Origin of the sequence: Paenacidovorax caeni (assembly GCF_001298675.1) — a bacterium.
Classification (GTDB): Bacteria; Pseudomonadota; Gammaproteobacteria; order Burkholderiales; family Burkholderiaceae_C; genus Paenacidovorax; species Paenacidovorax caeni.
The window spans coordinates 1-55,947 of record NZ_CYIG01000003.1 but is presented as its reverse complement, the minus strand read 5'-3'; the positions used below and the strand labels follow the sequence as shown (position 1 = coordinate 55,947).

General features: G+C 67.3%; 49 protein-coding genes, 1 tRNA gene and 2 pseudogenes (1 of these 52 only partly in view). 27 read left to right on the top strand and 25 right to left on the bottom strand.

Annotation, left to right across the window (positions count from 1 at the left end):
• The 8 genes from BN2503_RS01900 to BN2503_RS01865 all read right to left on the bottom strand — a co-directional run.
• Positions 1–158 carry the beginning of a TPM domain-containing protein gene (locus tag BN2503_RS01900; protein WP_054254954.1) on the bottom strand. 364 nt of this gene lie to the left of the window's left edge, so 158 of the gene's 522 nt are visible here — the first part of the coding sequence; its start codon is at positions 156–158; its stop codon lies beyond the left edge, outside the window.
• Positions 159–181: 23 nt separating this feature from the next.
• The gene (locus tag BN2503_RS01895) at positions 182–1,072 is read right to left on the bottom strand and encodes a TPM domain-containing protein (protein ID WP_054254953.1); all 891 of its coding nucleotides are present in this window, start codon (positions 1,070–1,072) and stop codon (positions 182–184) included.
• 3 nt (positions 1,073–1,075) lie between these two features.
• Entirely contained in the window at positions 1,076–1,672 is a 597-nt protein-coding gene (locus BN2503_RS01890) for a LemA family protein (RefSeq protein WP_054254952.1), read from the bottom strand.
• A gap of 92 nt (positions 1,673–1,764) precedes the next feature.
• On the bottom strand, positions 1,765–2,649 hold the full coding sequence (gene galU, locus BN2503_RS01885; protein ID WP_054254951.1) for a UTP--glucose-1-phosphate uridylyltransferase GalU: 885 nt from the start codon (positions 2,647–2,649) through the stop codon (positions 1,765–1,767).
• A 121-nt stretch (positions 2,650–2,770) separates the two neighbouring features.
• On the bottom strand, positions 2,771–5,650 hold the full coding sequence (locus tag BN2503_RS01880; RefSeq protein ID WP_054254995.1) for a valine--tRNA ligase: 2,880 nt from the start codon (positions 5,648–5,650) through the stop codon (positions 2,771–2,773).
• Positions 5,651–5,818: 168 nt separating this feature from the next.
• Positions 5,819–6,421, bottom strand: a complete 603-nt coding sequence (locus tag BN2503_RS01875) for a VOC family protein (protein WP_054254950.1) — start codon at positions 6,419–6,421, stop codon at positions 5,819–5,821.
• Positions 6,422–6,693: 272 nt separating this feature from the next.
• A complete protein-coding gene (locus BN2503_RS01870) occupies positions 6,694–8,757 on the bottom strand; it encodes a clostripain-related cysteine peptidase (RefSeq protein ID WP_082366468.1) in 2,064 nt (687 codons plus the stop codon).
• A 56-nt stretch (positions 8,758–8,813) separates the two neighbouring features.
• The gene (locus BN2503_RS01865; protein WP_054254948.1) at positions 8,814–10,649 is read right to left on the bottom strand and encodes an alpha/beta fold hydrolase; all 1,836 of its coding nucleotides are present in this window, start codon (positions 10,647–10,649) and stop codon (positions 8,814–8,816) included.
• 287 nt (positions 10,650–10,936) lie between these two features.
• Between BN2503_RS01865 and BN2503_RS01860 the strand changes: the two genes are divergently transcribed.
• Both BN2503_RS01860 and BN2503_RS01855 read left to right on the top strand, forming a co-directional pair.
• Positions 10,937–11,620: a LuxR C-terminal-related transcriptional regulator gene (locus BN2503_RS01860; protein WP_054254947.1), complete on the top strand. Its 684-nt coding sequence runs from the start codon at positions 10,937–10,939 to the stop codon at positions 11,618–11,620.
• On the top strand, positions 11,620–13,515 hold the full coding sequence (locus BN2503_RS01855) for a sensor histidine kinase (protein WP_054254946.1): 1,896 nt from the start codon (positions 11,620–11,622) through the stop codon (positions 13,513–13,515). The genes BN2503_RS01860 and BN2503_RS01855 overlap by 1 nt, the downstream gene beginning before the upstream one ends.
• Before the next feature lie 124 nt (positions 13,516–13,639).
• Here the strand turns inward: BN2503_RS01855 and BN2503_RS01850 are convergent, their stop codons facing one another.
• The 3 genes from BN2503_RS01850 to ybiB form a co-directional block, all read right to left on the bottom strand.
• Entirely contained in the window at positions 13,640–14,824 is a 1,185-nt protein-coding gene (locus tag BN2503_RS01850; protein WP_054254945.1) for an ABC transporter substrate-binding protein, read from the bottom strand.
• A 230-nt stretch (positions 14,825–15,054) separates the two neighbouring features.
• Positions 15,055–15,822: a uroporphyrinogen-III C-methyltransferase gene (gene cobA / locus BN2503_RS01845; protein WP_054254944.1), complete on the bottom strand. Its 768-nt coding sequence runs from the start codon at positions 15,820–15,822 to the stop codon at positions 15,055–15,057.
• A complete protein-coding gene (gene ybiB / locus BN2503_RS01840) occupies positions 15,819–16,739 on the bottom strand; it encodes a DNA-binding protein YbiB (RefSeq protein WP_054254943.1) in 921 nt (306 codons plus the stop codon). The genes cobA and ybiB overlap by 4 nt, the downstream gene beginning before the upstream one ends.
• A 410-nt stretch (positions 16,740–17,149) precedes the next feature.
• Between ybiB and BN2503_RS01835 the strand changes: the two genes are divergently transcribed.
• From BN2503_RS01835 to tsaD, 3 genes are read left to right on the top strand one after another with little or no spacing between them, the layout of a single operon-like run.
• Positions 17,150–18,844: a methyl-accepting chemotaxis protein gene (locus BN2503_RS01835; protein ID WP_054254942.1), complete on the top strand. Its 1,695-nt coding sequence runs from the start codon at positions 17,150–17,152 to the stop codon at positions 18,842–18,844.
• A 29-nt stretch (positions 18,845–18,873) separates the two neighbouring features.
• A complete protein-coding gene (locus BN2503_RS01830) occupies positions 18,874–19,314 on the top strand; it encodes a CBS domain-containing protein (RefSeq protein ID WP_054254941.1) in 441 nt (146 codons plus the stop codon).
• Positions 19,315–19,360: 46 nt separating this feature from the next.
• Positions 19,361–20,404 carry a tRNA (adenosine(37)-N6)-threonylcarbamoyltransferase complex transferase subunit TsaD gene (tsaD, locus tag BN2503_RS01825; RefSeq protein ID WP_054254940.1) on the top strand — a complete coding sequence of 348 codons (1,044 nt, stop codon included), beginning with the start codon at positions 19,361–19,363 and terminating at the stop codon, positions 20,402–20,404.
• A gap of 52 nt (positions 20,405–20,456) precedes the next feature.
• Here the strand turns inward: tsaD and BN2503_RS01820 are convergent, their stop codons facing one another.
• Entirely contained in the window at positions 20,457–20,831 is a 375-nt protein-coding gene (locus BN2503_RS01820; protein ID WP_054254939.1) for an Hsp20/alpha crystallin family protein, read from the bottom strand.
• A 94-nt stretch (positions 20,832–20,925) separates the two neighbouring features.
• Between BN2503_RS01820 and BN2503_RS01815 the strand changes: the two genes are divergently transcribed.
• Entirely contained in the window at positions 20,926–22,194 is a 1,269-nt protein-coding gene (locus tag BN2503_RS01815; protein WP_054254938.1) for a branched-chain amino acid ABC transporter substrate-binding protein, read from the top strand.
• Between the two features lie 2 nt (positions 22,195–22,196).
• On the opposite strand, the gene BN2503_RS01810 is transcribed toward BN2503_RS01815, so the two are convergent.
• Positions 22,197–23,276: a YeiH family protein gene (locus tag BN2503_RS01810; protein ID WP_082366466.1), complete on the bottom strand. Its 1,080-nt coding sequence runs from the start codon at positions 23,274–23,276 to the stop codon at positions 22,197–22,199.
• A 115-nt stretch (positions 23,277–23,391) separates the two neighbouring features.
• Here BN2503_RS01810 and BN2503_RS01805 point away from each other — a divergent pair, with 115 nt between their 5' ends.
• The 6 genes from BN2503_RS01805 (at position 23,392) to BN2503_RS01780 (ending at position 29,102) form a co-directional block, all read left to right on the top strand.
• Positions 23,392–24,291, top strand: coding sequence for a LysR family transcriptional regulator (locus BN2503_RS01805; RefSeq protein WP_054254937.1), 900 nt, complete (start codon positions 23,392–23,394; stop codon positions 24,289–24,291).
• A gap of 130 nt (positions 24,292–24,421) precedes the next feature.
• A complete protein-coding gene (locus BN2503_RS01800; protein ID WP_054254936.1) occupies positions 24,422–24,985 on the top strand; it encodes a hypothetical protein in 564 nt (187 codons plus the stop codon).
• A complete protein-coding gene (locus tag BN2503_RS01795; protein ID WP_054254935.1) occupies positions 24,982–25,686 on the top strand; it encodes an ABC transporter ATP-binding protein in 705 nt (234 codons plus the stop codon). The genes BN2503_RS01800 and BN2503_RS01795 overlap by 4 nt, the downstream gene beginning before the upstream one ends.
• On the top strand, positions 25,683–26,906 hold the full coding sequence (locus tag BN2503_RS01790) for an ABC transporter permease (protein WP_054254934.1): 1,224 nt from the start codon (positions 25,683–25,685) through the stop codon (positions 26,904–26,906). The genes BN2503_RS01795 and BN2503_RS01790 overlap by 4 nt, the downstream gene beginning before the upstream one ends.
• A 187-nt stretch (positions 26,907–27,093) precedes the next feature.
• Entirely contained in the window at positions 27,094–27,852 is a 759-nt protein-coding gene (locus BN2503_RS01785) for an outer membrane lipoprotein-sorting protein (RefSeq protein ID WP_054254933.1), read from the top strand.
• Positions 27,853–27,869: 17 nt separating this feature from the next.
• Positions 27,870–29,102, top strand: a complete 1,233-nt coding sequence (locus tag BN2503_RS01780; RefSeq protein ID WP_139235359.1) for a hypothetical protein — start codon at positions 27,870–27,872, stop codon at positions 29,100–29,102.
• A gap of 96 nt (positions 29,103–29,198) precedes the next feature.
• Here BN2503_RS01780 and mltB read toward each other — a convergent pair whose 3' ends face one another.
• The 4 genes from mltB to BN2503_RS01760 all read right to left on the bottom strand — a co-directional run bounded on the left by mltB (position 29,199) and on the right by BN2503_RS01760 (position 34,482).
• The gene (gene mltB / locus BN2503_RS01775) at positions 29,199–30,305 is read right to left on the bottom strand and encodes a lytic murein transglycosylase B (RefSeq protein WP_054254931.1); all 1,107 of its coding nucleotides are present in this window, start codon (positions 30,303–30,305) and stop codon (positions 29,199–29,201) included.
• Positions 30,302–32,353 (bottom strand): transglutaminase TgpA family protein, encoded by a 2,052-nt coding sequence (locus tag BN2503_RS01770; protein WP_054254930.1) that lies wholly within the window; start codon positions 32,351–32,353, stop codon positions 30,302–30,304. Before BN2503_RS01770 ends, mltB begins: the two co-directional genes overlap by 4 nt.
• 71 nt (positions 32,354–32,424) lie before the next feature.
• Positions 32,425–33,411: a DUF58 domain-containing protein gene (locus tag BN2503_RS01765; RefSeq protein ID WP_054254929.1), complete on the bottom strand. Its 987-nt coding sequence runs from the start codon at positions 33,409–33,411 to the stop codon at positions 32,425–32,427.
• A gap of 150 nt (positions 33,412–33,561) precedes the next feature.
• Entirely contained in the window at positions 33,562–34,482 is a 921-nt protein-coding gene (locus BN2503_RS01760) for an AAA family ATPase (protein ID WP_054254928.1), read from the bottom strand.
• Positions 34,483–34,519: 37 nt separating this feature from the next.
• On the opposite strand from BN2503_RS01760, the gene BN2503_RS01755 reads away from it, so the two are divergent.
• From BN2503_RS01755 to BN2503_RS01725, 7 genes are all read left to right on the top strand, one after another.
• Positions 34,520–35,479: a histone deacetylase family protein gene (locus BN2503_RS01755; RefSeq protein ID WP_054254927.1), complete on the top strand. Its 960-nt coding sequence runs from the start codon at positions 34,520–34,522 to the stop codon at positions 35,477–35,479.
• Positions 35,480–35,601: 122 nt separating this feature from the next.
• Complete coding sequence (locus BN2503_RS01750; protein WP_054254926.1) at positions 35,602–36,387, top strand: enoyl-CoA hydratase; 786 nt, start codon at positions 35,602–35,604, stop codon at positions 36,385–36,387.
• A gap of 28 nt (positions 36,388–36,415) precedes the next feature.
• A complete protein-coding gene (locus tag BN2503_RS01745) occupies positions 36,416–37,681 on the top strand; it encodes a mechanosensitive ion channel family protein (RefSeq protein WP_082366465.1) in 1,266 nt (421 codons plus the stop codon).
• 364 nt (positions 37,682–38,045) lie between these two features.
• The gene (locus BN2503_RS01740) at positions 38,046–38,795 is read left to right on the top strand and encodes an electron transfer flavoprotein subunit beta/FixA family protein (protein ID WP_054254924.1); all 750 of its coding nucleotides are present in this window, start codon (positions 38,046–38,048) and stop codon (positions 38,793–38,795) included.
• A gap of 20 nt (positions 38,796–38,815) precedes the next feature.
• Positions 38,816–39,748, top strand: a complete 933-nt coding sequence (locus BN2503_RS01735) for an electron transfer flavoprotein subunit alpha/FixB family protein (RefSeq protein WP_054254923.1) — start codon at positions 38,816–38,818, stop codon at positions 39,746–39,748.
• 91 nt (positions 39,749–39,839) lie between these two features.
• On the top strand, positions 39,840–41,630 hold the full coding sequence (locus tag BN2503_RS01730) for an acyl-CoA dehydrogenase (protein ID WP_054254922.1): 1,791 nt from the start codon (positions 39,840–39,842) through the stop codon (positions 41,628–41,630).
• A 94-nt stretch (positions 41,631–41,724) separates the two neighbouring features.
• The gene (locus BN2503_RS01725) at positions 41,725–42,681 is read left to right on the top strand and encodes an NAD(P)H-dependent flavin oxidoreductase (protein WP_054254921.1); all 957 of its coding nucleotides are present in this window, start codon (positions 41,725–41,727) and stop codon (positions 42,679–42,681) included.
• Positions 42,682–42,853: 172 nt separating this feature from the next.
• Here the strand turns inward: BN2503_RS01725 and BN2503_RS01720 are convergent, their stop codons facing one another.
• The 6 genes from BN2503_RS01720 to BN2503_RS01695 all read right to left on the bottom strand — a co-directional run bounded on the left by BN2503_RS01720 (position 42,854) and on the right by BN2503_RS01695 (position 48,043).
• Entirely contained in the window at positions 42,854–43,708 is an 855-nt protein-coding gene (locus BN2503_RS01720) for a M90 family metallopeptidase (protein ID WP_054254920.1), read from the bottom strand.
• A gap of 5 nt (positions 43,709–43,713) precedes the next feature.
• Positions 43,714–44,493 carry a UDP-2,3-diacylglucosamine diphosphatase gene (locus BN2503_RS01715; protein ID WP_054254919.1) on the bottom strand — a complete coding sequence of 260 codons (780 nt, stop codon included), beginning with the start codon at positions 44,491–44,493 and terminating at the stop codon, positions 43,714–43,716.
• A 15-nt stretch (positions 44,494–44,508) separates the two neighbouring features.
• A complete protein-coding gene (locus tag BN2503_RS01710) occupies positions 44,509–45,036 on the bottom strand; it encodes a peptidylprolyl isomerase (protein ID WP_054254918.1) in 528 nt (175 codons plus the stop codon).
• 18 nt (positions 45,037–45,054) lie between these two features.
• Positions 45,055–45,636: a peptidylprolyl isomerase gene (locus BN2503_RS01705; RefSeq protein ID WP_054254917.1), complete on the bottom strand. Its 582-nt coding sequence runs from the start codon at positions 45,634–45,636 to the stop codon at positions 45,055–45,057.
• Complete coding sequence (locus BN2503_RS01700; protein WP_054254993.1) at positions 45,633–46,868, bottom strand: L,D-transpeptidase family protein; 1,236 nt, start codon at positions 46,866–46,868, stop codon at positions 45,633–45,635. Before BN2503_RS01700 ends, BN2503_RS01705 begins: the two co-directional genes overlap by 4 nt.
• A 74-nt stretch (positions 46,869–46,942) precedes the next feature.
• Entirely contained in the window at positions 46,943–48,043 is a 1,101-nt protein-coding gene (locus BN2503_RS01695; RefSeq protein ID WP_054254916.1) for a nuclear transport factor 2 family protein, read from the bottom strand.
• Positions 48,044–48,208: 165 nt separating this feature from the next.
• On the opposite strand from BN2503_RS01695, the gene cysS reads away from it, so the two are divergent.
• The 6 genes from cysS (at position 48,209) to BN2503_RS01665 (ending at position 53,906) form a co-directional block, all read left to right on the top strand.
• On the top strand, positions 48,209–49,588 hold the full coding sequence (gene cysS, locus BN2503_RS01690) for a cysteine--tRNA ligase (protein WP_054254915.1): 1,380 nt from the start codon (positions 48,209–48,211) through the stop codon (positions 49,586–49,588).
• Positions 49,589–49,735: 147 nt separating this feature from the next.
• Positions 49,736–50,296: a DNA-3-methyladenine glycosylase family protein gene (locus BN2503_RS01685; protein WP_139235365.1), complete on the top strand. Its 561-nt coding sequence runs from the start codon at positions 49,736–49,738 to the stop codon at positions 50,294–50,296.
• A gap of 73 nt (positions 50,297–50,369) precedes the next feature.
• Entirely contained in the window at positions 50,370–51,347 is a 978-nt protein-coding gene (locus BN2503_RS01680) for an acetyl-CoA carboxylase carboxyltransferase subunit alpha (protein WP_054254913.1), read from the top strand.
• 105 nt (positions 51,348–51,452) lie between these two features.
• The gene (gene tilS / locus BN2503_RS01675; protein WP_054254912.1) at positions 51,453–52,421 is read left to right on the top strand and encodes a tRNA lysidine(34) synthetase TilS; all 969 of its coding nucleotides are present in this window, start codon (positions 51,453–51,455) and stop codon (positions 52,419–52,421) included.
• A gap of 88 nt (positions 52,422–52,509) precedes the next feature.
• Positions 52,510–53,778, top strand: coding sequence for an aspartate kinase (locus BN2503_RS01670; protein WP_054254911.1), 1,269 nt, complete (start codon positions 52,510–52,512; stop codon positions 53,776–53,778).
• A 35-nt stretch (positions 53,779–53,813) separates the two neighbouring features.
• A tRNA-Ser gene (locus BN2503_RS01665) sits at positions 53,814–53,906 on the top strand.
• A 141-nt stretch (positions 53,907–54,047) separates the two neighbouring features.
• Here BN2503_RS01665 and BN2503_RS01660 read toward each other — a convergent pair.
• Together BN2503_RS01660 and BN2503_RS01655 are read right to left on the bottom strand one after the other, a co-directional pair.
• Entirely contained in the window at positions 54,048–54,932 is an 885-nt protein-coding gene (locus BN2503_RS01660; protein ID WP_054254910.1) for an AbiTii domain-containing protein, read from the bottom strand.
• Positions 54,933–54,938: 6 nt separating this feature from the next.
• The gene (locus BN2503_RS01655) at positions 54,939–55,193 is read right to left on the bottom strand and encodes a hypothetical protein (protein ID WP_139235358.1); all 255 of its coding nucleotides are present in this window, start codon (positions 55,191–55,193) and stop codon (positions 54,939–54,941) included.
• A 53-nt stretch (positions 55,194–55,246) separates the two neighbouring features.
• Between BN2503_RS01655 and BN2503_RS01650 the strand changes: the two are divergent.
• Together BN2503_RS01650 and BN2503_RS20790 are read left to right on the top strand one after the other, a co-directional pair.
• Positions 55,247–55,564: pseudogene (locus BN2503_RS01650) on the top strand (transposase); the annotation flags it as partial.
• A gap of 40 nt (positions 55,565–55,604) precedes the next feature.
• Positions 55,605–55,947 (top strand): annotated as a pseudogene (locus tag BN2503_RS20790) (DDE-type integrase/transposase/recombinase); the annotation flags it as partial.

Genomic DNA, 55,947 nt, shown 5'->3' with positions numbered 1-55,947 from the left:
CAGATGCGGATTTGCCCGGTGTGGCGGCGCTCGCTGGCGGCCACGCGCTGGCCCAGGCGCTGCAGTACCTCGGGCGTCAGCACCCGGCGCAGGCGGCCATCGGCCCAGCGGTGGCGCAGCAGCCGGGTCAGGCGCTGCAGCGGTCCAGGGTGTGCCATGGGGGTTGTTCTCCTACGTTGAATCACCAGTCGCCCGAGGCGCCGCCGCCACCAAAATCCCCGCCGCCGCCGGAACTCCAGCCGCCGCCGCCACCACCTCCACTGCTGCCCCCGCCGCCGCCCCAGCCACCGCCGCCACTGCCAAAAACCACCGGGCTGCCACGCCCGGCAAAGGCCCAGGTGTAGAGCAGTGCCGCCAGGCCTGCACCCACCGACAGCAGCACGCTGGCCGTGGCGAGAAACGCCAGCACCCCCACGCCGCCGCCCATCAATAGGCCGCCCAGGCCCTGGCCGAACACGGCGCGGGCCACCGGCCCTGCCACCATCACGCCAAAGAACAGGAAGACCGCCAGGTCTGACCAGTCGGTGTCGTCTTCGGCTTTTTGGGGCGTGGGAGCGGGCAGCGCTTCACCGGCAATGCGCGCGCCCAGTTGTTCGATGGCGGCTTGCAGCCCCCCGGCAAAGTCGCCGCTGCGAAAGCGCGGCTTCATGGCCTCGTCGATGATGCGTGCGGCCGCAATGTCGGGAATCGCGCCTTCGAGCGCCTTGGCCACCTCGATGCGCATGCGCCGCTCGTCTTTGGCCACGATGAGCAGCACGCCATCGCCCACATCGCGCCGGCCAATCTTCCAGGTGTTGCCCACGCGGTTGGCAAAGGCGGCAATGTCTTCGGGCGCGGTGGCGGGCACCATCAGCACCACCACCTGGGCGCCGTGCTGCTGCTCGATGGCGGCGAGCTGCGCCTCCAGGGCCTGGCGCTGGCTGCTGCTGAGCGTGCCGGTTTGGTCGATGACGTGGGCCGTCAGGGCGGGCACGGCGCGCAGCGCCGCCTGCGCCTGGGCACTGGCCGGAAAGGCGCTGGCTGCTATGAAGAAGAGAGCTGCCAGCGCTTGCCACCAAAGGGCAAAAGCCATTTTTTACTTAGAAAAATCCACGGCGGGCGGGGTGCTGATCTGCGCCTCGTTGTGTACCGTGAAGCTGGGCTTGGGCGCGTAGCTGAAGGCCATGGCCGTGAGGTTGGTGGGGAAGCTGCGCGCCAGCACGTTGTACTGCTGCACCGCCTCGATGTAGCGGTTGCGCGCCACGGTGATGCGGTTTTCGGTGCCTTCCAGGGTCACGCGCAGGTCACGAAAACCCTGGTTGGCCTGCAGCGTGGGGTAGCGCTCGGCCACCACCATCAGGCGGCTGAGCGCGCCCGACAGTTCGCCCTGCGCTTGCTGGAATTTCTGGAAAGCCTCGGGGTTGTTGAGCGTTTCTGGCGTCACCTGCATCGAGGTGGCTTTGGCGCGCGCCTCCACCACTTTGGTGAGCGTGTCTTGCTCAAACGCCGCCTCGCCCTTGACGGTGGCGACGATGTTGGGCACCAGGTCGGCACGGCGCTGGTACTGGTTCAGCACCTCGCTCCAGGCGGCCTTGGTTTGCTCGTCCAGACGCTGGAAGTCGTTGTAGCCGCAGCCCGTCAGGCCCCAGGCCAGGGTGAGCGTGGCAGCAAGGATGGCAAAAAAGCGTGGCATGGCAGCACCCCCGGCGCCGGGAAGCGGGCGACAGTGCCTGCGGCGGCCAGGGTGGGGCGATTGTGCCGCAGCCGCGCGCTGCGGCACATGCGCTACAGCGCCAGCCCTTTCAGGTAGGCGCGAAACTGCGCTCCCACCTGCGGGTGCTGCAGCGCCAGCTCCACCGTGGCTTCCAAAAAGCCTTCCTTGCTGCCGCAGTCGTAGCGCTTGCCTTGGTACTGGTAGGCGTAGACGGTTTCATGCGCCATTAGGCGGGCGATGGCGTCGGTGAGCTGGATCTCGCCGCCCACGCCGCGCGGCTGGTTGCGAATTTCCTCAAAAATGCGCGGCGTCAGCACATAGCGCCCGGCCACGCCCATGCGCGAGGGGGCCACCTCCGGTGCAGGTTTTTCCACGATTTGCTCCACGCGCAGCAGCGGCCCGCCTGCGGCCTCGCCCTTGACGATGCCGTAGCGGCGCGTGTGTTCGGGCGGCACTTCCTGCACGGCCAGCAGCGAGCGGCCTTGCTTGGCAAAGGCGGCGGTCATTTGCGCCATCACGCCGGGGCCACCGTTGTCACCCACCATCAGATCGTCGGCCAGCAGCACGGCAAAGGGTTCGTGACCCACCAGCGGCTCAGCACACAGCACGGCGTGGCCCAGACCCAGGCTGCGCGGCTGGCGCACGAACAGGCAGTTCATGTCGGCCGGGCTGATGGAGCGCACCAGCTCCAGCATTTCCTGCTTGCCCGCTTGCTCCAGCTCGCTTTCCAGCTCGTAGGCGGTGTCGAAGTGGTCTTCAATGGCGCGCTTGCTGCGCCCGGTGACGAACACCATGTCGCGGATGCCAGCCTCGTAGGCTTCTTCCACGGCGTACTGGATCAGTGGCTTGTCCACCACCGGCAGCATCTCTTTGGGCGAGGCTTTGGTGGCGGGCAAAAAGCGGGTGCCGAGGCCTGCGACGGGGAACACGGCCTTGCGGATACGGGTGCTGACCATATAGACCACTCCTAAAAAATGAGCTTCTGGCACTTGATTTTGAAGGGTTTGGAGATTTTTTCTTTTCCAAACCCTTGCCAGTCAAGCGCGAGCAGCTATTGTTTTTGCAATGATGGGTGCATCAGCCCAGGCGGGCCAGTTGTTCCTGGATGCGCGCCAGGGTGGCACCAAAGTCGGCCACGCGCTTTTTCTCTTGCTCGATCACAGCGGGCGGGGCCTTGGCCACGAAGGCCTCGTTGCCCAGCTTGGCGTTGGCTTTGGTGATTTCACCTTGCAGGCGCGTAGCTTCCTTGGAGAGGCGCACCTTCTCGGCGGCCACGTCAATTTCCACGAACAGCGCCAGGCGCGCACCACCGACCACGCTGACCGGGGCGTTTTGCGCTTCTTTCTCCCAGGCCGCGGCGTCGTCAAACACCTTGACTTCGCTGAGCTTGGCCAGGTTTTGCAGCACGGCGGCGTTGGCGCGCAAGAAGGCGGCATCGTCGGCGTTGTCGGCTACGGCCAGCAGCGGCAGGCGCTGCGCGGGCGACACGCCCATCTCGCCGCGCAGGGTGCGGCAGGCGTCCACCGTGTTCTTCAGGCGCGCCACGTAGGCTTCGGCGGCTTCGTCGATCTTCGCGGGCTCGGCCTGCGGGTAGGCCGCCACGGCAATGGACTCGCCCTTGAGCCCGGCAATCGGCGCCACCACCTGCCACAGCGCTTCGGTGACGAAGGGGATGATGGGGTGGGCCAGGCGCAAGATGGCTTCGAGCACGCGAATGAGCGTGCGGCGCGTGGCGCGCTGCTGGGCGGCGTTGCCGGTCTGGATTTGCACTTTGGCAATCTCCAGGTACCAGTCGCAGAACGCATTCCAGACGAAGTCGTACAGGGTGTTGGCCACGTTGTCCAAGCGGTACTCGGCAAAGCCCTTGGCCACTTCGGCCTCGGTTTTTTGCAGCAGCGAGACGATCCAGCGGTCGGCCTGGCTGAAGTGCAGGTAGCCCTCGGCGCAGCCCTGGGTGGTGTCCACACCGCAGTCCTGGCCCTCGCAGTTCATCAGCACAAAGCGCGAAGCGTTCCAGAGCTTGTTGCAGAAATTGCGGTAGCCCTCGCAGCGCTTGCTGTCGAAGTTGATGGAGCGCCCCAGTGTGGCCAGCGCGGCAAAGGTAAAGCGCAGCGCGTCGGCGCCGTAGGCGGGAATGCCTTCGGGGAATTCTTTTTGCGTGTTTTGGCGCACCTTGGGTGCGGTTTCGGGGCGGCGCAGGCCTTGGGTGCGCTTGTCCAGCAGGGGTTCGAGCGCAATGCCGTCGATCAAGTCCACCGGGTCGAGCACGTTGCCCTCGGACTTGCTCATTTTCTTGCCCTGCGCGTCCAGCACCAGGCCGTGGATGTACACGTGCTTGAACGGCACGCGCCCGGTGAAGTGCGTGGTCATCATGATCATCCGGGCGACCCAGAAGAAGATGATGTCGTAGCCCGTGACCAGCACGGAGGAGGGCAGGTACAGGTTGTAGTCGTCGGTGGCCGACTCGCTTTGCTGCGGCCAGCCCATGGTGCTGAAGGGCACCAGGGCGCTCGAATACCAGGTGTCGAGCACGTCGGCGTCGCGGGTCAGCGTTTTGCCGGGGGCTTGCGCCTGGGCTTCTTGTTCGTTGCGCGCCACATAGACGTTGCCGTCCTCGTCGTACCAGGCCGGAATCTGGTGGCCCCACCACAGCTGGCGCGAGATGCACCAGTCTTGGATGTTGTTCATCCACTGGTTGTAGGTGTTGACCCAGTTCTCGGGCACGAACTGCACCTGGCCGCTGGCCACGGCGTCAATGGCTTTTTGCGCAATGCTCTTGCCTGTGGCGTCGCCCGTGCCTTCTTTGGCCACTTTGTTCATGGCGACGAACCACTGGTCGGTCAGCATGGGCTCAATGACTTGGCCGGTGCGGGTGCAAATGGGCACCATCAGCTTGTGCTTTTTCACTTCAACCAGCAGGCCCAGGGCTTCGAGGTCGGCCACCACGGCCTTGCGCGCCACAAAGCGGTCCATGCCCTGGTACTTGGCGGGGGCATTCTCGTTCACCGTGGCTTGCAGGGTGAGTACGCAAATCATGGGCAGCTTGTGGCGCTGGCCCACTTGGTAGTCGTTGTTGTCGTGCGCGGGTGTGACTTTCACGACGCCGGTGCCAAATTCCTTGTCCACGTAGGCATCGGCAATGATGGGAATCTGGCGATCGCACAGCGGCAAATTCACCATCTTGCCAATCAGGTGCGCGTAGCGTTCATCTTCGGGATGCACCATCACGGCCACGTCGCCCAGCATGGTCTCAGGGCGCGTGGTGGCCACCACCAGCTGGCCCGAGCCATCGGCTAGGGGGTAGGCGATGTGCCACAGCGAGCCGTCTTTTTCCTCGTTTTCCACTTCCAGGTCGGACACGGCTGATTGCAGCACCGGGTCCCAGTTCACCAAGCGCTTGCCGCGGTAGATCAGGCCCTGCTGGTACAGCTTCACAAAGGTGTCGGTGACGACCTTGGAGAGCTTGTCGTCCATGGTGAAGTATTCGCGGCTCCAGTCCACGCTGTCGCCCAGGCGGCGCATTTGCGTGGTGATGGTGTTGCCCGATTTTTCCTTCCACTCCCACACTTTTTTCACGAAATCGGGGCGGCCCAGGTCATGGCGGCTCACGCCTTGCTCTTGCAGCTGGCGCTCAACGACGATTTGCGTGGCAATGCCGGCGTGGTCAGTGCCCGGCACCCAGACGGTGTTGTGCCCCAACATGCGGTGGTAGCGCGTGAGGCTGTCCATGATGGTCTGGTTGAACGCGTGCCCCATGTGCAGCGTGCCGGTCACGTTGGGCGGAGGCAGCTGAATGCAAAACGATGGCTGGCTGGCATCGGCCTGGCCCGTGCCGCGCACGCCAGCAGCGCCGTAGCCGCGCCGTTCCCACTCGGGGCCCCACTGGGCCTCCAGGGCCGCAGGCTCGAAGGATTTGGACAGGCTGTTCAGGCCGGGTTGTTCGATCGTGTCGCTCATGGCAATGAAAAACGGCATCCCGCAGGATGCCGCTGAGGCAGTGGTGTGGAGGAGCGGCGATTTTATCGCCCCCGCGCTGCTCTTAATTCAATAGCTTTTAGCGCTTGACAGGAAAGGCCAAGAGGCCAATTTGGCTGAGAGCCTGTTCGCGATCTTTGAGCCTATTTCTTAAACCCCGGTGCCCGGCACGTACTCCGGCCGGTCGTTCTGCTGCGGCCGCAGGGGCGCGCTGGACTGGCCCTGCGCGCGCTCGGCGCGCCATTGCGCCTTGCGCTGCGTCCATGCGGCCAGGCGGGCGTGGGCGGTCTGGCTCTCGCGTGCCATCTGTTCGGCGCCGGCCACCTGGGCTGCCAGTTCCAGGCGGATGCCGTTGGGGTCGAAGAAGTAGATGCTCTTGAAGATGTGGTGGTCGGTCACCCCCAGCACCTCGATGCCGTGCGCCTGCAGCCGTGCCTTGGTGTCCTCCAGCGCCTGCACGCTGTCCACGCGGAATGCGATGTGGTTGACCCAGGCGGGCGTGTTCGGTGAGGGGGCGGGCTGCACGTCGTCGCCCAGGTCGAAGAAGGCGATGAACGAGCCATCGCGCAGGCGAAAGAAGAAGTGCGTGTACGGGCAGTACTCGCCCGTGCTGGGCACATAGTCGCTCTGGATGATGTGGTACAGCGGCAGGCCCAGCAGATCCTCGTAGAAGTGGCGGGTTTCTTCGGCGTCGCGGCAGCGGTAGGCGAAGTGGTGCAGCTGCTCGATGGCTGCGGGTGCGGGCAGGGCCATGGCGGTCTCCTGGAGTGGTTTGAAAATTCTACTATCCGTAATTAATTTACCAAATGTGAATTTTTGATATGGCCTTCGTGACGCGCCAAAGCACAACGCCCCGGGGTTGCCGGGGCGTTGTCGTGTCGTGGCTTGGGGCCGAGGGGCGTGCGGTTCAGCGCTTGCGCTTGTGGCTGACGTGTAAATCACAAAGAAAAATGCTTCCAGCGCTTGTGTAGAAAGCGCTGGAAGCTATTGAAAGAGGAGCGATTTGGTCGCTCCTCCGCGCGGCTTTAGCGCTTGGTGAATGCCAGCGGCTGTGAGAGGGCCTCGGCGCCCGCCAGGTCGGTCACTGACAGCATCAGCGTGTGGTTGCCTGCGGCCAGCGGCGTGGGGCGCAGGGCCGAGTCGAGCACCACTGTCACGGGCGAGCCGAATTCGAAGGCGATGCCGCCGCCCGGGCTTGCCACGGGGGCCTGCTTCGCCACGTCGTAGAGGATGTGAAGGGGCTCCACGGTGTCGCCCGCGTAGATGTCGCGGTCGACGCGGTCGGTCGGGTCGCTGGGGTCGGAGAAGTCGATGTCCCGTGCGCCGATGATTTCGCCGGCCATGCGCATGGTTGCCGGATCCCACTTGTAGTTCAGCAACAGCAGCACGATGCGCGTTTCAGCGGTGCGGGCGCTTTTCAGGCGTACCGGTGCGCCGTACAGGGCCGCGTTGAGGCTGCCGCCTTCGCTGATCTGGATGGACAGGGTATAGAGCAGCAGGGGTTGGCCGCCGAGCTGCAGCCATTGCTGCGTGTCGTAGAGCACCTGGCCGTAGCCTTCGACGATCTCGGCTGCGGCGATGGGTGTGCTGCCGGTGATCTTGACCACCCCGGCGCCGGCCGGCTGTACCTGCAGCAGATCGGCACGCTGCACGCCATACAGGGAAGTGATGTCGCCGAAGATGGTGTCGCCCCGGACTTGCAGCGGCGCGATGTAGATGGCCGAGGGAGCTTGCTCGGCCTGGCGCGTGTGGCGCTCAAGCAGGCCCATGTACCCGCTGGGCATGGCCAGTGCCTGGTACACGTTGCGCTGGCGCGCGCTGCGCGTGCGCAAGGGGAAGTAGATGCTCAGGCCGCTGGCGTTGCGTGCCTGGGGGCCAGTGATGTTGAAAACGATGGCGTCCTGCAAGGCCTGGTTCAGTGCCGCCTGGGGGCCGGTGGCAATGCCATCGGCACTGAGCAGGGCGGCGAACTGGCGCAGGTCCACCAGGTCAAGGGCGTCCTTGGCGTCCGGCTCGTAGCCAAAGGTGGTGGTGCGCACGCGCGCCATGGCGACCTGCTTCCAGCGCTCGATGGCGGCGTCGCCCTCAGCGAGCAGGGTGCCGGGCATGGCCTTGGTGCGGGGCAGCGCCGCGGCGAACGTGGGTGGCCAGAACACGCCGCCGTTGGCATTGGCGCGCTTGGCGCCGCTGTCGTAGTAAGCGTGCACGGCGCTTGCCCACTGCTCCAGCCGCTCCAGCAGCGGCCCGAGGCGCGCGAGGTCAATGATGCTGAATGTCACGTAGTCCGACAGCGGTGGAATTGGGCTGCCCTCGGGGCGCTCGCGCAGTTGCTTGTCGTGGAAGGCCGTGGCCACGATCTGGCCGAACTCCGGCAGGCTCGGAACGGGCTGGCGCGCGGCGGTTTCGATCACGCTCTTCCAGTCCCAGCCCGAGCCCGGCTCCAGCTCCTGCGATGCGCCCAGGTAGCGGGCATAGGGCTGGACCACTTTGGCCACTTCCAGCGTGGCCATCAGGCAGGCGTCGAAGCCGATGTAGTCGAGCGTAATGCCCGTGGCGGCCTTGAAGCCTTGCAGGGCTGCTGACATGGCGGGCAGCGACATCATCTTGCCTTCGCCCGGATAGTTTTCGTCGCCGCCATAGCCGTAGTAGCCGCTGCCGTGGTCCCACAGAGCCAGCATGGTGCGTTCGGCGGGGTAGGTGCGCACGCCCCAGATCAGGAAGTCCTGCAGCGTGTCGCTGGAATCCATGTCACGTGCGCCCAGGTCTGCCAGCTCCTTCAACGCGCCGTTGGCCAGCTCGAAACGCTTGACCGTCTTCCAGCTCGGCACCAGGCCGTCGGGGTCGCGCTTGTCGGCGCCCCCCGTGGTAATGATGACGCGGGTGTACGCCGAGCCTTGGGCGGCGAGCATTTCCAGCAGGTTGGTGGTGCCTGCGTTGCCCATGCTCTCCAGGTTGGAGCCCAGCAGGTAGACGAGCAGCGTGGTGCGGGGCGGGGTGGCATCGTCGCCGCTGCCGCCGCAGGCGGCAAGCCCTCCGGCGAGCAGGGCGGCTGCGGTGCCGAGCATGTGGCGGCGTGAAATGGGGGGCATGAAAGTCCTCGCAGTGGTGGGGTGGATGGAAGCGTGAAGGAACGGGGCGCAGTGGGTCAGGGCCGCAGGCTGGGTGGCACCAGGCTGCGCTTGAACTCATCGATCAGCGCACGTGCCTTTTCCGGGTCGGTGTATGTCGGCGGGGTGCCGTCCGCTGGCTGTGCCTTCTGCGCGGTGGCCTCGCCTTCCCCCTCCAGTGGTTTGCCTGGGCACACGGTTTCGCGCTGCGCGGGCGTTTCGCCGAGCAGATAGGCCGTCACCAACGGATCGACGCAGCTGTCGTCGTAGGGGTACACGCCATGCTGGAAGTCGCGCGTGACGTACACGCGGCGGGCTCCGGGCAACTGGGCGAAGAAGGCGTTGGCACCGTCGGTGTTGGTGGCTGCGTCGTACTGCGTCTGCACGAACAGCACCGGGAGCTGCCGCATGGCAGCCGGGCTGGGCTTGCTGACCGAGGGGCCACCCCAGAAGGCACAGGCGTTCAGCACCATCAGGCCGCCGAAGTACATGGGGGCCTGCTGCGCCAGGCCGCGCACCGTGGTGGTCCATTGCGCCAGGTCGGTGATGGCGGGCGTGTCGTTGCAGCGGATGGCGATGCCGCCCGCTCCGTTGGCCTCGATGTTTTGGGGCTGTGGCACCAGCCAGTTGCTGCGGTACTTTTCGTAGAGCCTCCATGCAACGGCGCGTACCTGGGTGTCCTGCGAGGGGTTAGTGGGGTGGAACACCTGCTGCGCCAGCGCGTGGCGCACCGCGCTGTCATCCGCCGCATCAGGCACGCTTTGCAGCACCGTGTCCAACCCTTGCGCTGCCGCGATGTGGCCGAGGTACGCCATGGCGTCCACGCGTCGGTAGCCCAGGCCGCTCAGGAACTCAGCCAGCACGGCCTGCACGCGTGGGTGCAGGCGCGGCATGATGGCGCGCACCTCGGCCTCGGTGGCGCCCAGGCGGAAGACGTCCGGGTGCCGCACGGCGTAAGGTGCCATCACTTCGTCGAACAGGCGCTGGCGTGCGGGTGGTTGCGAGTGCAGCAGCGATTTTTCGATCGTGGTGTCGAAATCCAGCGCACTGTCGAGCACCATGCGCCCCACCTTCTCGGGGAACAGGCTGGCGTACCAGGCGCCCAGCCAGGTGCCATAGGAGTAGCCTACGTAATTGAGCTTGTCGTCGCCGAGCAGGCCACGCAGCAAGTCCATGTCGCGCGCCGTGGCGTCGGTGTTGATGTAAGGGGTTAGGGGGTTCTTCTGGCAGGCCTCGGCTGTCTTGCGGCCGTTGTAGTGGGTGTTGGCGAGGTTGTCAGGGGCGTCCCAGCCTGCCGGGCTGTAGTCCACGAAGCGCTTCAGCTCGTTGGTGGCGCAGTGCAGCTGCGTGCTGGCGCCCATGCCGCGCGGCGAGAAGCCCACCATGTCGTACTCGGCGAGCAGGCGCAGTTGTTGCGCGCCTAGCGGGCTGTCAGGGTTGCCCAGGGCGAAAGCGTTCAGCAGTGTGAGGGCATAGCCCAGTCCATCCTCGCCCGGGCCGCCCGGGTTAAACAGCAGGGCGCCGCGCCGCTTGGACGGGGTGCCAGCGGCCAGGCGCATGACCGCCAGGGTGACATCGCCGCGCGCGGGGTTAGACCAATCCAGAGGCGCGCGCACCATGGCACAGCGCAGCCGCTCGCCCGCCAGTGCCCACAGCGTTTCGAGTTTGGGGCTGCGCGGGCCGAGGATGCTGGTGTCGCACTCAGTCCACTGCACAGCCTGCGTGCGGTACGGCTGCAGCGGGTCGGGCGGGCTGCTGCTGTTGCCGCCGCCACAGGCGGCCAGGCCGGCGGCCAGGGCGACGGCGGCAGCCAGCCGGGCAGTGCGCTGGCTGGTGGGGAGCGGCATGGTGCGTTCTTCGGTAGCGTGGTGCATGGGTACTACTTTTTTTATAGCTGCTAGCGCTTTTCTGGTATGCGCTGGAGGCCGAAAACACTGTTGAAGCAGGTGCGTCTGAGGAGGCATCGTAAGGATTTGTGACGTGTTGCGGTATCCCTGAAATTGGGTAATTTGAGGGCGGTGGCGCCAGAGCGTGCCTGTGCTGGTGCCACCGCGGCGCGGCAGACGGGTGCGAATTACCCAATTTCAGGGATAGGCGGCGGGGCCGGCGTCGCCTAGGATGGCGTCTGCCTTGCACTCCCCGTTGTCGACGCTGCCATGCCATGACTGCTTTCATTACCGCCCCCGAATCCGTGCTGCCCGCACCCGTACTGGTGGTGGAAGACGAGCCGCTACTGCAGCAGCGTTTACGCGGCGTGCTGCTGGCGCTGGGCTACGCGCCGGATGCGCTGCTGTTCGCAGCGACACTGGCCGAGGCGCGCGCCTGCCTGGCGCAGCAGCCCGTGGCGTTGGCTCTGGTGGATTTGCAGCTGCCCGACGGCAATGGGTGCGATCTGATCGTGCAGTTGCGTGCCGACGACCCTGGCCTGGGCATCCTCGTGGTGTCTGCTTGGAGTTCGGAGGATGCGATTCTGGGCGCGCTGCGCGCCGGTGCCACCGGCTACGTCCTCAAGGAGCGCGACGACGTGGAAGTGCAGCTCTCCATCCGCAGCGTGCTGCGCGGCGGTGCGCCGATCGATCCGTTCATTGCGCGGCGCATTCTGGAGCTGTTGCCCGTACCCGCGCCCGCCGCCGTGGGCGCTGCCCCGGCCGAGGCGCTGAGCGAGCGCGAGGGTGAGATCCTGCGGCTGGTGGCCGATGGCCTCTCGAACCGCGAGATCGCCGAGCAACTTTTCCTCTCACGTTACACGGTCGAGAGCCATGTCAAGCGCATCTACCGCAAGCTGGCTGTGTCGTCGCGCACGGGCGCGGTGAGCGCGGCGCGCACACGCGGGTGGCTGGGCTGATGCGGCGGCTGGTGGCGTGGCTGGCGCTGTGGCTGCTGGCCTGGCCTGCGGCATGGGCGGACGAGGGCCAGGAGTGCATCCCGCGCATCGTGTCGGCGCAGGTCGCACGCTCGGCCGATGGCGCACGGCCGGTGGAGGGATGGGAGCCGGTCACGCTGCCAGACATGTGGGAGCGCCGCTGGCCCGGCTACAGCGGTACGGCCTGGTACCGCATTGACTGGGTGCGTGCGGGTGCGGAGTGCAGCGCCAGGGCCGCCGAACTTGGGCTGGGTATCGACGGCATCGGCAGCGCGGGCGAGGTGTTCATCAACGATGACCTGCTGTGGCGCGACGCCTCGCTCGCCGAGCCGCTCTCGCGCAGTTGGAACGTGCCGCGCTGGTGGTTGCTGCCGGCGTCCTCCCTGCGCGAGGGCACCAACACCGTGTGGGTGCGCGTGGTGGGCGTGGCCGCGCTGTCGTCCGGCCTGGTGGGCACACTGCGCCTGGGCGATGCGGCGGACGTGGCGCGCGCGCAGGAGCAGGCCCAGTGGCGCCAGCGCACGGTGTACTTCGTCAACGCCGTGCTCGCCGGCATGGCGGCGGTGCTGTTTCTGCTGGTGTGGGGCCTGCGGCGGCAGGAGCGTGCCTATGGCTGGTTCGCCCTCATGTCGCTGTGCTGGCTGGCTTACCTGAGCACCTACCTGGCGGACACGCCCTGGCCATTCACCGATTCGCTGGACCGCGCGCGCGCCAGCCTGGTGGCGCTGGTGGGCTACGTGCTGTGTGCCTGCCTGTTCACTTTCCGCTTTGGCGAGCAGCGCCTGCCGTGGGCCGAGCGTGCGCTGTGGCTGCTGGCGGCCTTGGGTGCGGCGGCGGCGTGGTGGGCGCCGCAGGGCGCTGAGAGTGCCTGGTTTGCCACCATTTGGCGCGGCGCACTCGGGGTGTTTCTGCTCAACGGGCTGCAGTTCCAGTGGCATGCCTGGCGGCCTGGGCGCGGCGTGGCGCAGCGGCTGCTGGCGCTGTGCTGGCTGGTGCTGGTGGTGGTGGCACTGTTCACGCTGGGCCTGGTGCCGGACGTGTGGCACGTGGCGCGCAACTGGGCGGCGCTCAGCGGCATTGCCACCATCGTCCTGGTCATGTTGCTGCTGAGCGGCCAACTAGCGCAGCAGATGCGCAGCGCCGAGCGTTTTCAGCGCGAGCTGGAGGCACGCGTGGCCGAGGCACGCACTGAACTGGCCCAGGCTGTGGCGCGCGAGCATGCGCAGGCGCTGGACAACGCCAAGCTGCAGGAGCGCATGCAGATCGCGCACGACCTGCACGATGGCCTGGGTGGCAGCCTGGTGCGCGGCATGGCACTGCTGGAGCAGGCGGGCGGGCAGTTGCCCGGCGAGCGTGTGCTGTCGCTGCTCAAGACGCTGCGCGACGACTTGCGCCAGGTGATCGACCACGGATCGAGCGCGGGCGCTACCGTGCCTGCAACGCCGCTGCAGTGGCTTGCGCCGCTGCGCCACCGGGTCACGCGCCTGCTCGATGAGATGGGCGTGGCCAGCGAATGGCGTATTGCTGCGCAGTGGCGGGGCACGGTGGAGGAGGGCGGTTGCCCGAGCGCACTCCAGTGCCTGCTGCTGACGCGGCTGGTGGAGGAAGCGTTGTCCAACGTCATCAAGCACAGCCAGGCGCGGCGCGTGTGCGTGGAGTGCACATTGCCGCAGCCCGGGGTGTTTGCGGTGCGCGTCGAGGATGACGGCCGGGGCTTCGACGTGGCCGCCGTGCAGCGCGCGGGCATGTCGGTGGGTATGCGCAGCATGGCGGCGCGGGCCGAGCGCATGGGCGCGATGTTCCGTGTGGATTCCGGCGCGAGCGGCACGGTCGTGACCGTGACGCTGCACATGCCACCAGGCCAGCCGGCTGCGTGAAGGTGCCCCAGCGGGCGCCCGTCCTGCTCTGGGGCGGCCCGTGAAAAATGGAGCGTTGGGGCTGGCTGAAAGTCCAGCCAGGGCATCTTTCTCATGCGTACGGTGATGCGCGTGCCGCGCAGTGCTAGCGCATGTAGGTGCCGCCGGGACCGATCACCGCGATATCGACGTAGCTGGAGCCGTTGTGGTTCTGCGCACTGAAACGGTAGGTATGGCCGCCCAGGTCGAGCCGGTTCAGCCCCTCCATGGCCTGTACCAGGCCAGGGCCGGTGACACCCGGGCCGGCAGCGCGCAGGCCTTCCAGTAGCACGCGTGCGTCGAGGTAGCCAACGAAGTGGTCGTAGTTCACTTCCAGGCCGTGCTGCTTCATCGAGGCCTGGAAGTCACGCGTGACCTGCATGGTGGCGCGCAGCGGTGAGGGCGTGGTGCGCGCCACGGCCAGGCCGCGTGCGTCGCTGCCCAGGGCCTTGAGCACTTGCGTGCCCGCACCCAGCGACAGCGTGTACAGCGGCACGCCCAGGTGCGCACGGTGGGCGCGCACGTAGGCCACCACGGACGGCCCTGCGGCAACCATCAGCATGGCGTGGGGCTGCAGGGTGGCCATGGCCTTGGCGGCCTCCCCGGCATCCTTGCCGCTGCTGTCGATGGCGTGCGCGCCCACCAGGGTTGCGCCTTCGGCAGCGATGGCTTGCTCGGCCAGCGGCAGGGCGAGCTTGCCGAAGTCATTGTTCTCGTAGGCGATGCCAATGCGCGTGCTCTGGATCGATACCAGGTTGCGTACCACCTTGGCCAATTCGTCAGCGTAGCTGGCATTGGTGGTGAACAGCCAGGGGCTGCGTGCCGCGCGCAGCGCGGGGCTGCCGGTGTAGACGGCGATCAGCGGTGTCTTGGCCTGCGGCAGGTAGGGCAGCAGCGCCAGTACCTGCGAGGTGCCGGCCTGGCCGAAAAGGGCCACCACGCCTTCGCCTTCAACCAGTTTGTGGGCGTTTGCCAGCGCGCGCTGGGGCTCGAAGCCGTCGTCCAACGTGACCAGCCGCACCTTGCGCCCAGCCACACCGCCGCCAGCGTTGAAGTCGGCAATAGCGGCGTCCTGCCCTGCGTGAATGGGGGCCAGGAACGGCGCCATCGGGCCGGACAGCGCGGATGAACGCCCCACCAAGATGTCGCCTTGCGCGGACGTGGAGCGCGCCTGGGCATGGGCGAGCACGGGGGCGGCCAGCGTCGCGGCGCCTGCGGCGATGCGGTGCAGAGTGTAGCGGCGGCCGGTGTCGGGTGCACCGGCCTGGTGGCGGACGGATGTGGAGTGCATGCGGGTCTTTCCTGGACAGGCGAAGGAAGGCGCAACCAGAAGGGCTCGTGCCGTGCCTCCCCGGTATGCGCGCCGCATTGTTCCCAGGTTCCCGTGCAGGTGGTCCCTGGGGTTTCCCGAAAGAATTGTCTCTGCGGCGACAGTTCTATCGCCGTGGTTCCCTGCGCCGACAACGCGCCGCCTCCGGGGTGCAGTGAACGACGCGCGGCGAGGTGGCGTGGGACCGTGTCTCAGTTTGGCAGTGCTTGCACGCCGCGTACCACGTCGCCGACGACGATGACCGAGGGGCTGCCCAGCCCCGCGCGCGCGATGGTGGCGTGCAATTGGTCGAGTGTGGTCACAGCATGCCGCTGGTGTGGCAGGCTGACGTGCTGGACCACGGCCACAGGCGTATCGCCGGGCAGGCCGTGCAGTAGTTCCTGCTGGATGTGCGCGCTGCCCGCCATGCCCATGTAGATGACGAGGGTCAGGCGCAGGTCGCGTGCCGTGGCCGCCAGCAGGCGCCAGTCGGTGGCCGTGCCGCCGGGTTGGCTGTGCCCTGTGATGAAAACCACCCCCTGGGCATGTGCACGGTGCGTCAGCGGTGCGCCGAGCAGGGCCATGCCGGCCATGGCGGCGGTGATGCCACTGACCACTTCCACCGCCACGCCCGCAGCGCGCAGGTGCTCCACCTCCTCGCCGCCGCGGCCGAAGATGAACGGGTCGCCGCCCTTGAGGCGCACCACCTGCTCGCCTGCGCGCACGGCGTCGAGCATGAGCTGCTCGATCAGGGCCTGCGGGGTGCTCTTGCAGCCCCCGCGTTTACCTACGTGGACGATGCGCGCGCCCGGAGGCGCCAGCGCCACGATGGCTTCGCTCACCAGGTCATCCACCAGCACCACGGTGGCCGCCTGCAGCGCCTTCAGGGCCTTGAGCGTGAGCAGCTCAGGGTCGCCCGGCCCCGCGCCGACAAGGGTGCAGCGCCCTGAGCGTGCTGCGAGTGTGGATGGCGCGCTCATGCGCCGCGCGCCTCGATCTGCCGCGCCAGGTGCGCGATGTGGCCCACTTGCTGCGCCAGCGCTTCGGGCACGGGCAGCTCGCCCGCGAGCACGGCGCGGGTGTAGCGTGCCGTGCTCTCCACGTCGATGGCCTCGGGCAGGCCCGGCACTTCGGCGGCCGTGCCGCCCTGCTGCTCGGCCAGGACGTGGTGCGTGCCCGCCAGCACGCCGTCATAGCGCGGCTGGCGGCGCGGGTCTGCGGCAGACTCGCCTTCCAGCCCGCGCGAGAGCAAGGCGTGCATGCCCAGGGCCGACAGCGTGCCGGTCATGGTCTGGATGTACTCGGGGTGGGTGTAGCTCGACACCAGCAGTGCCGGGCCATGGCAGGGCGCCAGCAGCTTGACCAGGCTGTGCCCCGGCGTGCGCAGCCCGATGGCCTCGCGCACCGCCAGCAGTCGCGCCAGGCCGGGGTGCAGGTGTGTCGTGCCGATGTGCGCGACCGTGCCGTCTGCCACGGCGTCTGGCGCTTGCAGCGCGGGAATACCCAGTGCCTGCAGCACATCCGCCGCCAGCACGCGGCGCGCTTCGGTGCGCATGCCGTGCAGCAGCACAGGCAGGCCCTCGCGCGCCACCAGCAGGGCCAGCAGCGGCGTGAGCACCGGCAGCTTGCGCGCACCGTTGTAACTGGGCAGTACGACCATGGGTCGCCGTGTGGCGGGAAAGCGCGCCACGCGCGCCAGCGCGGCGTCGAGGAATCCGCACATTTCCTCCACCGTTTCGCCCTTGATGCGCATGGCCACGCAGAAGGCGCCGATTTCGAGGTCGCCGGCCTGGCCGTCGAGAACCTGGCCGAGCAGATCGGCGGCCTGGGCACGGTCCAGCGCCTTGGCGCCGCGCGTGCCACGGCCGATTTCTTTGATGTAGTGGCTGATGCCCATGGTGGTCGCTATGTGTCTAGGGGTGTGCTGGATTCTGCGGCAAAGCGTAGGTCACTAGGGTACTGCGACAGATGTGTTGCGAGTTTGCTGGGGTTTGCGCCAGAGAACTGGAGCACGTTCTCCATGGAAACGCTTTGGCCGAAAGCACCCGCAGGCGAGCGAGAGGGAGGGCGTGGCCCATGCCGCGACTGTTGCTCTTGGCTGTGCGATGGGGGCGCGCAAGATGCAAGCCGTGCCTTAAAGAGGTTGCGTGAGGTGTTGGACGCTGGCGCGCCGCGGTGCGGTGCTTGCGTGTGCAGGAAAGTAGTTGTGACGAATCAGGGCATCGCCACATAATGCTGACGCCTCTCCTGGCGCCTGCGGCAGCCGGGGGTGATGGAAACGCGACATTTCCTGAAAAGGAGCGCCTCATGCGAACGAATCTGCCCGTCAGCACGCAGGAGTACCCGTTTCCCAGGGGGCAAACCCTGGTTTCCACCACCGACCTGAAGGGGCGCATCCTTTACTGCAACCCCAGCTTCATCGAAGTCAGCGGCTACGAGCGCGAGGAGCTGCTGGGCCAGCCGCACAACATCGTGCGCCATCCCGACATGCCCGAAGAGGCCTACCGCGACATGTGGCAGACCATCGCCAGCGGCCAGCCCTGGTCGGCTCCGGTCAAGAACCGGCGTAAGGACGGAGACTTCTACTGGGTGATGGCGAATGTCACGCCCCTCATGGATGGGGATCAGCCCTCGGGCTACATGTCCGTGCGCACAGAGGCCACGCGCGAGCAGATTCAAAATGCCGAGCGCCTATACCAGACCCTGCGCGCCGAAAAGGCAGCGGGCCGCCAGGTACACATGCTGCGTGCGGGCAGCCCGGTGCGCGTGGATGCCTGGGGGCGCTGCTGCGCGCTGCTGGTGCCTAGCATGCTGGGCCGCCTGGTGCTTACTGCACTGGCCGTACTGGTCTTGGCGTTTGGGGCTGCACTGGTCAGCGGGCAGCCCATGCACATGGGCGCTGCCGTTGCCTGGGGCGTGGCGCTGGTGCTCACCTGCGCCATGGCGGGCCTTGCCTACCGCGTGGCGGTGGTGCCCCTGTTGCAACTGGTGCGGCAGGCTAACCGGCTGGCTGCGGGCGACTTGACGCAGCGCGTGAACGTCAAGCACAGTGGCGTTGTCGGCGACCTGGAAAAAGCCCTGGCCCAGCTCGGCGTGAACCTGCAGTCGGTCGTGCGCGATGCGCGCGACGAGAGTGACAAGATGCAGGTGGCTACCGCCAAGATCGCCCAGGACAACCGCGACCTGTCGGCCCGCACCGAGGCGCAGGCGGCCAACCTGGAGGAAACCGCCGCATCGATGGAGCAGATCACCGGCACCGTCAAGCTGACCACGGAATCTGCCAGCCAGGCGATGCAGCTGGCCAGCCAGGCCACTTCGGTGAGCGAGCGCAGCAGCAGCGCGGTGGACGGCGTGGCCCAGACCATGCAGCAGATCGAGGCGGCGTCGGTGCGCATTGGCGAAATCACGCAGCTGATCGACAGCATTGCCTTCCAGACCAACATTCTGGCGCTCAATGCCGCGGTGGAGGCGGCCCGTGCGGGCGAGCAGGGGCGTGGGTTTGCTGTGGTGGCCGGCGAAGTGCGCAGCCTCGCGCAGCGCTCGGCCAGTGCCGCCAAGGAGATTCGCCAGCTCATCGGTGACTCCGCCGCGCGGGTGCATGAGGGCCATGAGAAAACGGGCGCGGCGCAGCGCACCATGGCCGAATCGCTGGCATTGGTGCGGCGCGTGAATACCTGCATTGGCGAGATTCACAGCGCATCCAGTGAGCAGCTCACGGGCATTTCGCAGGTCAATTCCGCCGTGGTGCAACTGGACCTCATCACGCAGCAGAACGCGGCGCTGGTGCAGCACAACGCGGCGCTGGCCCAGGCCCTGCAGGCCCAGGCGCAGACCATGGCCGAGACGGTGCACGTGTTCCGCATCGACGCTGCAGGGCAGGCGCCGCAGGCCGACGCCGTGGCCCTGCGCCGCGCCATGAAGGACCAGCGCCAGGCGCCAGGCCCCGCACTGGCCACGCGGACTATCGATCACCCTGTTGCATCCGGTCTGCAGTTGGGCTGAAATGGGCCTTCACTTCACGGGAGGCTTCCATGACCATCGTCTCTGACATCCTGAAATCCAAGTCCAGCAATGCCATCCACCGCATCGCGCCCGGCGACTCGGTGCTCGATGCGCTCAAGCTGATGGCCGAGAAAGGCATTGGCGCGCTGCTGGTGATGGAGGGGCAGGACATCGTCGGCATCGTCACCGAGCGCGACTACGCGCGCAAGATTGCCCTGCTCGGGCGCACCTCGGCTGCCACGCTGGTGCGCGACGTCATGACGCGCGACGTGCTGTACGTGCGCCCCAGCCAGAGCAGCGAGGAGTGCATGGCCATCATGACCGGCAACCGCCTGCGCCACCTGCCGGTGGTGGACGACGCGGGCCAGTTGCAAGGCCTGATCTCCATCGGCGATCTGGTCAAGGACATCATCTCGGCGCAGAAATTCATCATCGATCAACTGCAGCACTACATCAGCGGCGGGCGCTGACTACGCCCGGCCCGCGTGCCATGGGACACGCCCTACACTCGCGGGCATGAGCTTGCTGATTCTGGGGATCGAATCCTCCTGCGATGAAACCGGCGTGGCCCTGGTCGAAGCCCAGGGCGGCGCGCACGTGCCGCGCCTGCTGGCCCACGCGCTGCACAGCCAGATCGAGATGCACCAGGCCTACGGCGGCGTGGTGCCGGAGCTGGCCAGCCGCGACCACATCCGCCGCGTGCTGCCGCTGGCCGAGGCGGTGTTCGCCGAGGCCGGGCGCACGCTCGGCGCGGTCGATGTCGTGGCCTTCACGCGTGGGCCGGGCCTGGCCGGGGCGCTGCTGGTGGGCGCGGGCGTGGGCTGCGCGCTGGGCGCGGCGCTGGACAAGCCCGTGCTCGGCGTGCACCACCTGGAGGGGCATTTGCTGTCCCCCTTCCTCAGCGCCGACCCGCCCGAATTCCCGTTCGTCGCCCTGCTGGTGTCCGGTGGCCACACGCAATTGATGCGTGTGGACGGCGTGGGCCAGTACGCGCTGCTGGGCGAGACCATCGACGACGCGGCGGGCGAGGCCTTCGACAAGTCGGCCAAGCTGATGGGCCTGGGCTATCCCGGCGGGCCGGCGCTGTCGCGCCTGGCGCAGCAGGGCGATCCCACCGTATTCGCCCTGCCGCGCCCCCTGTTGCACAGCGGCGACCTGGATTTCTCCTTCGCCGGGCTGAAGACCGCCGTGCTCACCCAGGCGCGCAAGCTGGGCGACCAACTGGAGGCGCGCAAGGCCGACCTGGCGGCCAGCACCCAGGCGGCCATCGTCGAGGTGCTGGTGAAGAAAACGCTGAAGGCCTTGCGCCAGACCGGGCTGCAGCGCGTGGTGGTGGCGGGCGGCGTGGGCGCCAACCGCCTGTTGCGCGAGCAGCTCGACGCCGCCTGCGCGCGCCAGCGCGTGCGCGTGCATTACCCCGAACTGCATCTGTGCACCGACAACGGCGCCATGATTGCCATGGCCGCCGCGATGCGCCTGCAGGCTGGGCGTGAGCAGGCGCGCCGCGACTACGCCTTCGACGTCAAGCCGCGCTGGCCGCTCGACAGCCTTTGCACATGAAAAGCGCCTGTAGCGCAATGCTGGCAAGCGCTAGCAGCTATCAAAAAGAGAGTTAATCAATCGCCAGGCGCGTAGCCGTTGGTGCCGGGATACGCTTGGCCAGGGTGAGGGTGAGTACGCCATTTTCCAGCTTGGCGCTGCTCGCGGCGGCGTCGATCTCGGTCGGCAGCTCCCAGGCACGGCGGACCTGGCGCGGTGCGCCCTCGGTGCTCTGCAGGCGCACGACGGCACCGTCGATGTCGATCTGCAGCTGCTCGCGCGCCAGGCCCGGTACGTCGAGCTGCAGGGTGACCGCCTTGTCGTCCTGCTGCACCTGGAAGCCCTGCGGCGCGCTGGCCTGCAACTGATTCAGCAGGAAGCGCTGCAGCGCCTGGTCGGCGGCACGGGGGGCGAAGGGGCTGCGCTGCATCACGGGGGCGAAGATCATCGGGGTTACTCCTATACACTGCGCGGCGCCCGAGGTGGCGACCGCTTGGTGAAAAAGTAGGTGGCCCGCGCTGCTTTTCAAGAGGAATCCACACATGAATAAATTGCGCCGCCAGGCCTTGAAATGGGCCGCTGCCGCCCTATGCGGCAGCGCGGCCACGGCCCTGGCGCAGCCCGCTGCGCCCGTGAAGCTGGCGCTGGTCGAGAGCCTGTCCGGGCCATTCGCCAACACCGGTGAGGCGGTGTACCGCAACCTGCTGTGGGCCACCGAGCGGGTGAACGCGCGCGGCGGCATCATGCTGCCGGGCGGTGCCCGCCCCCTGGCGCTGGCGCGCTACGACAGCAAGGGGTCGAGCGAGGAGGCGTTGTCGGCGCTGCGCGCCGCCATCGACGATGGCGCGCGTATCGTGTTGCAGGGCAATTCCTCGGCCACGGCGGCAGCGTTGCTGGACGCTATTGCCAAGCACAACCAGCGTGACAGTGCCAGGCGTGTGCTGTTTCTGAACTACTCTGCCGTCGATCCCCAGCTCACCAACGAAAAGTGCAGCTTCTGGCATTTCCGCTTCGATGCCCATGCCGACATGCGCATGGCGGCGCTGATGGAGGTGCTGCGCGCCGACCAGGGCGTGCGCAGCGCGTACCTGATCGGGCAGGACTACAGCTTTGGCCAGGCGGTCCTGCGCGAGGCGCGGCGCCAGCTCGCCGCGCAGCGGCCCGACGTGGCCATCGTTGGCGACGAGCTGCATCCCGTGGGCCGGGTCAAGGACTTCGCGCCCTATGCCGTGAAGATCAAGGCCAGCGGTGCGCAGGCGGTCATCACAGGCAACTGGGGGAACGACCTGACGCTGCTGGTCAAGGCCGCGCGCGACGTCGGCTACCAGGGCCGCTTCTACACCTTCTACGGCAACGCGCTGGGCGCGCCAGCCGCGCTGGGCGAAGCCGGGGTGGGCAAGGTGGTGGCCGTGGCCGATTGGCTGCCCAACGTGCCGGGCGCACCCAGCGAGGCGTTCTACCGTGCCTTCCGCGCGCGTTTCCCGCAGCCGCAGGACGACTATGTGCACCTGCGCATGCAGCTCATGGTGGAGGCCCTGGCCCAGGCCATGGAGCGCGCAGCCAGCCTTGATGCCGTGGCCGTGGCGTTGGCACTGGAGCAAGCCCGGGTGCAGATGGCCGGCCACGGTGGCTTCATGCGCGCGCAGGACCACCAGTTCCAGCAGGCCCTGGCGGTCGGCGTGATGGATCGGCAGGGCGCCCCGGGCGTGCCGTTCGACGTGGAAGGTTCGGGGTACGGCTTTCGCGTGGTGCGCCAGATCACCGCAGCGCAGGCGCAGATGCCCACCAACTGCCAGATGCTGCGCCCCTGACGTTACAGCCATCGCGGCAGGCCGTGGCTCAGTGCCAGCCCCGCCAACAGCAGCCAGGCGAATAGAACTGCAGCCAGCAGCAAAGGCTTGAAGCCCGCCGCCCGCACGGCCTGCACGTGGGTGGTCAGCCCGAGGGCTGCCATGGCGATGGCGAGCAGCAGGTCGTCGAGCTGCACACCTGCGTGCACCACGGCGGCAGGCGGCACGCCCAGGGAATGCACCCCTGCCATGGCGACGAAGCCCAGCGCGAACCAGGGGATCGTGATGGCATGGCGCCCTGCGTGGTGTCGCCCTTGGGTGCGCTCCCCGCGTGCCATGGATGTCGAGAGCAGAAGCAGGAACGGCGCCAGCATCATCACCCGCACCATTTTTGCAATCACCGCCGTGCTGGCGGCCTCGGGGCCCACGGCCGTACCAGCGGCCACCACCTGCGCGACCTCGTGCACCGTGGCCCCCACGTACAGGCCGTAGTGCTGCGCGTCCGTGTGCAGCCAGCCGTGTTCTGCGTTCCACTGGAACAGCGCGGGGTACAGAAAAGTGCCCAGGGTGCCGAACACCACCACGGTGGCGATGGCCACCGCCACGTCCTGCGCCCGTCCTTTGGCGACTGGCGCCGTGGCCAGTACGGCGGCGGCACCGCAAATGGAACTGCCTGCGCCGATCAGCAGGGTGGTGCGCCGGTCCAGCCCCAGCACACGCTGGCCCAGCCAGCAGGCCAGGCCGAAGGTGCTGGCCAATACCAGCGCGTCGGTGGCCACGCCGCTCCAGCCGACCTGTGCAATGTCTTGGAACGTCAGGCGCAAGCCGTACAGCACGATGCCTGCGCGCAGGAGCTGTTGTTTTGCCAGGGCCACGCCGGGGCCGCAGGACCGCGCCAAGCGCGGGTACACCGTGTTGCCCAGCAGCAGGCCAGCGACGATGGCCAGCGTCAGTGCGCCCAGGCCGTGCCGTGCGAACCAGGGCTGCTGCGCCAGCCACAGCGCACTGGTGGCGATGGCGCAGCCCAGGGCCAGTCCGGGCGTGGCATGGATGAAGGCGGGAGGAATAACAAGAGAGGTGCGCAGGTGGCTGAGGGACGGCATGGCAGGGGCCGCAGGGCAAACAGGCCGCCACGGCATGCGCCCACTGTAGGGGGCTTGGTTATATTTGTATAACGGATTGTTTATGTAGAAACTACCTGTTGAACGGGTTGATGCCATGCTCCACCTCACCCTGCGCCAGCTCGAAATCTTCACCGCCGTGGCACACAGCGGCTCCACGGTGGCGGCGGCCCCGGTGGTGGCGCTGTCGCAGTCAGCCACCAGCGCGGCGCTTCAGCAGCTCGAAAGCGGTCTGGGCACGCCGCTGTTCGAGCGCGCGGGGCGCGGCCTGGTGCTCAACGACGCGGGGCGTGCGCTGCTGCCGCAGGCGCTGGCGCTGCTGGAGCAGGCGCGGGCCATCGAGCAGGCGTTCGGCGCCCAAGGGGCGGGCCTGCCGGTGCGCTTGCGCGTGGCGGCGAGCACCACCATCGGCAGTTACGTGCTGCCGCGTGTGCTGGCCGCCCTGGCGCGCAGCCACCCGCAGGTGAGCGTGGATCTGCACATCGGCAACACGCGCGAGGTGGCCGAGGCTGTGCAGGTGCTGCAGGCCGACCTGGGGCTGATCGAAGGGGCCAGCCACTGGCCGGGGCTGGAGACGGCCCCCTGGTTGCGTGACGAGTTGGTGCTGGTGGCTGCGCCCGATGACCCGCTGGCCCAGGCAGCGCGCCAGCGCCCTCTGGGCGTGGTGGCGCTGCGCGGCGCGCGCTGGCTGCTGCGTGAGCAGGGCTCGGGCACGCGCGAGATGGTGGAGCACGCTCTGCTGCCGCGCCTGCACCAGCTGGCCTCGGCCGCCACGCTGGGCAGCTCCGAGGCTATCGCGCACTGCGTGGCGCAGGGCCTGGGTATCAGTTGCCTGTCGCGCGTGCTGGTGCAGCCACTGCTCGACAGCGGCGCTCTGGTGCTGCTGCCTACGGTGCTGCCGCGCATGTGGCGCCATTTTTCGCTGCTGCAGCGCGCAGGCCGCCAGCCCTCGCCGGCGCTGACGGCCTTTGTGCAGGCCTGCCGGGAGCACGGGTAGCCCGTGCTCCATTTGGCGGCGGGGCCACCGCGTTTCGCGCCGCTGGGCATGCGTTTCGTCGCATGGCTGCTGCGGGGTGGGCGGGCGCTGCCGACACTGGCGCCATGTTCCACCCTTGCCGACCCGCGCCATGCGCCCCTTGCCTTTGATCCCCTTCGCCTGTGCCGCCATGCTCGCCGCCACGGCCTGCTGTGCCGAGGCTGCACCGGACGCACAGTTCGTTCCGGCCTTCCAATCGTTCCTGCGGGCCTCCGAAGGCCAGGACGCCGCGCTGGCCTCCGCGCTGGCGGGCTTTGAAGCGCTCTCGCGTGCCGAGCCCGCCAGCCCCGTGCTGCTGGCGTACCGGGGTGCCGCCACCGCCATGCAGGCCCGCAGCACCTACCTGCCCTGGCGCAAGATGGCCTACGCCGAAGACGGTCTGGCGTTGCTGGACAAGGCACTGGCCATGCTGCAACCGGCCCATGACGCCCCGGGGCAGCAGCAGGTTCCCGCCGTGCTGGACGTCAAGCTCGTGGCGGCCAACACCTTTCTTGCGCTGCCCGCGATGATGAACCGGCGCGACCGGGGCGTGAAGCTGCTGGGCGAGGTAGCGCGCAGCCCGCTGCTGCCTTCGGCTCCGCCCGCGTTTCAGGAGACCGTGCGCAAGGCCCTGGACAAAGCACGGCTGGCGCCGGACGGGAGGCCCCGCACATGAGCGCCAGGCATTTGAACGATGGGGTGCCGCCCGCACCCGTGGTGTGCCTGCATGGCGTGCGCAAGACCTATCGCCTGGGTGCGCATGTGATTCCTGCGTTGCAGGGTGTCGATCTCGTGGTGCAGCGCGGCGAATTGCTGGCGCTCACCGGTCCCTCCGGCAGCGGCAAAAGTACGCTGCTCAACCTGTGCGGTCTGATCGACACGCCCGATGCGGGCGAGATCGTGCTCGGCGGCACCGCCGTGCAGGGGCTCGACGAACAGGCCCGCACCCTGCTGCGGCGCGATGCGCTGGGCTTTGTGTTCCAGAGCTTCAACCTGGTGCCTGTCATGACGGTGGCCGAGAACGTGGACTACCCGCTGTTTCTGGCTGGTGTGCCCGCCGCCGAGCGGCGCGAGCGCGTGGCGCAGCAGCTTGCCGCCGTGGGCCTGCAGGCACATGCGCACCACCGCCCCGATGCGCTCAGCGGTGGCCAGCGCCAGCGTGTGGCCATTGCCCGCGCGTTGGTCAAGCGCCCCCGGCTGGTGATTGCCGACGAGCCCACGGCCAGCCTGGATTCGCATACCGCCGACCAGGTGCTCGACCTGATGCGCGCGCGCGGCCAGGCCGAGGGCGCGGCCTTCGTGATCGCCACCCACGACAGCCGCTTGACGCGCCGCTGCGATCGGGTGGTGGCCTTGCTGGACGGGAGAATCCAATGAACGACTTCTGGACCTGGGTGCGCTTCGCGTGGCACAACTGCCTGCGCAACCTGCGCCGCTCGCTGGTTACCACCGCGATCGCCATGCTGGGCACGGCGGCCATTCTGCTGGCGGGGGGCTTTGCGCTGTTCACCTACGACAGCCTGGCCCAGGCTTCGGCGCGCGACACCGGCCACCTGGTACTGGGCACGCCGGCGCACTTCGCGCAGGACGAAGACGTGCCACTGCAAAACGGGCTGGACGCCGTGGCTGCCCTGCGCGGCACGCTGCTGGCCGACCCGGCCGTGCGCCATGTGCTGCCCCGGGTGGCGTTCAGCGGGCTCGTCAGCAACGGCGACAAGAGCGTGGTCATGCTGGCCCAGGGCGTGGAGCCCGACAGCGAATTTGCCGTCAAGGGGCCGTTCCTCACCGTGCGCAGCGGCCACCTGCTGGAGAGCGACGCAGCGCAGCCGCAGGTGATGCTGGGTGACGACCTGGCGCGCAGCCTCAAGGCCGGGCCGGGCAGCAGCCTCACGCTGCTGGCCAGCACCACTGAAGGGGCGATGAACGCCATCGACGTGGTGGTGACCGGCACCTTCACCACCGGCGTGCCGGAGATGGACAAGCGCGCCGTGTACACCAGCGTGCAGGTGGCGCAGCAGCTGCTGGTTACGCAGCGCGTCTCCAGCCTGGGTGTGTTTCTGGACCGCATTGAAGCCACCGAGGCCGCGCGCGAACGCCTGGCCGCGCAGCTGCCGCAGCTGCGGGTGCAGACCTGGGAGCAGCAGGCGGTGTTCTACCAGGCGGTGCGCGGCCTGTACAACCGCATCTTCGGGGCGCTGGGACTGATCATCGCGGTCATTGTCGTCTTCGTCGTCACTAGCGCCATGGCCATGGCCGTGATCGAACGTACCCGCGAAATCGGCACGCTGCGCGCCCTGGGCACCCTGCCGTCGCAACTGCTGCGCAGCCTGGGGCTGGAGGGCATGCTGCTGGGCGGCTTCGGCGCCCTGGCGGGTGCCGCCGTGGCACTGGCCGTTTCGGGGGCGCTGCACATCTTTCCGGTGCAGATGCCGCCACCGCCCGGTCGCAGCGAAGGCTATCCGCTGCTCATCCATTTTTCGCCCACGCTGTACGTGCTGACCATGCTGGGCATGGTGGGGCTGACCTTGCTGGCCTCGGTGCTGGTGGCACGCAAAACGGTGCACATGCCCGTGGTCGAAGCCCTGGCCCACACCTGAATGGAACGACACCCCCCTAAGCGGCTGCGCCGCTTCCCCCCGCTCTCGCCACGCTGCGCGTGGCGGGCAGGGGGACGCCGCCAGCGCGGCGGGGCGGCCCTTGCGCGGCGTCTGCTGGCCTAGGCCGTGCCGGTTTCATGGGCTGTGGGCGGCGCGTGGCGCCATGGATAACTGAAAGGAAGCTCTCATGTCTCTCGTTTTGGGAAAGCACCCGGTGCGCTTGCTGGGCCTCGTGGCCGCGGCGCTGGCCTGGCCCGCCGTCGCACAGGATGTGGACGCCATGCTGCGCGATGCCGACCGCTACCGCACCGGCGCTGACAACCTGCAGGTGGACACCTTGGTGCAGTCGTACAAGACCGACGGCACGCTCGACAAGGAGCGCCGCTACACCGTGTTCGCGCAGCAGGACCGCCGCACGCTGGTGCTGATGCAAAGCGCCGCCGAGAAAGGCCAGAAGGTGCTGATGCTGGGTGACGACTTCTGGCTGCTCATGCCCAGCAGCCAGCGGCCCATGCGCATCACGCCCATGCAGAAGCTGCTGGGTGATGCCTCCACCGGCGACATCGCCACCATGCGCTGGAGCGGCGACTACAGCGCCACCCTGGTGGGCGAGGAGCCGTGCCAGCCGGGTGAAACCCGCCTCTGCTACCGCCTGGCCCTGCAGGCCGTGCGCAAGGGCGTGACCTACCAGCGCGTGGAACTGTGGCTGGCCCGGCAGCGCCACGAGCCGGTACGCGCGCAGCTGTATGTGCAGTCGGACAAGCTGGCCAAGACCGCGCACTTCGAGCTCGACGCCAGCCGCAGCCAGGTGGACGCCATGGTGCTGATCGACCAGTTGGGCCAGCAGCGGCAAACGCGCATCCGCTACCTGCAGCGCAAGGAGCGCACGGTGCCCGAGGAGTGGCTCAACCCCATGTTCCTGGCGCGCAGCCCGGTGCTGGAATGACGCGGTGCAGCAACCGGTTGGCCTTGCTGCTGTGCGCCGCCATGGCCATGGCGCCGGCGATGGGTGGCGAACTGCGCGGCAGCTGGCAAAGCTACTGGCTGGCGCGCAGCGCGGCGCAGGCCGGGCCGCTGGCCCAGGCGCATGCGCTGCTGCCCGCCATTGCGGCGGCGCCGGCCTCGTCGGGCGTCACGCTGGCCCAGGTGCAGGGCAGTGCCGTCTGGGGTGGGCTGCAGTGGCACGCTGACGTGGTGGCCCGGGCCGAGCGCCCTGAAGGGGGCCCGGGCCACAGCCAGGCCACGGTCATGGAGGGCTACGCTGCAGGCACTCTGGGCAACTGGCAGTGGAGCCTGGGGCGCAAGGTGGTCGGTTGGGATGTGGGCTACGGCTTTCGCCCCAACGACGTAGTGCAGCAGGAGGTGCGCCGCCTGCTCGTGGCCGTGCCCCTGCAGGGGCGGCCGGTGCTGATGGCCGAGCGCTACACGCCGGATGCCGCCTGGAGCCTGGTGGCCGTGAATCCCACGACGGAGCGCAGCGCCACCGGGGCCCGTGAACCCGCGCTGGCGGCACGCTGGTACCAGCGCCTGGGGGCGGCGGATGCCTACGCCTTTGCCCGCTGGGGCCAGCGCACGCGGGGTAGCCTGGGCGCCGCCTTCGCCTGGGTGGTGAGCGATGCGCTGGAGCTGCACGGTTCGCTGCGCCACATGGCGCACTTTGACACCTGGGAGGACACTTCGGCCGCGCCCGCTGCACTGGCCCTGGCCAGCCCGTGGCGTACCACTACGGCGGGTGCCGCGCAGCAGGCGCTGCTGGGCGGCACCTGGACCAACGCGCAGCAGGTGAGCGTGCTGCTGGAAGCCTGGTATGACGGCACCGCGCCCTCGGCGGGCCAGTGGCGCCAGTGGGCGCAGCGCGGCGAGGCGCTGCAGCGCATGGCCGCCGCCGGGGGGCCGCCCGCGGCCGTGGCGGGCAACCTGGCGTGGCAGGCGCAGGTGTTCAATGCCTTTGCGTCGCTGCGGCGGCAGAGCCTGTTGCTGCGCGGCAGCTGGACCGCCGGGGCTTGGGAGCCCGCGCTAGACATGCTCTACCACCCTGAGGATGGCGGTGCGTTGCTGACGGCCAGCCTGGCCTGGAAAGGGGACCGCTGGCGCTGGGAGGGTGGGCTGCGCGCCAGCGCCGGGCCTGCCGGGGCCGTCGTGCGGCAGCTGCCGGTGCAGCGCCAGGCCTATGTGCAGGCCGTGTGGTCCTTTTGACGAAAGATGCTTTTCTTTTGATAGCTGCTTGCGCTTGATAGGAAAGGCTTTGAGGCGGATTTCATGGGTATTTTTGAAACCGCCTGGCGCATGCCCTCAGCGTGCGTTGTCGCGCGCCGCCGCCACGGCCTGCCCCAGCTCGATCACCGCCAGCGCGTAGTAGCTTGACCAGTTGTAGCGCGTCACCACGTAAAAGTTTTCGGTGCCTGCCACGTAGACCGGCGCATCGCCGCCGTTTTGCAGCTCGACCAGCGCCAACTGGCCCGGGTGCTGCGCGCCCGCGCCCAGCGGTAGCACGCCCTTGTCGGCCATGCTGGCCGGGCTGAACGAGGGCAGGATGTCGGGGGCCAGCAGCGTGTCGAGCTGCAGGCGCTGCGCGTCGAAGTCCACCGCGTAGTGCGTGGGCATGCCGGTGACCCAGCCGTGCGCCTGGAAGTAGCTGGCCACCGAGCCGATGGCATCGGCCGGGCTGCCGAACAGGTCGATGCGCCCGTCCCCGTCGAAGTCCACGGCCCAGCGCGCCCAGCTCGATGGCATGAACTGCGGCATGCCCATGGCCCCAGCGTAGCTGCCGCGCGGGGTAAAGGGGTCCATGCCGGTGCGGTCGCACAGGCTCAGAAACTGCTCCAGCTCGCGCTGGAAGAAGGCCTGGCGCTCGGCCGCGCGCGGGTGGGCCGCAGGAAAGTCGAACGCCAGCGTGGCCAGGGCGTCCATCACGCGAAAGCCGCCCATGTGCTGGCCGTAGATGGTCTCCACCCCGATGATGCCGACGATGATCTCCGCCGGCACGCCGTACTGCTGTTCGGCGCGTGCCAGCGTGGCAGCGTTTTCTTGCCAAAAGCGCAGGCCGGCGCGGATGCGCACGGGCTCGACGAAGCGGCTGCGGTAGGCGTTCCAGTTCTTGGCCTGCCCCTTGGGCGGCGGCAGCATGAGCTGCGGCACGCGCGGCAGAAAGCGCGCCTGGCCGATGGCCTGGCGCACCCACTCGCGGTCCAGCCCGCGCCGTGCGGCAAGGTCGTCCGCGAAGCGCAGCGCCTCGGCGCGGCTGGCGTAGGACGTGGTGCCTTGGGCCGCAGAGGCCTTGGGCGTGGCTTTGCCGGCCTGTTTGGGTGCCGCTTTTTGTGGGTGCTTTGGGGCTGTAGCGCTTGCTGGGCAAGCGCTGGAAGCTATCGAAAGTGCAGCAATTGCGAGAAATCGTTTCATGGCGGGGAGACGGTGCGGTGCCGCGGCCAGCGCAGGCGGCGCAGGTCGCGCTGCAGTTGCGCCAGATTGGCATCGGCAAGAGGGGCGTAGCGGGCCTGTTCCAGCCGTAGCAGCCAGGCGCAGGCGGGGGCGCCGTCAGCACCGAATTGTGCCTGCGCGCGTGCCGCCATGGTGCGGGGGGGCAGATGGGCGGGCAGCGTGAGGCCGGCGCGCGCCAGCCGCGTGCGCGCCTGGCCGAGCAGGCGCACCCAGGGGTCGGTGCGGCGGCGTTCCCACAGGGCCCACAGGGCGCCGCCGCCAGCGGTCAGGCCCACCAGGGTGCCGAGCAGGCGCAGCAGGTCTTGCCAGTCGGGTGCGGAAAAGCCCAGCGCGCGCAGCAGGTCAAGCTGGCGGCCCTGGGTGTAGTTCAGCACCCATTGGTTCCAGCCGTTGTTCATGGCTTCCCACACGGCACGCAGCTGCTGCGCCATGCCGGGGCTGATGACGGTGCCCACGGCGCCGGCGAAGAGCCCCTGCGGTGCGCGCAGGCGTTGCAGCTGGCCGACGCGGCTGGGCGCCACGGCGCCAGTGGGGTCGACGCGCACCCAGCCCTGGCCGGCGATCCAGACCTCGGCCCAGGCGTGGGCGTCGCTCTGGCGCACGGTCCAGTAGCCGTCCACGGCGTTCAGGTCGCCGCCCTGGTAGCCGGTGACGATGCGCGCCGGCACGTCCATGGCGCGCATGAGCACGGCGAAGGCCGAGGCAATGTGCTCGCAGAAGCCCTCTTTGCGCCCGAACCAGAACTCGTCCGCCGTGTGCTCGCCGTACACGCCTGGGTCGAGCGTGTAGGCGTAGCCGCCGGTGCGCAGGCGCTGCAGCACGGCGTCGACCAGCGCGGGCGTGCCCCCCTGGGCCAGGCGCGGGTCGGCGCGCAGTTCGGCCGCCAGGGCACGGGTGCGGGGGTTGGAGCCTGGGGGCAGGGCGGTGTAGAGCGCCAGCGCCGGGCTGCGCTCGCGCGGGCCGTAGCGGAACTGCGGGTAACTCTCGGCGCGGTAGCGCAGCACGCTGGTGAGCGGGCGGCGGGCGACCCACTGCAGGTCGGGCGACATGCGCGCGGCCGTGCCCTCGGGCAGCTCCGGGGGGGTGGGCGCGGCGTCGAGCACCAGCAGCCAGGGGCGCTGGTGTGGCTCCAGCGTGGCTTCGTAGGCGATGGGCTCCCCCTCCACCTCAAACCGGGCCATGTCGGCGGCCTGCGCACGCAGGTGGATGGCGTCACCCGCACGCCACTCGCGCCCGTCGAACTGGCCGAGCACCGGACCGCGAAAGTACAGCTGGTGCTGCGGGGGCGGCGCACCCCGGGGGGTGAGGAAGCGCACGCGCAGCGCCACGCTGTCGTCGAGGGCGAGCTGGGCGATGTTGCCAACGCGCATGTCGTCCGACAGGCCGGTGCGGCCGTTTTGCATGTCGGTCGGAAGGCCCCACAGCGGCGCCATGCGTGGGAACAGCACGAACAGCGCGGCCATGATGGGCGCACCCAGCAGCGCCATGCGCCCGGCCATGCGCAGCGATTGCGCCAGCGGCGGGCGCCCCACCGGCATATGGGCGTTCACCAGCGCGGCCAGCAGCCCCAGCAGCGCCAGCAGCATGGCGGCGGCCACGGGCAGGGCCTGAGAGAAGAAGAAGTTGGACAGCAGCGTGAAGAAGCCCAGAAAGAACACCACCATGGCATCGCGCCGCCCGTGCAGCTCCAGCGTCTTGAGGCCCAGCAGCATCACGATCAGCGTTACCCCGGCGTCGCGGCCCAGGATGGTGCGGTGCGTGAGCAGCGTGGCGCCCAGGACCAGCGTGAGCAGCAGGCCGATCACCCAGCGCCCTGGCAGCGGGCGCCCGCGCCAGGCCAGTTGCCCGCGCCAGGCCAGCAGCGCCAGGCAAATGGCCGTGGCCCAGGGGGGCAGGTGGCCCGTCAGCGGCAGCACGATCCAGGCGATCACACCCAGCAGGAACAGCGTGTCGCGCGTGTCGCGCGGCATGCTGGCCAGGGTGGTGGCGAGGCGGGAAGAAGGTTTCATGTGCTACTGAAAAGTGAGCTTCTAGCGCTTGATAGGATTGGGCTGGAGGCGAAAAACGGCAAAAACATGGTTCAGCACAGCGCCAGTGCCTCCAGGCAGCGGCGGCGGTGCTGGGCCCCTTCGCCGGGGGCGATGGTGGCGCCACCCGGCAGGCGCAGGCCCCAGCGCAGGCCCAGCCGGTCGGCCTGCAGCACCCAGGCTGTGACGCGGGCGATGCGGGCCTCGGGGTCTGCCAGGCCGGCGCGATCCACATCGAGCCACAGGTCGGCGGCCTGGCTTTGCTGTGCGTCGCGGCTCACCAGCGTGTGGCTGCCGGTGGCAAAGGCCTGCGCTGCCTTCTTCCAGACCACGAGCTTGAGCGGGTCGCCGCGCCGGTAGGCGCGCACGCCATCGAACTCCCCCGCGCCACCGGCACGCGCCGCGTGGCCCTGGCCAGCGCGCGGCTCACCCGGGGGCAGGGGGGGCGCTGGCACCTCTGGCGCGGGATAGACCAGCACCTGCGCGGCGGGGCGCCACCAGGTCCAGACGCGAAAGGTGCCGAGCGGAAACCGCGTCTCCGCCGTCAGCAGGGGCAGTGCATGCAACCCGCGGCGCGGTGGCTTGAAGGCAATGTGCACCTGGGCCGTGCCTTGGGCCGGCACGTCGGTCCAGGCCCAGTGGGGCGCTCCGCTCTCGTGCCATGTGGCCAGGGCAATGCCGTAGCGCGGGCTGCGCCGCGTGTTGTGCAACTCCACCGTCAGCGTGGCGGCCTGGCCCTGGAAGGCGGGCTCGGGCGGCAGCAGGCGCAGCTCGGTGCCGCGCAGCGTGCCGTGGCAGATGTGCATGCCCACGGCGGCGCTGCCCGCCAGCAGGAAGGTGAGCAGGTAGCCCAGGTTGAGCTGGAAGTTGATCGAGGCGATCAGCAGCACCAGCAGGGTGAGCGCCAGCATCCAGCCCGAGCCGGTGGGCAGGATGTAGACGTTGCGCTGGGTCAGCGCCAGGGTGTCGGTGGCGGGCAGGCGCGCCTGCCACCAGCGGCGCAGGCGCTGGCGCAGCGCAGCAAGCGGGTTCTTGGGCACTTCGCGGTTACCCCCGGCGCATGAAACCGGCGCGGCCCAAGCGCGGGCAGCCGCGCAAGGGCCGCCCCGCCGCGCTGGCTGCGTCCCCCTCCCGGAGCGCGCAGCGCGTAGAGAGAGGGGGAAGGCGCCGAAGGCGACTCAGGGGGGGCTTCATGGCAGCGGCGTGGCCTCGACCATGGCGCGCACCTGCTCCAGCGCGCCGCGCCCGGCGTCGCCCACGGGCACCAGGCGGTGGGCAATGGTCTGCGGCAGCACGGCCTGCACGTCGTCGGGGGCGACGTAGTCACGCCCTTCGATCAGCGCGCGCGCCTTGGCCGCGCGCACCAGCGCGATGCCCGCGCGCGGCGACAGCCCCTGCACGAACCAGCGCCCCGAGCGCGTGGCGGCGATCAGGTCCTGCACGTAGGCCAGCAGCGCGTCAGAGGCATGCACAGCCAGCACCGTGCGCTGCAGCGCCTCCAGTTCGTCCAGTGACAGCAGCGGCAGCAGGGTGTCGACCATGTCGCGCCGGTCCTCGCCCGCCAGCAGCAGGCGCTCGGCCGCGCGGTCCGGGTAGCCCAGCGAGATGCGCATGAGAAAGCGGTCGAGCTGGCTTTCCGGCAGCGCGAAGGTGCCAAGCTGTTCCAGGGGGTTTTGCGTGGCGATGACGAAGAACGGCCGTGGCAGGGCATGCGTCTGGCCTTCGATGGAGACCTGCTTCTCCTCCATGGCTTCGAGCAGCGCGCTTTGCGTGCGCGGGCTGGCGCGGTTGATTTCGTCGGCCAGCAGCACCTGGGCGAACACGGGCCCGGGGTGGAACACGAAACCCTCCTGGTTGCGCTCGTACACGGAAACGCCGGTCAGGTCGCTGGGCATCAGGTCGGCGGTGAACTGCACGCGCGAAAACTGCAGCCCGAAAGTGCGCGCCAGCGCATGTGCCAGCGTGGTCTTGCCGACGCCCGGAACGTCCTCGATGAGCAGGTGGCCCCCGGCCAGCAGGCAGGTAACACAGTCCTGGATTTGTAAGCTTTTCCCTACGATCACCGTGTTAAGCTGGTTCAGTAACAAAGTGATTTTCTGTTTTGCGTGCATCACGCGACGTTATCCGAAAAAGCAGCAGAAGGGAGACATGACTGTGAGCAAGACGGGCTTTTACACCCACGAAGATTGCCGGAAACACGAAATGGGGCCGGGCCATCCGGAATGCCCTGAGCGGTTGGACGCGATCCAGGATCGGTTGCTCGTGTCGGGCGTAGCCGACGCGCTGGAGCACCTGGAAGCCCCGCTGGCTTCGCTCAATGACATCGAACTGGCGCACGACCGCCTGCACGTTGCGGCCCTGCGCGGCCTGACGCTGCGGCTGGTGGAGGAGCAGGCGGCCGGCGGCCCGGAGCACACGTCGCTGGACTCCGACACGTCCATCAACGCCCACACCTGGACCGCTGCGCTGCGCGCGGCGGGCGCTGCCATGGCGGCTACCGACGCAGTGCTGGCGGGCGAACTGGAAAACGCCTTCTGCATGGTGCGCCCGCCCGGCCACCACGCCACACGCAGCAAGGCCATGGGTTTTTGCTTTTTCAACAACGTGGCCGTGGCCGCCAAATATGCGCTGCAGCGCCATAACCTGCAGCGCGTGGCGGTGATCGACTTCGACGTGCACCACGGCAATGGCACCGAAGACATCCTGGCGGGTGACGAGCGCGCGCTGATGTGCAGCTTCTTTCAGCACCCGTTCTACCCTTACAGCGGTGACCACGAGCCGGCGGCCAACATGTGCAACGTGCCGGTGCCGGCGTACACGCGGGGCATGGATATCCGCGAGATCGTCGAGATGATGTGGATTCCGCGGCTGGAGGAGTTCAAGCCCGAGCTGATCTTCATCAGCGCCGGGTTCGATGCGCACCGCGAGGATGACATGGGCCAGCTTGGCCTGACGGAGCAGGACTTTGCCTGGATCACCCAGCGCATCAAGGACGTGGCGCGCCGCTACTGCGGCGGGCGCATCGTTTCGTGCCTGGAGGGCGGCTACGTCATGAGCCCGCTGGCGCGCAGTGTGGAAGCGCACGTGCGCGTGCTGGCCGACCTCTGAGCAGCGCCCAGGGGAGGGCTGGTCAATAATCGCCGGAACCCGTTCCGGCGTCCCACTCCTTGCACGGGGGGCGCCATGTCCAAAGCGCCGCAGCGCCTGCGGTGCACACAGGAGCCCCCATCATGAACCCCACTTCCGAGCTTCTCCAGACTACGCGCGATGCGCGCGGCGTGGTCACCCTGACGCTGAACGATCCAGCGCGCTTCAACGCGTTGGGCGCAGACATGCTCGCCGCACTGCAACAGGCGCTGGACAACGTGGCGCGCGACGAGGGTGCGCGCGTGGTGGTGCTGGCCGCCAATGGCCGCGCGTTCTGCGCGGGCCACAACCTCAAGGAAATGGCGCAGCACCCGGAGCTGGCGTATTACCAGCAGTTGTTCGCCCAGTGTTCGCGCATGATGCTGTCGATCCATAAACTGCCCGTGCCGGTCATTGCGCGCGTGCATGGCATGGCCACGGCGGCAGGCTGCCAGCTCGTCGCCCAGTGCGACCTGGCCGTGGCCAGCGAGGATGCCAGCTTTGCCACCAGCGGCATCCATTACGGCCTGTTCTGTGCCACGCCCAGCGTGCCCCTGGTGCGCAACGTGCCCGCCAAGCGGGCCATGGAGATGCTGCTCACCGGCGACTTCATCGATGCGCGCACTGCGCTCGAACAGGGCCTGGTCAACCGTGTGGTACCAGCCGAGGCGCTGGACGCCGAGGTGGAGAAGCTTGTGCAGTCCATCCTCGGCAAGCCGCGCGTGGCCGTGGCCATGGGCAAGGCCGTGGTCTACCAGCACCGCGAGCTGGGCCTGGACGCCGCCTACCAACTGGCTGGCCAGACCATGGCCGCCAACATGATGGATGCCGACGCGCAGGAAGGCGCCCGCGCCTTCGCCGAGAAACGCCAGCCTGCGTGGAAGGCCTGAGATGGCCCAGGGCGGATCGGATAAACCAATGTTTGACGACGTGGGCCACTGGTTCGAGCGCTTCCTGCAGCCCGGCGCGCTGGTCGAGTTGGGCGTGCTGGCTGTCTGCGTGGCGCTGGCTTGGGTGCTGGTGCAGCGGTTGTCGCGCAGGAGCCGGGCGCATGACCGGCGCTCCATCCTCTGGGGGCGTAGCGTGGTCGACGGCGCGCTGTTCCCGCTCACGCTGCTGGCGCTGGCCTATGCGGGGCGTGCGCTGGTGGCGCTGTGGCTGCCGCTGGCCGTATTCAAGCTGGCCATTCCGGCGTTGGTGGCGCTGGCGGTGATCCGCACCGGCGCAAAGGTGCTGCAGGCGGCCTTTCCGGATTCAGTCTGGGTGCGGCCCATCGAGCGCACGCTCTCGTGGGCTGGCTGGCTCGGCATGGTGCTGTGGGTCACAGGGCTGTTGCCACTGTTGCTGCAGGATCTGGAGGACATCACCTGGAAAGTGGGCAGCAGCACCATGTCGGTACGCACCCTGCTGGAAGGGACGCTTACCGCGGGCCTGGTGATGATCGTGGCGCTGTGGATTTCCTCGGGCATCGACGGCTGGCTGCTGCGCTCGGCCACGGGCAGCAGCCTGTCGGTGCGCAAGGCGCTGAGCAACGCCATCCGTGCGCTGCTGCTGTTCCTTGGGCTCACCATTGCACTGTCGGCGGTGGGTATCGACCTCACGGCGCTGTCGGTGCTGGGTGGCGCGGTGGGCGTGGGCATCGGCTTTGGCCTGCAGAAACTGGCGGCCAACTATGTGAGCGGTTTCGTCATCCTGGCCGAGCGCAGCATCCGCATTGGCGACAACGTGCGCGTGGACAACTTCGAGGGGCGCATCACCGACATCACCGGGCGCTACACCGTGATCCGCTCGGGCGGGGGGCGCGAGTCCATCGTGCCCAACGAGATGCTGATGACCAGCCGCGTCGAGAACCTTTCGCTGGCCGACCTCAGGGTGTGGCACTCTACCGTGGTCAGCGTGGGCTACGACAGCGACGTCGATCTGGTCATGCGCCTGCTGGGCGAGGCGGCGCTCGCCAGCCCGCGCGTGCTGCGCGACCCCGCGCCCAGCGTGGCGCTGTCGGCCTTCGGCGCCGATGGCCTGGAGTTCACCGTGGGCTTCTGGATCAACGACCCGGAAAACGGCACGCTGGGCCTGCGCTCGCAGATCAACCTGGGCATCCTGCGCGCCTTGCGCGCGCATGGCGTGGATATTCCCTACCCGCAGCGGGTGCTGCATTGGCCCGGCGACAAAGCACCGCAATAGCGCAATTTGCTATTGATTGAATAGCTTGTGGCGCTTTTTGCGCAAGCCTTTAAGACACTTTTGTTGCGTGAAAGGTCGCGCACCACGCGCCACGTAGCACCAGGCGGCCACTGCCGGCGCACGGCAGCAGGTACAGTAGCCTGGCTGCGCGCGCCGCGCCCGGTGGCGCCGATGCGCCCGAAGCGACAGCCAGGCCTCTCTGCCAAAAGCAGTGCTGGCCTATAATCCTTCAAAAAGCACGATCGTTCTTTTTTGCTGATGTGTGGCCTGGTTGGCGTAACCCGCCGCCGCTCGCCACTGTGCGGCATACAATATTCCAGTTTACGTAAACGTCAATTCAATCAACTCCCAAGGAGCCGCTGCAATGAAGGTTTTGGTCCCTGTCAAGCGCGTGGTGGACTACAACGTGAAGGTCCGCGTGAAATCGGACAACACGGGCGTGGACATCGCCAACGTCAAGATGAGCATGAACCCCTTTGACGAAATCGCCGTCGAGGAGGCTGTGCGCCTGAAGGAAAAAGGCGTGGTGACCGAGATCGTTGCCGTCTCCTGCGGCGTGGCGCAGTGCCAGGAAACGCTGCGCACGGCCATGGCCATCGGCGCCGACCGCGGCATTCTGGTGGAAACCGACGCCGAGCTGCAGCCCCTGGCAGTGGCCAAGCTGCTCAAGGCGCTGGTGGACAAGGAGCAGCCCGCCCTGGTCATCCTGGGCAAGCAGGCCATCGACGACGATGCCAACCAGACCGGCCAGATGCTGGCCGCGCTGGCCGATCTGCCGCAAGCCACTTTTGCTTCCAAGGTCGAGCTGGCGGCTGACGCTGTCACCGTGACGCGTGAAGTCGACGGTGGCCTGGAGACGCTGCAACTGTCGCTGCCGGCCGTCATCACCACCGACCTGCGCCTGAACGAGCCGCGCTACGTCACGCTGCCCAACATCATGAAGGCCAAGAAGAAGCCGCTGGACACTGTCAAGCCCGCCGACCTGGGTGTGGACGTGGCCCCGCGCCTCAAGACCCTCAAGGTGGCCGAGCCCGCCAAGCGCGGCGCCGGTGTGAAGGTGCCCGACGTCGCCACCCTGGTGGACAAGCTCAAGAACGAAGCCAAGGTCATCTGAAGGCCGAAGGAGAAAAGAACATGACCGCACTCGTCATTGCAGAACACGACAACGCCTCCATCAAGGCCGCCACCCTCAATGCCGTGACCGCAGCCAAGGCCTGCGGCGGCGACGTGCACGTGCTCGTCGCCGGTGAAGGCGCAGGCGCCGCCGCTGCCGCTGCCGCACAGATCGCTGGCGTGGCCAAGGTGCTGCACGCCGACGGCGCCGCGCTGAAGGACGGCCTGGCCGAGAACCTCGCGGCCCAGGTGCTCGCCGTGGCCGGCGGCTACAGCCACCTTCTGTTCCCCGCCACCGCTGGCGGCAAGAACGTGGCACCGCGCGTGGCTGCCAAGCTGGACGTGGCCCAGATCAGCGACATCACCAAGGTGGAGAGCGCCGACACTTTCGAGCGTCCCATCTACGCGGGCAACGCGATTGCCACCGTGCAGTCGGCCGACGCCGTGAAGGTCATCACGGTGCGCACCACGGGCTTTGACGCCGCACCCGCCACCGGCGGCAGCGCTGCCGTGGAAACCGTGGCTGCCGTGGCCGACAGCGGCAAGAGCCGCTTCTCGGGCCGTGAAGTGACCAAGAGCGACCGTCCGGAACTCACCGCCGCCAAGATCATCGTCTCCGGTGGCCGTGCGCTGGGCAGCGCCGAGAAGTTCAACGAAGTCATGACCCCCCTGGCCGACAAGCTGGGTGCCGCCATCGGCGCCTCGCGCGCTGCCGTGGATGCCGGCTACGCGCCGAACGACCTGCAAGTGGGCCAGACCGGCAAGATCGTGGCGCCGCAGCTGTACATCGCTGCAGGTATCTCGGGCGCCATCCAGCACTTGGCCGGTATGAAGGACTCCAAGGTGATCGTGGCGATCAACAAGGATCCCGAGGCGCCGATCTTCTCTGTGGCCGACTACGGCCTGGAGGCTGACCTGTTCACGGCCGTGCCGGAACTCGTCAAGGCCCTGTAAACCGCTGCGCCGAAGAAAAGGCATCGCTTGCGATGCCTTTTTTTTCATCTCCCCCCTTTCCCCTGATTCCTGTTCCTGCGTTGGAGAACCCATGAGTTACACCGCCCCCGTCAAAGACATGCTCTTCGCCATCGAGCACCTGGCCCGTATTGACCAAGTGGCCCAGATCCCCGGCTTCGAAGATGCCGGCCTGGAGACCGCCGCCGCTGTGCTGGAGGAGTGCGCCAAGTTCAACGAAGGCGTGGTGGCTCCGCTCAACGTCGAGGGCGACAAGAACCCTTCCGCCTGGAAGGACGGCCAGGTCACCACCACCCCCGGCTTCAAGGAAGCCTACCGCCAGTTCGCCGAGGGCGGCTGGCAAGGCCTGCAGCACCCGACCGACTTCGGCGGCCAGGGCCTGCCCAAGACCATCGGCGCCGCCTGCGGCGAGATGATCAACAGCGCCAACCTGAGCTTCGCGCTGTGCCCGCTGCTCACCGACGGCGCTATCGAGGCGCTGCTCACGGCGGGCAGCGATGCGCTCAAGGCCACCTACCTGGAGAAGCTGATCTCCGGCGAGTGGACCGGCACCATGAACCTGACCGAGCCCCAGGCCGGCTCCGACCTGTCGCTGGTGCGCACCAAGGCCGAGCCGCAGCCCGATGGCACGTACAAGATTTTTGGCACCAAGATCTTCATCACCTACGGTGAGCACGACATGGCGGACAACATCGTCCACCTGGTGCTGGCGCGCGTGGTCGGTGCGCCCGAGGGCGTCAAGGGCATCAGCCTGTTTGTGGTGCCCAAGTTCATGGTGGGCGCCGACGGCAGCCTGGGCGCGCGCAACGACGTGCACTGCGTCTCCATCGAGCACAAGCTCGGCATCAAGGCCTCGCCCACGGCAGTGCTGCAGTTCGGCGACCACGGCGGTGCCATCGGCTACCTGGTGGGCGAGGAAAACCGCGGCCTCGAATACATGTTCATCATGATGAACGCCGCGCGCTACGGCGTGGGCGTGCAGGGCATTGCCGTGGCCGAGCGCGCCTACCAGCAGGCCGTGCAGTACGCACGCGACCGCGTGCAAAGCCGTCCGGTCGATGGCTCGGTGGCCGGTGCCGCCGCCATCATCCACCACCCCGATGTGCGCCGCATGCTGATGACCATGCGCGCCTACACCGAGGGCTGCCGTGCCATGGCCAGCGTGGCCGCCGCTGCCTACGACGCCGCCCACCACCACCCCGATGCCCAGGTGCGCAGCGACAACGCGGCGTTCTACGAATTCATGGTGCCGCTGGTCAAGGGCTACAGCACCGAGATGAGCCAGGAAGTCACCAGCCTGGGCGTGCAGGTGCACGGCGGCATGGGCTTCATTGAGGAAACCGGCGCGGCCCAGCACTACCGCGACTCGAAGATCCTGACCATCTACGAAGGCACCACCGCCATCCAGGCCAACGACCTGGTGGGCCGCAAGACCAGCCGCGACGGCGGCCAGATGGCCAAGGCCATCGCCGCGCAGATCGAGAAGACCGAGGGTGAACTCACCGCCAGCGGCACCGCTGCGGCCCTGGCCGTGGCCCAGCGCCTGGCCGCTGCGCGCGCAGCTTTCCTGGAGGTGGTGGACTTCGTCGCTGGCAATACCAAGGCCCAGCCCAATGCCGTGTTTGCCGGCAGCGTGCCCTACCTCATGCTGACGGGCAACCTGGTGGCCGGCTGGCAGATGGGCCGCGCGCTGCTGGTGGCCCAGGCCAAGGCCGCGGCGGGCGAAGACCTGGCCTTCATGCAGGCCAAGGTAGCCACGGCGCGCTTCTACGCCGAGCACATCCTGGTGAAGGCCTCGGGCCTGCGCGACGCCATCGTGCATGGCGGTGAGAGCGCTTGCGCGCTCCCGCTGGAGGCGTTCTGAGCCGCGGTCGCCAAGGTGCTATGTAAATAAGAGCTGCTAGCGCTTTCCTGGAAAGCGCTGCAGCCCTTTTTGACGATTATTTCAGGAGACAAAAATGGCCCTGCCGCCCGTTCTGCAAAAGCCCACGCTGCCCGTCATTGGTTCGCCGCTGTTCATCATCAGCAACCCCCAGCTTGTCATTGCCCAGTGCCAGGCGGGCATCATCGGCGCCATGCCGGCGCTGAACGCACGCCCGGCGGAGCAGCTCGACGACTGGCTGGCCGAGATCACCGAAACCCTAGCCGCCTGGGACAAGGCGCACCCCGAGTCGCCTGCCGCGCCGTTCGCCATCAACCAGATCGTGCACAAGAGCAACGACCGCCTGGAGCACGACATGCAGGTGTGCGCCAAGTACAAGGTGCCCATCGTCATCACCAGCCTGGGCGCGCGCGAGGACGTGAATCAGGCCGTGCACGGCTGGGGCGGCGTGGTGCTGCACGACGTCATCAACAACAAGTTCGCGCACAAGGCCGTGGAAAAGGGCGCCGATGGCCTGATCGCCGTGGCGGCCGGTGCGGGCGGCCACGCGGGCGTGAAGAGCCCGTTCGCGCTCATCCAGGAAATCCGCCAGTGGTTCGACGGCCCGCTGGCCCTGTCCGGCGCCATCGCCTCGGGCAATGCCATTCTGGCGGCGCAGGCCATGGGGGCGGACTTTGCCTACATCGGCTCGGCTTTCATCGCCACGCACGAGGCGCGCGCCAGCGATGCCTACAAGCAGGCCATCGTCGATGGCAGCTCCGACGACGTGGTCTACAGCAACCTGTTTACCGGCGTGCATGGCAACTACCTGGCCCCGTCGATCCGCGCCGCCGGGCTGGACCCGGAGAACCTGCCCGAGTCCGATCCGAGCAAGATGAACTTTGGCGGCGGCGCCGCAGCCAAGGCCTGGAAAGACATTTGGGGTTGCGGCCAGGGCATTGGTGCCGTGGACGCGGTCACGAGCACGGCCGAGCTGGTGGCGCGCCTGCGCCGCGAGTACCAGGCCGCGCGCGAGCGCCTGGCGCTGCGCTGATTACTTGATTTTTTATAGCGGGGGCGCAGGCGGGGCTTGCGCCCCCTGTTTTTGGGGTGAAGGGATGGGGTCTGGCCACGGGCTTCAGCCATAGGGCCTGCGCACTGCCTTGCGCTTTTTTGGTACGAGTGCAGCGAACCGCTTTTGCTCTTAAAAAAAGAGCTTGCAGCGCTTACTCCACAAGCCCTGGAGCCGTATTTTCCTCTGAGCGCCGGAAGAACCCGTCCAGCAGCGGCAGCAGTGCCGGAAACTCCTGCGCGAAGCGCGGGCGGTTGACGAAGTAGGCTTCGCACGCCACGGCAAAGAACTCGGCCGGCGCGGTGGCGCCGTAGGCGTCGAGCCAGGGCCGCTCGCCGCCGAAGCGCTGGGCAATGATCACGCGCTCGCGAAAGTGTGCGTAAGCGGGCGCCCAGGCATCGTGCCAGGCCGCGCGGGCGGCGCGCGCGCTGGTGCTGCCCATGAAGCCGGCGGGCAGCGGCGGGTAGCCGTCGGCCGGGCCGTTGCGCATGTCCATCTTGTGCACGAATTCGTGCACCACCACGTTGGCGCCGCGCTGGCTGTGGTGGGCTGCGTCTTGCACGGCCTGCCAGCTCAGCATGACCGGGCCGCGTTCCATGGCCTCGCCCAGCAGCACCTCGTGGTAGTGGTGCACCACGCCGGCTTCGTCCGTGGTGGTGCGGCGCGCCAGCGCGTCGCCAGGGTGCACCACGATGCCCACGAAATCGTCGTACCAGGCCAGCGCGGCGCGCGGTGCACCCAGGTGCAGCAGCGGCAGGCAGGCCTGGGCGGCAATGGCAACGGCCATGGCGTCGGTCACTTCGAGGCCGTGTGCGCCGGTGAACTCCTTGCGCTGCAGGAACAGCGCTGCCAGCGCGCGCAGCTTGGCCTGCTCGGGCAGCGTCAGCGCTGCCAAAAAGGGGTACTGGCCCAGGGTGTGCAGCCACAGCGCGGCGGAGATGTCGGGCACGGGCGCCACGCGGGCGCGCAGCCGGTTCCAGGCGCGCTGGAGCAGGGGGAAGGCAGGCATCGCTCCTACCTGGGGGCGAGGGGCAGGCGTTCCAAGCCCTTGGCCGTCAGGCGCAGCACTTCCGCGCGTGGGGGCGTGGCGTCCAGATCCCAGTCGCTGAGCACGTGGCGCAGCTGGCCGGGGGCGAGCACGTGGGTGGCAGGGCGGTGCGTGTGGCCGTGGATCAGTGCCTGCGCGCTGGCGGCCTGCAGCCAGGCCAGGGCAGCGGGGTGGTCCACGTCGGCGTACCAGCTGCTGGCGTGCTTGTGTGCCTCGCTCTGCGCCCGCATGCTGCGCGCCTGCGCGCGCCGCTGCGCCAGGGGGGCTGCCAGGAAGGCGTGCTGCCATGCCGGGCTGCGCGCCAAGGCGCGAAAGCGCTGGTATTCCACGTCGTCCAGGCACAGCGCGTCGCCGTGCGAGAGCAGCCAGCGCTGTCCGGCAAAGGCCAGCACCGTGGGGTCGGGCAGCAGTGCAACGCCGCTGGCGCGGGCGAAGCCCTCGCCGATGAGGAAGTCGCGGTTGCCGTGCAGGAAGTACAGCGCGTGCTGGCGCGCGGCCTGCGCCAGCAGCGCGCAGCAGCGCGACTCGAAGCTGCCGGGCTCGGCCAGGGCGTCATCGCCAACCCAGACCTCGAACAGGTCGCCCAGCAGAAAAATGGCGTCGGCCGGCGTGTGGGCAAGGTAGCCGGCCAGGGCCTGCACGGTGGCTTCGTGGCCTGGATCGAGGTGCAGATCCGACAAAAAATCAACCGTGCGCCACGCCGGTGCTGCGGTCAGCTCCTCGGCGCGGGGCACGGTCGGTGGCATGCGGACAGGGGGGCTTTACAGCGCCACGGCCTTGTCAATCACCACGGGGTCGAAGGGCACGTCGTCATGGAAGCCCTTGCGCGTGGTGCGCACTTTCTTGATGGCGTCGACCACATCCTGGCCCTTGACCACCTTGCCGAACACGGCGTAGCCCCAGCCCTGGCCGGAAGGCGCGGTGTGGTTCAGGAAGGCGTTGTCCACCACGTTGATGAAGAACTGGGCAGTGGCGCTGTGCGGGTCGTTGGTGCGCGCCATGGCGATGGTGTAGGCCTCGTTCTTCAGGCCGTTGGCGGCTTCGTTCTCGATCGGGTCGTCGGTGGGCTTTTGCTTCATGTCGGCGGTGAAGCCGCCGCCCTGGGCCATGAAGTTCTTGATGACGCGGTGGAACACGGTGCCGTCATAGAAGCCCTTGTTCACGTAGTTCAGGAAGTTGGCTGTGGTTTTGGGGGCGTTGACGGCGTCCAGCTCCAGCGTGATGACGCCAGGGGTGGCGGTTTCCGCGACGTGGATGGTGACGTGCAGTTCGACTTGTGGGTTGCTCATGGTGCGGTGTCCTTTCGGTTATTTGACCAGCGTTGCAGATTGGATGGTGACGGGGGTGGTGGGCACGTTCTGGTGGCCGCCCTTGTTGCCCGTAGCCACGGCCTTGATCTTGTCCACCACCTCGGTGCCGCTCACCACCTTGCCGAACACGGCGTAGCCGTGGCCGTCAGGGTTGGGGGCATTGAGCATGGCGTTGTCCTTGACGTTGATGAAGAACTGCGCGGTGGCCGAGTCAGGAATGCCGGTGCGCGCCATGGCGATGGTGTAAGTGTCGTTCTTCAGCCCGTTCTTCGCTTCCAGCGGGATGGGCGCGCGCGTGGGCTTTTGCACCATGTCGGCGGTGAAGCCGCCGCCCTGGATCATGAAGCCGTCAATGACGCGGTGGAACACCGTGCCGTCGTAGTGCTTGTCCTTGACGTACTGCAGGAAGTTCTCCACCGTCTTGGGCGCCTTGGCCGGGTCGAGTTGCACCACGATATCGCCCATGCTGGTGGCCAGCTTGACTTTGGGCGCTTCTTCGGCCCGCACCGATGCTGCGGAAAAAGTAGCTGCCAGCGCAATGCTGGCAAGGGCCAAAGTCGAATTTCTACGGGAAATCATCCGATCACTCCTTCAAAAAAGATCTTCCAGGCACCGCCGCCTTGGCGGAGCCAGTACTGGCGCTTGACGGGGCCGGTGCGCGCACCCTCGGCCACCTCGCCGAAGGTCACCACCATGGTGTCGGCGCTGTCGCTCCAGCGCAGGTAGGACAGATCCTTGAGCGCGAAGTTGCGTCCCTGGAGTTTCTGCACTTCGCGCTGCAGCACCGGCGTCCAGTCGGCCAGGCTCTTGTCGTAGCTGGCGAAGTCGCTGGCATAGAACGACAGCAGGCGCTGCAGATCGCCGCTGCGCTTGGCCTGCTGCCAGGCCTGCAGCTGGCTGGTGAAGGCGTGGCGTTCGGCCTGCAGGCTCTGCGGTGCCACCCACTGCAGCTGGCGCGCAATGACCACGGGCGTACTGCGCACTTCCACCGTGCGCAGCAGGCGTGCCAGGTCGGTGTTGGCCATGACTACGCAGCCGTCCGTGGCCTGGGGCGCGCGTGAGTACTGCTCAGGCGGTGTGCCGTGCACCCAGATGCCGCTGCCGGTCTTGCCGCGGCGCAGGTCGTAGGGGTTGGGGTAGTTCAGGGTCAGTGCACCCGCACCGTAGAAGTCTTTCAGGGACTTGGGGTCGAGGTTGCTGCCGATGAAGTACACGCCCAGCGGGGTGCGCATGTCGCCTTCGGCCACCTTTTCCACGCCCTGTTTGCCGACCGAGACGTAGTAGTCTGCCACCAGCTGCGGGCCATGGGGGCCGTTCTCGAACAAGTACAGCCGCGCGCGCGAGGTGTCCACGGCGATGGCATGGCGCGCGCTGGGTGCCAGGGCCAGGAACTGCGCCGGTATGGCGCCTGCCGGGGGGCGTTCGCGCAGCGCTTGCAGGCGCAGTTGGGCCTCCTGCTGCAGCTCGCGCAGCAGCGGGGCGCTGGCTTCGGGGCGGCCCGGAACGGTCTTGCCCGGCGGTACCTGCGTGGCCAGCAGGTCGCCATAGAGCAGCTGCGCCAGCTGGAACTGGGGGTAGTCGCGCACCAGGCGCTCGGCATGGGCGAGGGCATCGCGCCGGCGCCCCTGGCCGACGAGGCGGTAAGCCTCGATCAACCGGCTCTCGGCCTGCCCGTCACGCGGCGGGGGGGCTGCAGGCTGGCGCGCTGCGGGCGCGGCCTTGCGTGCGGAGTTTGACGGGGCGGCGGCCGCTGGCAGGCTGGCGCATGCCAGCGCCGCGATCAGGAGGAAAGAGGAGAGTCGTCGTCCCATGCACACTTGCAGGCGCAGGGCCTGCGGCAAAAAAAACGGCGCGCCCTTACGGGCGCGCGGCATGTCGGGTGCCATCAGGCGCCCGTGGATTCCTTGACGATGAGCCAGCGATCACCGGACTTCACAAGATGCAGCGTCTTGCGGCTGGAGACGGAGAGAGCATCGGCCTTGTAGTCTTGGCGAAAGCGCGCCTCGGCCTTGTTTCCGTCCACTTTGATGTTCAGGTTGTTGAGCTTCACGGTGATGCTGGACTTGCCCACGATGCGGTCGCGGCGCTGCTTTTCCCAGTCCTTGCGCGAGAGCTTGCCGGGGGTGTCGAAGTCTTTGCCGTAGGCACCCAGGTAGGCTCCCATGTCCTTGGCCGCCCAGGCGCGCGCCCAGGCATTAACGGCGGCCTCGACCTCTTTCTCTGCAGGGTTCGGTGCGGCGGTGGCGGGTGCTGGTGCTGGTGCCGCAGCGGCGGCAGGCTCTACGGCGGGCGCGGGCTTGGCTGCCGGCTCGGGGGCCTTGGTGGGCGCAGGCGCGGGTGCAGAGGCTGGCGCCGCCACGGGTGTGGCGGCTGGTGCCGGGGACGGCGCTGCTGGCGTGGCCGCGGGCGCAGGTGCGGGGGCAGGTACAGGTGCCGGCTTGGCACCCTTGGGGGCTGCGGCCTGTGCAGGGGCGAACATGTCACGGATCAGCGCCAGCTTCGGCGGCACGGCAGCGTTGCCGCTGTCGAGCTGCAGGGCCTTGCTGTAGGCTTGGCCGGCCAGTCGTGCGTAGACGTCGCCCAGGTTTTCGTGCGCCGTGGCGTAGCTGGGGTTGGTGCGGATGGCCATCTCCAGCGCCGTGCGTGCCTTGTCATACTGGTTCTGCCCGGCGTAGAGCACCGCCAGGTTGTTGTACGGCTCAGGCAGCTCGGGGTAGTCCTCGGTCAGGCGGGTGAAGGTCTGGATGGCGTCGCCCGTCTTGCCCGACTCGGTCTGGATCACGCCCTTGAGAAAGCGCATTTGCGGATCGCGCGGCTTGGTGGCCAGGTACTGCTCGACCTTGGTCAGTGCGTCGGCCAGCTTGCCGCTGCGCACCAGCTGGCTGACGTCGGTGTAGTCGTCGGCGCGCGCTGGCAGGGCGGTGGCGAGTGCAGCAGCCAGCGCCAGCAGGCGCAGGGCATGGCTCAGGGTCGGGCGTGAGGGCATGGAAGGGCTTTCAGTGAGCGAGGCACCCGCAGCAGGGCGGGGGGCTTATACTGCGGCGGATTGTAGCGGAGGGGTCTTTCCCTCATTGGCGCTTTGTTACCAATGGTAAACCCGGGCTCCCGCGGCCTGCCGTGCCCCCCGCGTCCCCCCACCCCAAGACATCCCATGAGTTTGCGTATCTACAACACGCTGTCGCGTGCATTGGAGCCGTTTTCGCCGCTGGAGCCTGGCCATGTGCGCATGTATGTGTGCGGCATGACGGTGTACGACCTGTGCCATGTGGGCCATGCGCGCTCCATGGTGGCCTTTGATGTGGTGCAGCGCTGGCTGCGTGCCAGCGGCCTCGCCGTGACCTTCGTGCGCAATATCACCGACATCGACGACAAGATCATCCGCCGCGCCGTGGAGAACGGCGAAACCATCGGTGCGCTGACGCAGCGCATGATCGACGAGATGTACCGCGACGCCGACGCCCTGGGCGTGGAACGCCCGACACACGACCCGCGCGCCACCGACTACGTGCCGCAGATGCTGGACATCGTGCGCCAGCTCGAAGACAAGGGCCTGGCCTACCGCACCCCTTCGGGCGATGTGAACTTCGCCGTGCGCAAGTTTCCTGGCTACGGCAAGCTCAGTGGCAAGACGCTGGACGAGCTGCAGGCGGGCGAGCGCGTGGCGGTGCAGGACGGCAAGCAGGATCCGCTCGACTTCGTGCTCTGGAAGGCAGCCAAGGACAGCGAGCCGCAAGAGGCCAAGTGGGACAGCGGCTATGGCCAGGGGCGTCCGGGCTGGCATATCGAGTGCTCGGCCATGTGCGGCGCGCTGCTGGGCCAGACCTTCGATATCCACGGCGGCGGCGCCGATCTGCAGTTCCCGCACCATGAGAACGAAATCGCCCAAAGCGAAGGCGCCAACGGCCAGCCGCTGGCACGCTTTTGGATGCACAACGGCTTCATCAATATCGACAACGAGAAGATGTCCAAGAGCCTGGGCAACTTCTTCACCATCCGCGATGTGCTGGGCCAGTTCGACGCCGAGACCATTCGTTTCTTCGTCGTGCGCTCGCACTACCGCAGCCCGTTGAATTACAGCGACGCGCACCTGCAGGACGCGCGCGGAGGGCTCAAGCGCTTGTACACCGCGCTTTCTGCGGTGGTGCCCGCCGAGGTCACTGCCATCGACTGGGCCGACCCTTATGCCGCGCGCTTCAAGGCGGCCATGGATGAGGACTTCGGCACGCCCGAGGCCGTGGCCGTGCTGTTCGATCTGGCCGGCGAGGTCAACCGCACGCGTAGCACCGCGCTGGCCGGGCTGCTCAAAGCGCTGGGTGGCTGCCTGGGGCTGCTGCAGGGCGACGCGAAAGCCTTTCTGCAGGCCGGTGCGGGCCTGGATGATGCGGCCATCGCCGCGCAGATTGCCGCCCGTGCCGCCGCCAAGGCGGCGAAGAACTTCGCCGAGGCTGACCGCATCCGCGCCGAACTGCTGGCCCAGGGCATCGTCCTCAAGGACTCGCCTGCAGGAACGACCTGGGAAGCTGCACAGTGAGGGGTGGCGTCATGGTTTTAGGCATCGAAATGGCATCCAAGGCTTATGGGGTAAGCGGTGGCAGCTACTAAAAGCATAGTTGCCGACCCTACTGTGCCGAGCTACTGGGCCGAGGCCTGCAAGCACTTGGTGAAGAAGGACCGGGTGATGAAGCGCCTGATTCCGCAGTTTGCCGATGCCACGCTGCAAACGCGCGGCGATGCCTTCGGCACGCTGGCGCGCAGCATCGTGGGCCAGCAGATCTCGGTCAAGGCGGCGCAGACGGTGTGGGATCGCTTCGCCCTGCTGCCCGCCAGCATGGAGCCCGAAGCCGTGCTCAAGCTCAAGGTGGACGACATGCGCGCCGCCGGCCTGTCGGCGCGCAAGGTGGACTACCTGGTCGACCTGGCGCTGCATTTCGCCAACGGCAAGCTGCACGTGCAGGATTGGCAGGGCATGGACGACGAGGCCATCATCGCCGAGCTGGTGGCCATCCGTGGCGTGGGGCGCTGGACGGCGGAGATGTTCCTGATTTTTCATCTCATGCGTCCGAACGTGCTGCCGTTGGATGACGTGGGGCTCATCAACGGCATCAGCCGCCTGTACTTTTCGGGTGACCCGGTCAGCCGCAGCGACGCGCGCGAAGTGGCCGCTGCCTGGAAACCATGGAGCACGGTGGCGACTTGGTATATTTGGCGCTCGCTCGACCCGCTGCCCGTTGTCTACTGAACGGGCTGCGTGCGCAGCAAACGGCGGTACCTGGCCACGCGCCCGCCAGCGTGCCGCCCAAGGAGAAAACATCTTGGCGAAAAAGACCTTTCTGGATTTCGAGCAGCCCATCGCGGAGCTGGAATCCAAAATCGAAGAACTGCGCTACGTGCAGACCGAAAGCGCGGTCGATATCTCGGAAGAGATCGACCAGCTCAGCAAAAAGAGCCAGCAGCTCACCAAGGACATCTACAGCGACCTGACGCCCTGGCAGATCACGAAGATCGCGCGCCACCCCGAGCGCCCCTATTCACTCGACTATGTGCGTGAAATCTTCACCGATTTCGTTGAAATGCACGGCGACCGGCATTTCGCCGACGACCTGTCCATCGTCGGTGGCCTGGCGCGCTTCAATGGCCATGCCTGTATGGTCATCGGCCAGCAGAAGGGCCGCGACACCAAGGAGCGGGGCCTGCGCAACTTCGGCATGTGCAAGCCCGAGGGCTACCGTAAGGCGCTGCGCTTGATGAAGACGGCGGAGAAGTTCAAGCTGCCGGTGTTCACTTTCGTCGATACCCCAGGCGCATTTCCCGGCATCGATGCCGAGGAGCGCGGGCAGTCCGAAGCCATTGGCCGCAACATCTACGAGATGGCGCAGCTCGAAGTGCCCATCATCACCACCATCATCGGCGAGGGCGGCTCTGGTGGCGCGCTGGCTATCAGCGTGGCCGACCAGACGCTGATGCTGCAGTATTCGGTCTACTCCGTCATCAGCCCTGAGGGCTGCGCTTCCATCCTCTGGAAGACCAGCGACAAGGCCAAAGATGCAGCCGATGCGCTGGGCATCACCGCGCACCGCCTGAAGGCGCTGGGCTTGGTGGACAAGATCGTCAACGAGCCCGTGGGTGGCGCGCACCGTGACCCCAAGCAGATGGCTGCCTTCCTCAAGCGCGCCTTGGGTGATGCCTGGCGCCAGTTGGCTGACCTCAAGCCCAAGGAGCTGCAGGACCGTCGCTACGAGCGCCTGCAAAGCTACGGCCGCTTTACCGACACCAAGGCCGACAACCACTAACCCCTTGGCGGTCTTGGCCCCTGCAACGGCTCCCTTGGTGGAGCCGTTGGCGTTCCTGGTGCTTGGATAATCTGCCGCCATGTGGTGTGCCAAACGTTGTTGCCCATGACGCAGTCGTTTGACGAGGCGTTGCGCTGCTTTGCCCCCGCGTTGCCGCTGGCCGTGGGCTTGAGTGGCGGTGCGGACTCGACCGCACTGCTGCTCGCATGTGCCGCGCGCTGGCCAGGCCAGGTGCAGGCGATTCACGTGCACCATGGCTTGCAGGCAGCGGCTGATGGCTTCGAGCGCCATTGCACCGCTTTGTGCGCGCGCTTGCAGGTGCCGCTACAGGTGCAGCGTGTAGATGCGCGCCATGCCCCTGGGCAAAGCCCGGAAGAGGCCGCGCGCCATGCGCGTTACCGGGCTTTTGAGGCTGCAGCCCAGGACAGGAAAGCGCCAGCAACTATTCAATCCATAGCGCTGGCGCAGCATGCCGACGACCAGGTCGAAACCCTGTTGCTGGCGCTTTCGCGTGGCGCAGGCGTGGCGGGGCTGGCCGCCATGCCCATGCAATGGGCGCGGGCCGGGCTGCAGTGGCACCGCCCCTTGCTGCGCGTACCGGGGGCAGCCGTGCGCGACTGGCTGCGTGCGCGTGGCGAGGCCTGGGTGGAAGACCCTACCAACCAGGATCAGCGCTATACGCGCAACCGCATCCGGGCGCAGCTGTTGCCAGCGTTGCAGGCCACGTTTCCCCAGTTCCGCGACACCTTCGCGCGCAGCAGCCAGCACGCTGCCCATGCCGACGCACTGTTGCAAGAGATCGCGCAGCAGGATCTGGCGGCGGTTGGGGTGCCCCCTGCCATTGGTGCGTTACGCGCCCTGGGGACTGCGCGCCAGGCCAACGTGTTGCGCTACTGGCTGCGCCAGACGCACCAGACCACGCCCGGCACGGCGCAATTGCACGCACTGCAACACCAGCTGGCGGCTTGTGCCACGCGTGGTCACCGTATCGAGCTCAAGGTGGGGCGCGGCTTTGTCGTGCGCCAGGGCGAGCTGCTGGGGTTTGTCGAGGCACTGACCGCGCCGTCGTTGTAAGCAGGGCACCATGGGGGGCTCGGTATAATTTCCGGTTGCCTGCGGCGGTGCTGCAGTGCGTATCCCTCATCATCTTCAAATATCTCAGATGGCACTGTTCGTTCATAAATACGGCGGTACGTCGATGGGCTCCACGGAGCGCATTCGCAACGTCGCCAAGCGCGTCGCCAAATGGGCTCGGGCGGGCCACCAGATGGTGGTGGTGCCCAGCGCCATGAGTGGCGAGACCAATCGCCTGCTCGGACTGGCCAAGGAACTCGCACCATCGCGCGCCTCCACCGCCTACCACCGCGAACTCGACATGTTGGCCGCTACGGGCGAGCAGGCGTCGTCGGCGCTGCTGGCCATCGCGCTGCAGTCCGAGGGCCAGCCGGCCGTGAGCTACACCGGCTGGCAGGTGCCGATCCGCACTGACAGCGGCTATACCAAGGCACGTATCGAATCAATCGACGATAAGCGCGTGCGTGCCGACCTGGATGCCGGCAAGGTGGTCATCATTACTGGCTTCCAGGGCATCGACGAGGGCGGTCACATCACTACCCTGGGGCGCGGCGGCTCTGACACCTCGGCCGTGGCTGTGGCAGCCGCCATGAAGGCCGACGAGTGCCTGATCTACACCGATGTGGATGGCGTCTACACCACCGACCCGCGCGTGGTGCCCCAGGCGCGCCGCCTCAAAACGGTGAGCTTCGAGGAAATGCTCGAAATGGCCAGCCTGGGTAGCAAAGTGCTGCAGATTCGCTCGGTGGAGTTTGCCGGCAAGTACAAGGTGCCCATGCGCGTGCTCTCCAGCTTCACGGCCTGGGATATCGACATCAATGAAGAAGCCACATCCGGCACCTTGATCACCTTTGAGGAAGACGAAAAAATGGAACAAGCCGTCGTTTCCGGCATTGCATTCAACCGCGATGAAGCCAAGATTTCCGTGCTCGGCGTGCCGGACAAGCCGGGCATCGCGTACCAGATCCTGGGCCCCGTGGCCGATGCCAACATTGAAGTCGATGTGATCATCCAGAACATGAGCAAGGATGGCCGCACGGATTTCAGTTTTACGGTCAACCACAACGATTACGCGCGCACCTTGGATCTGCTCAAGGAAAAAGTGGTGCCGGCGCTGAACGCGCAAGAGGTGGTGGGTGACACGAACATCTGCAAGGTCAGCATCGTCGGCATCGGCATGCGCAGCCATGTGGGCGTGGCGTCCAAGATGTTCCGCGTGCTGAGCGAAGAGGGCATCAACATCCAGATGATCTCCACTTCGGAGATCAAGACATCCGTGGTCATCGACGAGAAGTACCTGGAGCTGGCTGTGCGTGCTCTGCACAAAGCGTTCGATCTGGATCAACCGACCGCATAAACTGGGCCTAATTTAAGGCATAATAGAGAGATTGCGGAAACGTGACCGAGTGGCCGAAGGTGCTCCCCTGCTAAGGGAGTATGGGGTGTAGAGCCTCATCGAGGGTTCGAATCCCTCCGTTTCCGCCAGATTGAAGCCTAAGTGATTGATTCACTTAGGCTTTTTTCTTTGGTGGGATCCGTTCCCGCCCAAACATCCGCCCAAAGCTAACCCGGTAGGACTTCTGCAATTGATTGCAGAGGTCGCTAGTAGTGAGAAAGGAGCCTCTGCTACCCTGCAAGAGCAAGCAAGGTTGCGATGTGTGGCTGTGCCAGACTCGCAAGAACGTTGCCTGCTGCTCCCTCTGCTACGGTCTTGATGCTGCGTGCGGTGGCCTTGATGATCTCCCACTTGGGCTTTGGAGATTCGGCCTGAGCCTTCAACGTTGCTATGTCTGCCCGCAGTTCGTCGGCTGCATCGCCCTTGGCATCCGCCAGCGCGGCCCCCAATGCCTGCACCAAGCCCTTCAAGGCTTCAATGTCGGTGCCTGTGTTGGCTTGGGTCTGGGTTGATCCGTTGGAACTGATCTGAATCTGTGAACCCGACACGTTGCCGAAGTGGTAGTGCTGTTCTTGCACGGCTTCCTTCTCCTTTTGCGTGAATGACATTCCCTCCCCGAGGATGCCGCGCCCCTCAAGGTCTAACCCCCAATCAAGGATGCGATTCCTTGCGGAAGATATGACGGCGAGGAGTTGAGCGCATGAAACACTCACATAAGGAGAAAGGTCATCCTCTAAATGTTCTGTAAGCGCTTGATGCCACTCGTGCCCGTAGTTGATCTTCACTCCGCTGGGGCTGGCCGCAAGATGCTCTAGTTCGGTAATTGACTGGCGCAATGGCATTGTTGATAGCTTGTGCGCCAACTTCGCGGAGTTCACCTCCAGGGGAATGCTTCTTCCCGAAAAAAGGTCGATTGCCCTTAGCAATCCTCGCACCGTTCGATAGTCCGGGACTTCTTGATCAATCTTGTACCCGTTCAATTCCGCATCAATCCAACTGACCAGTTCGCCTACGTTCAAGCGCTTCGCTACAACGAGCGCACGGCGCAATAGGTCGTCAGTCGGTACGGAGGGATTGCTCGCCATGATGACAAGCTCAGGAACAAGTGCGGGCATACAGGCTTACTTCAGAAGGTTTTGGCCGTAGGTCAAAAGCAGCGGCCCAACGCTTGCGGCTAGTGTGTAGGCCCCTTCACCTGCCTTCCTGATCTTGTCCAGGTTGTCCGCGACTTCGGCAGTCTTCTTGATTACCGCTCCAGCACGGGCAAACAGAGTTTTTGTAGGCTCGGAAGCCTGCGCGTGTTCAGCTTCCACGCGGGATTTTTCGACCGTGTACGCACCAGCTACTTGATGCAATGCTTCCTCAATGGGCTTCACTCCCTGCACGCGATACACCCGCAAGGCGGTACGGATGACGTCGATCTGTCGTTGAGGACCGCTGGGATGCCGAGTACCTGCCCATCGGTCAGTCTTGGCGCAGGAGCTGGAGCCGCTTGACCCCGTTCTTTGACTACCCGCCGGAAATCCGCAAGGTCATCTACACCACCAATGCCATCGAGTCGGTGAACATGAGCCTGAGGAAGCTGACCAAGAACCGGGGCTCGTTCCCCAGCGACGAGGCGCTGACCAAGCTGTTCTACCTGGCCCTGCGCAACATCAGTCAGAAGTGGACCCTGCCCATCCGAGATTGGAAGGCTGCCCTGACCCGATTTACCATTCAGTTCGGAGACCGCATCTCCGTCAATTGAAGTCCGACCCGTTTACACAAAAATTCGGACACGCCCGCCTTGGAATCACAAACGGGTCTGGCGGGTGTACTGCGAGCTGGGGCTGAACATTCCTCGCAGAACGAAGCGTCGCGTCCCCAAACGCGAGCCGGTACCGCTGACTGCAGGATCGTTCGTCAATCAGGGCTGGGCGCTGGACTTCATGCATGACGTGCTCTACGACGGCCGGCGGTTCCGCACCCTCAACGTGATCGACGAGGCCAACCGCGAGGCCCTGGCCATCCAGGTGGCCCAGTCACTGCCGGCCTCGATGCTGATTCGCACGATGGACCGTTTGGTCGATTGGTACGGCGCGCCACTATCGATCCGGATGGACAACGGCCCGGAGATGACCAGCCACGACT

Coding starts and splice junctions, on each gene's coding strand:
- BN2503_RS01740 (WP_054254924.1), top strand. CDS start 38,046: ATGAAGGTTTTGGTCCCTGTCAAGCGCGTGGTGGACTACAACGTGAAG.
- BN2503_RS01745 (WP_082366465.1), top strand. CDS start 36,416: ATGTTTGACGACGTGGGCCACTGGTTCGAGCGCTTCCTGCAGCCCGGC.
- BN2503_RS01805 (WP_054254937.1), top strand. CDS start 23,392: ATGCTCCACCTCACCCTGCGCCAGCTCGAAATCTTCACCGCCGTGGCA.
- BN2503_RS01800 (WP_054254936.1), top strand. CDS start 24,422: ATGCGCCCCTTGCCTTTGATCCCCTTCGCCTGTGCCGCCATGCTCGCC.
- tilS (WP_054254912.1), top strand. CDS start 51,453: ATGACGCAGTCGTTTGACGAGGCGTTGCGCTGCTTTGCCCCCGCGTTG.
- BN2503_RS01870 (WP_082366468.1), bottom strand. CDS start 8,757: ATGCCCCCCATTTCACGCCGCCACATGCTCGGCACCGCAGCCGCCCTG.
- BN2503_RS01705 (WP_054254917.1), bottom strand. CDS start 45,636: ATGATTTCCCGTAGAAATTCGACTTTGGCCCTTGCCAGCATTGCGCTG.
- BN2503_RS01750 (WP_054254926.1), top strand. CDS start 35,602: ATGAACCCCACTTCCGAGCTTCTCCAGACTACGCGCGATGCGCGCGGC.
- cobA (WP_054254944.1), bottom strand. CDS start 15,822: ATGAGCGCGCCATCCACACTCGCAGCACGCTCAGGGCGCTGCACCCTT.
- BN2503_RS01865 (WP_054254948.1), bottom strand. CDS start 10,649: ATGCACCACGCTACCGAAGAACGCACCATGCCGCTCCCCACCAGCCAG.
- BN2503_RS01820 (WP_054254939.1), bottom strand. CDS start 20,831: ATGATCTTCGCCCCCGTGATGCAGCGCAGCCCCTTCGCCCCCCGTGCC.
- BN2503_RS01890 (WP_054254952.1), bottom strand. CDS start 1,672: ATGCCACGCTTTTTTGCCATCCTTGCTGCCACGCTCACCCTGGCCTGG.
- BN2503_RS01685 (WP_139235365.1), top strand. CDS start 49,736: ATGAAGCGCCTGATTCCGCAGTTTGCCGATGCCACGCTGCAAACGCGC.
- BN2503_RS01785 (WP_054254933.1), top strand. CDS start 27,094: ATGTCTCTCGTTTTGGGAAAGCACCCGGTGCGCTTGCTGGGCCTCGTG.
- BN2503_RS01700 (WP_054254993.1), bottom strand. CDS start 46,868: ATGGGACGACGACTCTCCTCTTTCCTCCTGATCGCGGCGCTGGCATGC.
- BN2503_RS01880 (WP_054254995.1), bottom strand. CDS start 5,650: ATGAGCGACACGATCGAACAACCCGGCCTGAACAGCCTGTCCAAATCC.
- BN2503_RS01735 (WP_054254923.1), top strand. CDS start 38,816: ATGACCGCACTCGTCATTGCAGAACACGACAACGCCTCCATCAAGGCC.
- BN2503_RS01895 (WP_054254953.1), bottom strand. CDS start 1,072: ATGGCTTTTGCCCTTTGGTGGCAAGCGCTGGCAGCTCTCTTCTTCATA.
- BN2503_RS01755 (WP_054254927.1), top strand. CDS start 34,520: ATGACTGTGAGCAAGACGGGCTTTTACACCCACGAAGATTGCCGGAAA.
- BN2503_RS01815 (WP_054254938.1), top strand. CDS start 20,926: ATGAATAAATTGCGCCGCCAGGCCTTGAAATGGGCCGCTGCCGCCCTA.
- BN2503_RS01835 (WP_054254942.1), top strand. CDS start 17,150: ATGCGAACGAATCTGCCCGTCAGCACGCAGGAGTACCCGTTTCCCAGG.
- galU (WP_054254951.1), bottom strand. CDS start 2,649: ATGGTCAGCACCCGTATCCGCAAGGCCGTGTTCCCCGTCGCAGGCCTC.
- tsaD (WP_054254940.1), top strand. CDS start 19,361: ATGAGCTTGCTGATTCTGGGGATCGAATCCTCCTGCGATGAAACCGGC.
- cysS (WP_054254915.1), top strand. CDS start 48,209: ATGAGTTTGCGTATCTACAACACGCTGTCGCGTGCATTGGAGCCGTTT.
- BN2503_RS01730 (WP_054254922.1), top strand. CDS start 39,840: ATGAGTTACACCGCCCCCGTCAAAGACATGCTCTTCGCCATCGAGCAC.
- mltB (WP_054254931.1), bottom strand. CDS start 30,305: ATGAAACGATTTCTCGCAATTGCTGCACTTTCGATAGCTTCCAGCGCT.
- BN2503_RS01710 (WP_054254918.1), bottom strand. CDS start 45,036: ATGAGCAACCCACAAGTCGAACTGCACGTCACCATCCACGTCGCGGAA.
- BN2503_RS01860 (WP_054254947.1), top strand. CDS start 10,937: ATGACTGCTTTCATTACCGCCCCCGAATCCGTGCTGCCCGCACCCGTA.
- BN2503_RS01695 (WP_054254916.1), bottom strand. CDS start 48,043: ATGCCCTCACGCCCGACCCTGAGCCATGCCCTGCGCCTGCTGGCGCTG.
- BN2503_RS01810 (WP_082366466.1), bottom strand. CDS start 23,276: ATGCCGTCCCTCAGCCACCTGCGCACCTCTCTTGTTATTCCTCCCGCC.
- BN2503_RS01770 (WP_054254930.1), bottom strand. CDS start 32,353: ATGAAACCTTCTTCCCGCCTCGCCACCACCCTGGCCAGCATGCCGCGC.
- BN2503_RS01725 (WP_054254921.1), top strand. CDS start 41,725: ATGGCCCTGCCGCCCGTTCTGCAAAAGCCCACGCTGCCCGTCATTGGT.
- BN2503_RS01830 (WP_054254941.1), top strand. CDS start 18,874: ATGACCATCGTCTCTGACATCCTGAAATCCAAGTCCAGCAATGCCATC.
- BN2503_RS01790 (WP_054254934.1), top strand. CDS start 25,683: ATGAACGACTTCTGGACCTGGGTGCGCTTCGCGTGGCACAACTGCCTG.
- BN2503_RS01760 (WP_054254928.1), bottom strand. CDS start 34,482: ATGCACGCAAAACAGAAAATCACTTTGTTACTGAACCAGCTTAACACG.
- BN2503_RS01660 (WP_054254910.1), bottom strand. CDS start 54,932: ATGCCCGCACTTGTTCCTGAGCTTGTCATCATGGCGAGCAATCCCTCC.
- BN2503_RS01855 (WP_054254946.1), top strand. CDS start 11,620: ATGCGGCGGCTGGTGGCGTGGCTGGCGCTGTGGCTGCTGGCCTGGCCT.
- BN2503_RS01715 (WP_054254919.1), bottom strand. CDS start 44,493: ATGCCACCGACCGTGCCCCGCGCCGAGGAGCTGACCGCAGCACCGGCG.
- BN2503_RS01795 (WP_054254935.1), top strand. CDS start 24,982: ATGAGCGCCAGGCATTTGAACGATGGGGTGCCGCCCGCACCCGTGGTG.
- ybiB (WP_054254943.1), bottom strand. CDS start 16,739: ATGGGCATCAGCCACTACATCAAAGAAATCGGCCGTGGCACGCGCGGC.
- BN2503_RS01670 (WP_054254911.1), top strand. CDS start 52,510: ATGGCACTGTTCGTTCATAAATACGGCGGTACGTCGATGGGCTCCACG.
- BN2503_RS01850 (WP_054254945.1), bottom strand. CDS start 14,824: ATGCACTCCACATCCGTCCGCCACCAGGCCGGTGCACCCGACACCGGC.
- BN2503_RS01875 (WP_054254950.1), bottom strand. CDS start 6,421: ATGGCCCTGCCCGCACCCGCAGCCATCGAGCAGCTGCACCACTTCGCC.
- BN2503_RS01720 (WP_054254920.1), bottom strand. CDS start 43,708: ATGCCTGCCTTCCCCCTGCTCCAGCGCGCCTGGAACCGGCTGCGCGCC.